At 68.4% G+C, this 56,535-nt stretch carries 50 protein-coding genes (1 of these 50 cut by a window edge); 21 read left to right on the top strand and 29 right to left on the bottom strand.

From position 1 onward, the window contains the following. The 5 genes from CRT60_RS19845 to CRT60_RS19825 form a co-directional block, all read left to right on the top strand. Positions 1-344 carry the end of an ABC transporter permease gene (locus tag CRT60_RS19845; RefSeq protein ID WP_244592634.1) on the top strand. 739 nt of this gene lie to the left of the window's left edge, so only the last 344 of its 1,083 coding nucleotides appear in the window; the start codon falls outside the window, past its left edge; the stop codon is at positions 342-344. Between the two features lie 44 nt (positions 345-388). After that, entirely contained in the window at positions 389-1,333 is a 945-nt protein-coding gene (locus CRT60_RS19840) for an ABC transporter substrate-binding protein (protein ID WP_098738257.1), read from the top strand. A gap of 121 nt (positions 1,334-1,454) precedes the next feature. After that, positions 1,455-2,492: an aldo/keto reductase gene (locus tag CRT60_RS19835; RefSeq protein WP_098738256.1), complete on the top strand. Its 1,038-nt coding sequence runs from the start codon at positions 1,455-1,457 to the stop codon at positions 2,490-2,492. Positions 2,493-2,496: 4 nt separating this feature from the next. Then, positions 2,497-3,312 (top strand): amidohydrolase family protein, encoded by an 816-nt coding sequence (locus tag CRT60_RS19830; RefSeq protein ID WP_098738255.1) that lies wholly within the window; start codon positions 2,497-2,499, stop codon positions 3,310-3,312. A 43-nt stretch (positions 3,313-3,355) separates the two neighbouring features. Continuing rightward, positions 3,356-4,882 (top strand): UxaA family hydrolase, encoded by a 1,527-nt coding sequence (locus CRT60_RS19825; protein WP_098738254.1) that lies wholly within the window; start codon positions 3,356-3,358, stop codon positions 4,880-4,882. A 24-nt stretch (positions 4,883-4,906) separates the two neighbouring features. Here the strand turns inward: CRT60_RS19825 and CRT60_RS19820 are convergent, their stop codons facing one another. The 7 genes from CRT60_RS19820 to CRT60_RS19790 are packed head-to-tail and all read right to left on the bottom strand — an operon-like array spanning position 4,907 to position 11,827. Then, positions 4,907-6,088 (bottom strand): fumarylacetoacetate hydrolase family protein, encoded by a 1,182-nt coding sequence (locus tag CRT60_RS19820; RefSeq protein ID WP_098738253.1) that lies wholly within the window; start codon positions 6,086-6,088, stop codon positions 4,907-4,909. Positions 6,089-6,119: 31 nt separating this feature from the next. Next, positions 6,120-6,575 (bottom strand): RbsD/FucU family protein, encoded by a 456-nt coding sequence (locus CRT60_RS19815; RefSeq protein WP_098738252.1) that lies wholly within the window; start codon positions 6,573-6,575, stop codon positions 6,120-6,122. A gap of 19 nt (positions 6,576-6,594) precedes the next feature. Further along, on the bottom strand, positions 6,595-7,587 hold the full coding sequence (locus CRT60_RS19810) for an aldo/keto reductase (protein ID WP_244592633.1): 993 nt from the start codon (positions 7,585-7,587) through the stop codon (positions 6,595-6,597). Between the two features lie 20 nt (positions 7,588-7,607). Continuing rightward, a complete protein-coding gene (locus CRT60_RS19805) occupies positions 7,608-8,705 on the bottom strand; it encodes an ABC transporter ATP-binding protein (protein ID WP_098738251.1) in 1,098 nt (365 codons plus the stop codon). A gap of 25 nt (positions 8,706-8,730) precedes the next feature. Further along, on the bottom strand, positions 8,731-9,561 hold the full coding sequence (locus tag CRT60_RS19800) for a carbohydrate ABC transporter permease (protein ID WP_098738250.1): 831 nt from the start codon (positions 9,559-9,561) through the stop codon (positions 8,731-8,733). Continuing rightward, entirely contained in the window at positions 9,558-10,490 is a 933-nt protein-coding gene (locus CRT60_RS19795) for a carbohydrate ABC transporter permease (RefSeq protein ID WP_098738249.1), read from the bottom strand. Before CRT60_RS19795 ends, CRT60_RS19800 begins: the two co-directional genes overlap by 4 nt. Further along, positions 10,487-11,827, bottom strand: a complete 1,341-nt coding sequence (locus tag CRT60_RS19790; protein WP_098738751.1) for an ABC transporter substrate-binding protein — start codon at positions 11,825-11,827, stop codon at positions 10,487-10,489. The genes CRT60_RS19795 and CRT60_RS19790 overlap by 4 nt, the downstream gene beginning before the upstream one ends. 227 nt (positions 11,828-12,054) lie before the next feature. Between CRT60_RS19790 and CRT60_RS19785 the strand changes: the two genes are divergently transcribed. After that, positions 12,055-12,954, top strand: coding sequence for a dihydrodipicolinate synthase family protein (locus CRT60_RS19785; RefSeq protein ID WP_098738248.1), 900 nt, complete (start codon positions 12,055-12,057; stop codon positions 12,952-12,954). Between the two features lie 28 nt (positions 12,955-12,982). Next, on the top strand, positions 12,983-13,696 hold the full coding sequence (locus tag CRT60_RS19780) for a GntR family transcriptional regulator (RefSeq protein ID WP_098738247.1): 714 nt from the start codon (positions 12,983-12,985) through the stop codon (positions 13,694-13,696). Positions 13,697-13,717: 21 nt separating this feature from the next. Here the strand turns inward: CRT60_RS19780 and CRT60_RS19775 are convergent, their stop codons facing one another. Both CRT60_RS19775 and CRT60_RS19770 read right to left on the bottom strand, forming a co-directional pair. Continuing rightward, entirely contained in the window at positions 13,718-14,431 is a 714-nt protein-coding gene (locus CRT60_RS19775) for an aspartate/glutamate racemase family protein (protein ID WP_244592632.1), read from the bottom strand. Further along, a complete protein-coding gene (locus CRT60_RS19770; RefSeq protein WP_098738246.1) occupies positions 14,428-15,372 on the bottom strand; it encodes a 3-hydroxyacyl-CoA dehydrogenase NAD-binding domain-containing protein in 945 nt (314 codons plus the stop codon). The genes CRT60_RS19775 and CRT60_RS19770 overlap by 4 nt, the downstream gene beginning before the upstream one ends. A 142-nt stretch (positions 15,373-15,514) precedes the next feature. Between CRT60_RS19770 and CRT60_RS19765 the strand changes: the two genes are divergently transcribed. From CRT60_RS19765 to CRT60_RS19755, 3 genes are all read left to right on the top strand, one after another. Further along, the gene (locus CRT60_RS19765; protein WP_098738245.1) at positions 15,515-16,210 is read left to right on the top strand and encodes a GntR family transcriptional regulator; all 696 of its coding nucleotides are present in this window, start codon (positions 15,515-15,517) and stop codon (positions 16,208-16,210) included. 86 nt (positions 16,211-16,296) lie between these two features. After that, positions 16,297-17,334 (top strand): phosphotransferase, encoded by a 1,038-nt coding sequence (locus tag CRT60_RS19760; RefSeq protein WP_098738244.1) that lies wholly within the window; start codon positions 16,297-16,299, stop codon positions 17,332-17,334. Between the two features lie 6 nt (positions 17,335-17,340). Further along, positions 17,341-18,657, top strand: a complete 1,317-nt coding sequence (locus CRT60_RS19755) for an aspartate aminotransferase family protein (RefSeq protein ID WP_098738243.1) — start codon at positions 17,341-17,343, stop codon at positions 18,655-18,657. Between the two features lie 63 nt (positions 18,658-18,720). On the opposite strand, the gene CRT60_RS19750 is transcribed toward CRT60_RS19755, so the two are convergent. Continuing rightward, positions 18,721-20,046: an MFS transporter gene (locus CRT60_RS19750; RefSeq protein ID WP_098738242.1), complete on the bottom strand. Its 1,326-nt coding sequence runs from the start codon at positions 20,044-20,046 to the stop codon at positions 18,721-18,723. Positions 20,047-20,378: 332 nt separating this feature from the next. Here CRT60_RS19750 and CRT60_RS19745 point away from each other — a divergent pair, with 332 nt between their 5' ends. The 3 genes from CRT60_RS19745 (at position 20,379) to CRT60_RS19735 (ending at position 22,753) form a co-directional block, all read left to right on the top strand. Continuing rightward, positions 20,379-21,407 carry an alpha/beta fold hydrolase gene (locus tag CRT60_RS19745; protein ID WP_425290413.1) on the top strand — a complete coding sequence of 343 codons (1,029 nt, stop codon included), beginning with the start codon at positions 20,379-20,381 and terminating at the stop codon, positions 21,405-21,407. A 147-nt stretch (positions 21,408-21,554) separates the two neighbouring features. Next, the gene (locus tag CRT60_RS19740) at positions 21,555-21,938 is read left to right on the top strand and encodes a response regulator transcription factor (protein ID WP_098738241.1); all 384 of its coding nucleotides are present in this window, start codon (positions 21,555-21,557) and stop codon (positions 21,936-21,938) included. Positions 21,939-22,087: 149 nt separating this feature from the next. Then, complete coding sequence (locus tag CRT60_RS19735; RefSeq protein ID WP_098738748.1) at positions 22,088-22,753, top strand: response regulator transcription factor; 666 nt, start codon at positions 22,088-22,090, stop codon at positions 22,751-22,753. Here CRT60_RS19735 and CRT60_RS19730 read toward each other — a convergent pair. After that, positions 22,735-23,973, bottom strand: coding sequence for a sensor histidine kinase (locus CRT60_RS19730; RefSeq protein ID WP_098738240.1), 1,239 nt, complete (start codon positions 23,971-23,973; stop codon positions 22,735-22,737). The genes CRT60_RS19735 and CRT60_RS19730 overlap by 19 nt on opposite strands. A gap of 252 nt (positions 23,974-24,225) precedes the next feature. Here CRT60_RS19730 and CRT60_RS19725 point away from each other — a divergent pair, with 252 nt between their 5' ends. The 3 genes from CRT60_RS19725 to CRT60_RS19715 all read left to right on the top strand — a co-directional run bounded on the left by CRT60_RS19725 (position 24,226) and on the right by CRT60_RS19715 (position 28,370). After that, a complete protein-coding gene (locus CRT60_RS19725; RefSeq protein WP_098738239.1) occupies positions 24,226-24,672 on the top strand; it encodes a (2Fe-2S)-binding protein in 447 nt (148 codons plus the stop codon). Between the two features lie 14 nt (positions 24,673-24,686). Continuing rightward, on the top strand, positions 24,687-26,984 hold the full coding sequence (locus CRT60_RS19720; protein WP_098738238.1) for a xanthine dehydrogenase family protein molybdopterin-binding subunit: 2,298 nt from the start codon (positions 24,687-24,689) through the stop codon (positions 26,982-26,984). A gap of 180 nt (positions 26,985-27,164) precedes the next feature. Further along, the gene (locus tag CRT60_RS19715; RefSeq protein ID WP_098738237.1) at positions 27,165-28,370 is read left to right on the top strand and encodes an MFS transporter; all 1,206 of its coding nucleotides are present in this window, start codon (positions 27,165-27,167) and stop codon (positions 28,368-28,370) included. Between the two features lie 91 nt (positions 28,371-28,461). Here the strand turns inward: CRT60_RS19715 and CRT60_RS19710 are convergent, their stop codons facing one another. Together CRT60_RS19710 and CRT60_RS19705 are read right to left on the bottom strand one after the other, a co-directional pair. Next, positions 28,462-29,220 (bottom strand): SDR family oxidoreductase, encoded by a 759-nt coding sequence (locus CRT60_RS19710; RefSeq protein ID WP_098738236.1) that lies wholly within the window; start codon positions 29,218-29,220, stop codon positions 28,462-28,464. A gap of 174 nt (positions 29,221-29,394) precedes the next feature. Beyond that, a complete protein-coding gene (locus CRT60_RS19705) occupies positions 29,395-30,348 on the bottom strand; it encodes a GlxA family transcriptional regulator (RefSeq protein WP_098738235.1) in 954 nt (317 codons plus the stop codon). A 264-nt stretch (positions 30,349-30,612) separates the two neighbouring features. Between CRT60_RS19705 and CRT60_RS19700 the strand changes: the two genes are divergently transcribed. Next, on the top strand, positions 30,613-30,951 hold the full coding sequence (locus tag CRT60_RS19700) for a carboxymuconolactone decarboxylase family protein (protein WP_204562015.1): 339 nt from the start codon (positions 30,613-30,615) through the stop codon (positions 30,949-30,951). Positions 30,952-31,009: 58 nt separating this feature from the next. Here the strand turns inward: CRT60_RS19700 and CRT60_RS19695 are convergent, their stop codons facing one another. From CRT60_RS19695 to CRT60_RS19685, 3 genes are all read right to left on the bottom strand, one after another. Beyond that, positions 31,010-31,693, bottom strand: coding sequence for a helix-turn-helix transcriptional regulator (locus tag CRT60_RS19695; RefSeq protein ID WP_098738234.1), 684 nt, complete (start codon positions 31,691-31,693; stop codon positions 31,010-31,012). A 158-nt stretch (positions 31,694-31,851) separates the two neighbouring features. Beyond that, complete coding sequence (locus CRT60_RS19690) at positions 31,852-32,193, bottom strand: hypothetical protein (protein WP_098738233.1); 342 nt, start codon at positions 32,191-32,193, stop codon at positions 31,852-31,854. A 159-nt stretch (positions 32,194-32,352) separates the two neighbouring features. After that, entirely contained in the window at positions 32,353-33,291 is a 939-nt protein-coding gene (locus tag CRT60_RS19685; protein WP_098738232.1) for a LysR family transcriptional regulator, read from the bottom strand. Between the two features lie 261 nt (positions 33,292-33,552). On the opposite strand from CRT60_RS19685, the gene CRT60_RS19680 reads away from it, so the two are divergent. Beyond that, positions 33,553-34,536 (top strand): MBL fold metallo-hydrolase, encoded by a 984-nt coding sequence (locus CRT60_RS19680; protein ID WP_098738231.1) that lies wholly within the window; start codon positions 33,553-33,555, stop codon positions 34,534-34,536. 29 nt (positions 34,537-34,565) lie between these two features. On the opposite strand, the gene CRT60_RS19675 is transcribed toward CRT60_RS19680, so the two are convergent. The 5 genes from CRT60_RS19675 to CRT60_RS19655 all read right to left on the bottom strand — a co-directional run bounded on the left by CRT60_RS19675 (position 34,566) and on the right by CRT60_RS19655 (position 41,398). Further along, a complete protein-coding gene (locus tag CRT60_RS19675) occupies positions 34,566-36,926 on the bottom strand; it encodes a glycoside hydrolase family 31 protein (RefSeq protein WP_098738230.1) in 2,361 nt (786 codons plus the stop codon). Continuing rightward, entirely contained in the window at positions 36,923-37,966 is a 1,044-nt protein-coding gene (locus CRT60_RS19670) for an ABC transporter ATP-binding protein (RefSeq protein WP_098738229.1), read from the bottom strand. The genes CRT60_RS19675 and CRT60_RS19670 overlap by 4 nt, the downstream gene beginning before the upstream one ends. Then, the gene (locus CRT60_RS19665; protein ID WP_098738228.1) at positions 37,967-39,022 is read right to left on the bottom strand and encodes a carbohydrate ABC transporter permease; all 1,056 of its coding nucleotides are present in this window, start codon (positions 39,020-39,022) and stop codon (positions 37,967-37,969) included. Next, the gene (locus tag CRT60_RS19660; protein WP_098738227.1) at positions 39,019-40,050 is read right to left on the bottom strand and encodes a carbohydrate ABC transporter permease; all 1,032 of its coding nucleotides are present in this window, start codon (positions 40,048-40,050) and stop codon (positions 39,019-39,021) included. Before CRT60_RS19660 ends, CRT60_RS19665 begins: the two co-directional genes overlap by 4 nt. 64 nt (positions 40,051-40,114) lie before the next feature. Beyond that, complete coding sequence (locus CRT60_RS19655; protein WP_098738226.1) at positions 40,115-41,398, bottom strand: ABC transporter substrate-binding protein; 1,284 nt, start codon at positions 41,396-41,398, stop codon at positions 40,115-40,117. A gap of 183 nt (positions 41,399-41,581) precedes the next feature. On the opposite strand from CRT60_RS19655, the gene CRT60_RS19650 reads away from it, so the two are divergent. Continuing rightward, positions 41,582-42,694 (top strand): LacI family DNA-binding transcriptional regulator, encoded by a 1,113-nt coding sequence (locus tag CRT60_RS19650; RefSeq protein WP_098738746.1) that lies wholly within the window; start codon positions 41,582-41,584, stop codon positions 42,692-42,694. Here the strand turns inward: CRT60_RS19650 and CRT60_RS19645 are convergent. The 5 genes from CRT60_RS19645 to CRT60_RS19625 form a co-directional block, all read right to left on the bottom strand. Further along, the gene (locus CRT60_RS19645; protein WP_098738225.1) at positions 42,642-43,994 is read right to left on the bottom strand and encodes a histidine-type phosphatase; all 1,353 of its coding nucleotides are present in this window, start codon (positions 43,992-43,994) and stop codon (positions 42,642-42,644) included. The genes CRT60_RS19650 and CRT60_RS19645 overlap by 53 nt on opposite strands. 46 nt (positions 43,995-44,040) lie before the next feature. Continuing rightward, positions 44,041-44,817, bottom strand: coding sequence for an inositol monophosphatase family protein (locus CRT60_RS19640; RefSeq protein WP_098738224.1), 777 nt, complete (start codon positions 44,815-44,817; stop codon positions 44,041-44,043). 89 nt (positions 44,818-44,906) lie between these two features. Next, positions 44,907-46,058, bottom strand: coding sequence for an ABC transporter ATP-binding protein (locus tag CRT60_RS19635; protein ID WP_098738223.1), 1,152 nt, complete (start codon positions 46,056-46,058; stop codon positions 44,907-44,909). Next, on the bottom strand, positions 46,055-48,232 hold the full coding sequence (locus CRT60_RS19630) for an ABC transporter permease (protein ID WP_098738222.1): 2,178 nt from the start codon (positions 48,230-48,232) through the stop codon (positions 46,055-46,057). Before CRT60_RS19630 ends, CRT60_RS19635 begins: the two co-directional genes overlap by 4 nt. An 11-nt stretch (positions 48,233-48,243) precedes the next feature. After that, positions 48,244-49,320 carry an ABC transporter substrate-binding protein gene (locus CRT60_RS19625; RefSeq protein WP_280177231.1) on the bottom strand — a complete coding sequence of 359 codons (1,077 nt, stop codon included), beginning with the start codon at positions 49,318-49,320 and terminating at the stop codon, positions 48,244-48,246. Between the two features lie 443 nt (positions 49,321-49,763). Between CRT60_RS19625 and CRT60_RS19620 the strand changes: the two genes are divergently transcribed. Beyond that, entirely contained in the window at positions 49,764-50,747 is a 984-nt protein-coding gene (locus CRT60_RS19620; RefSeq protein WP_244592698.1) for a LacI family DNA-binding transcriptional regulator, read from the top strand. A gap of 222 nt (positions 50,748-50,969) precedes the next feature. On the opposite strand, the gene CRT60_RS19615 is transcribed toward CRT60_RS19620, so the two are convergent. Continuing rightward, entirely contained in the window at positions 50,970-51,503 is a 534-nt protein-coding gene (locus CRT60_RS19615) for an RNA polymerase factor sigma-70 (RefSeq protein WP_098738220.1), read from the bottom strand. A gap of 154 nt (positions 51,504-51,657) precedes the next feature. On the opposite strand from CRT60_RS19615, the gene CRT60_RS19610 reads away from it, so the two are divergent. Then, positions 51,658-54,204, top strand: coding sequence for a TonB-dependent siderophore receptor (locus tag CRT60_RS19610; RefSeq protein WP_098738219.1), 2,547 nt, complete (start codon positions 51,658-51,660; stop codon positions 54,202-54,204). A gap of 6 nt (positions 54,205-54,210) precedes the next feature. Here the strand turns inward: CRT60_RS19610 and CRT60_RS19605 are convergent, their stop codons facing one another. After that, positions 54,211-55,185: an alpha/beta hydrolase gene (locus CRT60_RS19605; protein ID WP_098738218.1), complete on the bottom strand. Its 975-nt coding sequence runs from the start codon at positions 55,183-55,185 to the stop codon at positions 54,211-54,213. 31 nt (positions 55,186-55,216) lie between these two features. After that, positions 55,217-56,535: alpha/beta fold hydrolase (locus CRT60_RS19600; RefSeq protein ID WP_161958095.1), on the bottom strand; the 1,319-nt coding region annotated here is incomplete at its 5' end.

Genomic DNA, 56,535 nt, shown 5'->3' with positions numbered 1-56,535 from the left:
GCCTGTCCGGCGTCAATGTCGCCGGCGTCACCCTGTTCACCTATGTGCTGTCCGGCACGCTGGCCGGGCTGACCGGCTGCGTCCTGATGTCCCGCCTCGTCACCGCCCAGCCGAACGAAGGCGTGATGTACGAGTTGGACGCCATCGCCAGTGCGGTCATCGGCGGAACCTCGCTGATCGGCGGGGTGGGGACGATCTCCGGCACCGCCATCGGCGCCTTCGTGATCGGCATCCTGCGCAACGGGCTGAACATGAACGGCGTGTCGGCCTTCACCCAGCAGATCATCATCGGTCTGGTCATCCTGCTGACCGTCTGGATCGACCAGATCCGCAACCGGCGCTGACCGGCGTTTTCCGAAAAGCAAACAAACCAACAGGGAGTGAAACCATGAAGCGCTTCGTTTCGGCCTGCCTGGCGTCCGCCATCGCTCTCGCCGCCGGCAGTGCCCTTGCCGCCGACAAGGAGATCGCCGTGGTGGTGAAGACGGTGAACTCCACCTTCTGGCAGAATGTGCAGAAGGGTGCCGCCACCGCCCAGAAGGAGGCGGACGGCTACACCATGACCTTCCAGGGTCCGGCGGCGGAATCGGCCATCGCCGATCAGGTCAACATGGTGGAGAACGCGGTGAACCGGAAGGTCGCCGGCATCGTGCTGGCTCCCTCCGACCCCGACGCGCTGGTCCCGGTGCTGAAGAAGGCGTGGGAGGCCAAGATCCCGGTGGTGCTGATCGACTCCCCCGTGTCGGACGCCGGCAAGCAGTATTACCAAGCCATGCTGTCCACCGACAACGTCAAGGCGGGCGAGCTGTGCGCCAAGGCGCTGATCGACAAGGTCGGCACCAGCGGCAAGATCGCCGTCATGTCCTATGTCGCCGGTGCGGGATCGGAGATCGGCCGGGTCGGCGGCTTCACCAAATACATCAAGGACCATTCCAAACTGGAGATCGTCGGCCCCTTCTATTCCCAGTCGCAGATGGCCACCGCCCTGAACCAGACCACCGACGTGCTGGCCGCCAACCCCGACCTGAAGGGCATCTTCGGCGCCAACGAGCCGACCGCCATCGGCATGGGCCGCGCGCTGGCCCAGAGCGGCAAGGCCGGCCACATCGCCGCGGTCGGCTTCGACGGCAACCAGGACCTCCAGGGCTTCGTCAAGGACGGCACGCTGGAGGCAATCGCCGTCCAGGGCTCCTACCAGATGGGCTATCTGGGGGTGCAGACGGCGGTCAAGCTGACCAAGCGCGAGAAGGTCGAAAAGGCGCTGGACACCGGCGTGGTGCTGGTGACCAAGGCCAATCTGGCGACGCCGGAGGCGCAGAACGTTCTGTACTGAGCGGTTGCACAGATTCTTCTCATGCCCCCCTTCTCCTGACCTTGGGCGTGCGCGGCGCCCGGTCCCTCGCCGCGCACGCCATTTTCTCCGCCATCCAGTTTCCGCAGTTGAGGCGTCCCGCATGAACCTCACCGACCGCCGCACCCTGCCACGCTCCGGCCTGTCGCTCCCGGTGATCGGGCTGGGCTGCGCGCAGATGGGCGGGCTCTACCGACCGACCGATCCGGCCGAGGCCGACCGCCTCGTCGCCGCGGCCTGGGAGGCCGGCATCCGCTATTTCGACACCGCCCCCTATTACGGCTATGGCCGGTCGGAGCGGCGGCTGGGCGCAGCATTGTGCGACAGGCCGCGCGACGGGTTCGTGCTGTCGACCAAGGTCGGCCGGCTGATCCGCCCGAATGCCGGCGGCGCGCGGACATCGGGCGTCGATGCCAGCGGCTGGGCCGATCCCCTGCCCTTCCACCCGGTCTATGATTACTCCCGCGATGGCATCCTGCGCTCGGTGGAGGATTCGCTCCAGCGCCTCGGCCTTGCCCGCATCGACATCCTCTATGTCCACGACATCGGCCGTGTCACGCATGGCGACGCCCATGCCCATCACTGGGACGCGCTGACCCGCGGCGGCGGTTTCCGCGCGCTGGAGGAGTTGCGTCGCGACGGCGCGGTGTCGGCCATCGGCCTCGGCGTCAATGAATGGGAGGTGGCGCTGGACGCGATGGACGAGGTCGATCTCGACTGCACCATGCTGGCCGGCCGCTACACCCTGCTGGAACAGACCAGCCTGTCGCCCTTCCTGGAGCGCTGCCTCGCCACCGGCACGCGGATCGTCGCCGCCGGGGTGTTCAATTCCGGCATCCTCGCCGGCAACGGCAAGTTCAACTACGCCGACGCCCCGCCGGAAACCGTCGCGCGGGTGGAGGCGCTCGCCGCCGCCTGCCACGAGTTCGCAGTCGAGCTTCCCGCCGCCGCCTTGCAATTCCCGCTCGCCCATCCGGCGGTGGCCTCCTGCGTCACCGGGGTGCGCAACGCCGGCCAGCTGGCAACCAACCTCGCTTGGCTCCAGACACCGATCCCCGCCGCCTTCTGGCAGGCATTGAAGTCGCGCGGCCTGCTGGACGAGGCGGCGCCCACTCCGGCTCAAGTCCCGGCGGAGGCCTGACCCCATGCGCATCGACGCCCACCAGCATTTCTGGCTCATGGCCGCCCGCCGGGGCGAATGGCCGCCGCCGGAGCTCGGTCCCATCCACCGCGATTTCCTGCCGCCCGACCTGCTGCCTCTGCTGCTGGAGAGCGGCATCGACGGCACAATCCTGGTGCAGACCTTGTGCAGCGAGGCGGACACCGCCTTCATGCTCGACCTCGCCGAACGGCACAGCGTCATCCGCGGCGTGGTCGGCTGGACCGACCTGAAGGCGCCGGATGCCCCGCAGCGGGTTCAGGCGCTGGCATCCCATCCCAAGCTGAAGGGGCTGCGCCCGATGGTGCAGGCCGAAGCCGCCGACTGGCTGGACGATCCGGCCATCGATCCGGCAGCCGCCGCGATGGCCGAATGGGGCCTGAGTTTCGACGCGCTGGTCCTGCCGCCTCACCTGCCGTCGCTGCTGCGCTTCGCCCGCCGCCACCCGGCCCTGTCCATCGTCATCGATCACGCCGCCAAGACGGACATCGCCCACGGCGGCACTCCCGGCTGGGCGGAGGACATGGCCGCCCTCGGAGGCCTGCCCAATGTCCGGTGCAAGCTCTCCGGCCTGCTGACCGAAGCGGGCGAGCGCACCGGGATCGACGACATCCGCCCCTATGTCGAGCGGCTGATCGCCCTGTTCGGCACCGACCGGCTGCTCTGGGGCAGCGACTGGCCGGTCCTGCGGCTGGCCGGCGACTATCCCGGCTGGCTGGAGATGTGCCGCCAGCTGGTCCCCGCAGCGGCACATGACGCGGTGTTCGGCGGCAATGCCGCAACCTTCTACCGGCTGGGCTGATCCCACGTCCGCTGTCCCATTCCATCCTCAAGGACCAAGACCGATGCCGTCTTCCGTTCCCGAACTTCTGCTGCTGAACCCGTCGGACAGCGTCGCGGTCGCCACCCGTGAAATCCCGGCGGGCAAAGCCGTTTCCGTCGGCGGCTTCGCCGGCACCGCCGCCGCCACCATCCCCAGCGGTCACAAGATCGCCATCCGCGCCGTGGCGCCGGGCGAGCCGGTGGTCAAGTACGGGCAGGTGATCGGCACCGCCACCCAGCCGATCGAACCCGGCCAGCATGTGCATGTCCACAATCTCGGCATGGGCGAAGCCCGGCTGGACCACGGCTCCACCCGCATCGTCGAGGCCGAGCGCGGCGCGGAGGAGGCGACCTTCCTCGGCATCCGCCGGCCGTCGGGTCAAATCGCCACCCGCAACTACATCGGCGTCATCGCCAGCGTGAACTGCTCCGCCACCGTCTGCAAACGCATCGCCGATGCCTTCAACGGCAACGCGCTGGCCGATTACCCGAACGTCGACGGGGTGGTCGCCATCGTCCATGGCAGCGGCTGCGGCATGAACGGCACCGGCGAGGGCATGGCGATCCTGCGCCGCACGCTGCGCGGCTATGCCGACCATGCCAATTTCGCCGGGCTTCTGCTGATCGGGCTGGGCTGCGAGATGAACCAGATCGCACCCTTGGCCCAGACCCTGGCGCCGCGCCCTGACGGGCTGATCGCCACCCTGACCATTCAGGAGGAAGGCGGCACCCGCGAGACCATCGAGCGCGGCGTCGCCCTGGTCCGCGCCATGCTGCCCATCGCCAACGATGTCCGGCGCGAGCCGGTGCCGGCGAGTTATCTGACGGTCGGTCTGCAATGCGGCGGCTCGGACGGCTATTCCGGCATCACCGCCAACCCGGTGCTGGGCGCCGCGGTCGATCTGCTGGTCGCCCATGGCGGCACCGCCATCCTGTCCGAAACGCCGGAAATCTACGGCGCCGAGCATCTGCTCACCGCCCGCGCCGCCTCCCCCGCCGTTGCCGACAGGCTGATGGACCGCATCCGCTGGTGGGAGGACTACACCCGCCTGCACAAGGGCGACATGAACAACAACCCGTCGCCCGGCAACAAGGCCGGCGGCATCACCACCATCCTGGAGAAGTCGCTGGGCGCGGTCGCCAAGGGCGGCGGCACCCGCCTGAACGCGGTGGTCGATTATGCCGAGCCGGTGACCGACCACGGCCTCGTCTTCATGGACACGCCCGGCTACGACCCGGTGTCGGCGACCGGACAGGTGGCGGGCGGCGCCAACCTGATCGCCTTCACCACCGGCCGCGGATCGACCTACGGCTGCAAGCCGACGCCGTCGCTGAAGATCGCCACCAACAGCGCGCTCTATGCCCGCATGGGCGACGACATGGACTTCAACGGCGGCGCGGTTCTGGACGGCGGCACCAGCGTGGCGGAGGCGGGTGCCGCCCTGTTCCGTCTGATGCTGGACACCGCGTCGGGCCACCGCACCCGCAGCGAGGAGAACGGCATCGGCGACAACGAGTTCGTGCCCTGGCAGATCGGCGCCGTCATGTGACGACGCCGAAGCGGGGGACGCCGCTCAGCCTTTCAGCGCCCCCCGCCGGACCAGCGAGCGCATCAGTTCGGCGATGCCGATGCTCCAGGGCTCGCAGGCGTCGCTCGGCCGCATGCGGTTGACCAGCGCGCCCAGCTTGGGGGCGGCGATGGTGACGATGTCGCCCTCCTTGTGGGTGAAGCCGCCGCCGGGATTGTCGCGATCCTGGGTCGGCGCGAACATGGTGCCGAGGAACAGGGCGAAGCCGTCGGGATACTGATGGACCGGCCCGACGGTCTGGGCGACGAGATCCTCCGGATCGCGGCTGATCCGCGAGATGGAGGACAGGCCCGCCAGCTGGAAGCCCTCCGGCCCCTCGACCGTCAGGGCGACGTCGGTGCTCCGCACGTCGTCCAGCGTGAAGGTTCCATCGAAGAAGCGGATGAAGGGACCGATGGCGCAGGATGCGTTGTTGTCCTTCGCCTTCGACAGCAGCAGGGCCGACCGGCCTTCGAAATCGCGCAGATTGACGTCGTTGCCCAGCGTCGCCCCGGTGATGCGGCCATCGGGGGCGACGATCAGCACCACCTCCGGCTCCGGGTTGTTCCAGGTCGATTTCGGGTGCAGCCCGGCATCCATCAGCGTGCCGACCGACGACAGGACCGGCGCCTTGGTGAAGACCTCCGCATCCGGGCCGATGCCGACCTCCAGATACTGGCTCCAGGCGCCCTGGGCGATCAGCACCTCCTTCAGACTCATCGCCGCCTCGGAGCCGGGCTTCAGCGCCGCCAGATCGTCACCGACCAGCCGCTGCACCTCGGCACGGATCGCCTCGGCGGCGTCGGGATTGCCGCGGGCGCGTTCCTCGATCACCCGTTCCAGCATCGAGACGGCGAAGGTGACGCCGGCCGCCTTCAGCACCTGCAGGTCGGTCGGCGCCAGCAGCCAGGGGGCGTTGGTGTCACGGCTGTCCGGCGGCGTGTTGGCGAGGATGTCGGCCAGCGCGCCGATGCGCTCCCCCGCCGCCGCGGCAAGGTCCGCCGCCGGATCGGGCCGGGCGGCCAGTTCGCTCATGGTCGGGAAGGTCGCGGTCACGTCGTACACGCCATCGGCGCGCACGGCCACCACCGACGGGCCGATGCCCGGCCGCCAGACCCGCCCGGCCAGGGCGCCGGCATAGCCGTCGTTGGGAAGGGTGCGGGTCGCATCCACGGGGAACTGGATCATGTCGGAGTCCGAATCTTGAGATTGGGTCGGGTTACGGCACGTCGCCGGCGATGACGCCCTTGCGCAGCAGGAAACAGCCATAGGGCCGCGGATCGCCGACCTGCACGACGGCGAAGGCACGGCGGGCGGCGTCGTAGAAGGCGAACCGCTCGATCCCCTGCAAGGGCTGCGGGCGGCCCTCGGCGCGGTCGATCTCCGCCTGCACCTCGCCCTGGACGGCGGGGAGTGCGGCGGGGTCGCCCACCACCTCCATCCGGCGCACCGGGTCGGGCACGAAGCCGTCGAGCGGGAAAACGCCGAGGATGCCGCGGGCGGCGCGCGCCATCGTCACACCCGGCAGCACGATCAGCCGGCCGGAGATGGTGGCTCGGGCGATGGTCTCCGCCGGATGGTTGGCATCGACCAGCGCCAGATCGTCGCCATGCCCCATGGCGGCCAGCACCCACAGCAGGTCGGGAGACAGAAGCGGGTCCAGTCCTTTCAGCATGGTTCTTATCCTTGTTGGTTCAGGCCGGCACCGGCACGTCTGCCGCCAGCAGCCCTTCGCCCTTCAGATCGGACCACAGCGCACCCGGCACAACCGCCGCCATGGCGGCGAGGTTGCGGGTCACCTCCCCGGCCGTCACCGCTCCCAGCACCACCGACGACACCGCCGGATGCCCCAGGGCAAAATGCAGCGCCGCGGTGGCGAGCGGCACGCCATGGGACCGGCAGACCGCCTCGATCCGTCCCACCCGCTCCAGCACATGGGCCGGCGCCGGGCCGTAATTGTACTTGGCGCCGGGAACGGCACCGCTGGCGAGGATGCCGGAATTGAAGACGCCGCCCAGCATCACGCCGATGCCCTTGGCCTGGGCCAGCGGCAGGAACTCGTCCAGCGCCGGCTGTTCCAGCAGTGAATAGCGCCCGGCCAGCAGCATGGCGTCGAAATCGCCGGACTTGGCGAAGCGGACGCACATCTCCGCCTCGTTGACACCGACACCGATGGCCTTGACCGTGCCATCGGCGCGCAGCCGGTCGAGCGCGCGATAGGCGCCGTCCATCGCCTCGGCGAAGCGGGCCTCGATACGGTCGGCGCCATGGGTCCAGACATCGACGTCATGGATCAGCAGCACGTCGATGCGGTCGGTGCCCAGCCGCAACAGCGACTGCTCCACCGACCGCAGCGTGCCGTCGTAAGAATAGTCGATGACCGCCCGGTGCGGCAGTCCGCCGGCATAGCCCGACCCATTCCCCCTGCCCTGCGTCGGGTCCATCCAGCGCCCGACCTTGGTGCACAGCACCACGCCGTCGCGCCCGGCCTGGCGCAGCGCGGCACCGCAGCGCGCCTCCGCCAAACCATGGCCGTAGAGCGGCGAGGTGTCGAGCAGAGTGACGCCCGCCGACAGCGCGGCGACCGCGGCACCGACGGCGGCGGCCTCGTCGAGATGGCCGTACAGGTCGCCCAACGGCGCGGCGCCGAAGCCGATCTCCGAGACGGCGATGCCGGTACGGCCCAAGCGTCTCGTTGGCAGCGTCCTCACAGGCGCAGCCCGGTGTCGGGGTTGAACAGGTGGGCCAGCGCCGGATCGGGGGCGATCCGCACCACCTCGCCGGGCTTGGCGCCGGTGCGCTCGCGCAGCACCCAGGTCAGTTCGCGCTTGCGGTCCTCGCGGCCTGCCCCCACTTGGCCCGCTTTGCTGCCGAGCGGGCGCAGCACCATCTGGGTTTCCGAGCCGGTCGGTTCCACCACCACCACCTCGGCAGCCATCCCTTCGTCGGCGAGGCGGAAATGCTCGGGCCGCACACCGTACACGGCCGGGCGCCCGTCGGAGGCCGCCGACACGCGGCCCGTAAGCGGCAGGCGGTCGCCGCCGTCGGTGGTGAAGCCGTCGCCGCCGATGCTGCCGGGGATGAAGTTCATCGCCGGCGAGCCGATGAAACCGGCGACGAACATGTTGGCCGGATTGTCGTAGAGGTCGAGCGGTGCGCCGATCTGCTCGATGATGCCGTCATGCATCACGACGATCTTGTCGGCCATGGTCATGGCTTCGATCTGGTCGTGGGTGACATAGACGGTGGTGGTCTTCAGCCGCTGGTGCATCTCCTTGATCTCGGTGCGCATCTGCACGCGCAGCTTGGCGTCGAGGTTGGACAGCGGCTCGTCGAACAGGAAGACCTTGGGGTCGCGGACGATGGCGCGTCCCATCGCCACGCGCTGGCGCTGGCCGCCGGAGAGCTGGCGCGGGAAGCGGCCCAGCAGCGGTCCGAGGCCGAGGATGCCGGCCGCCCGCTCCACCTTGGCCGCGATCTCGCTCTTGGCGGTGTTCTTCAGCCGCAGCGCGAAGCTCATGTTCTCGGCGATGGTCATGTGCGGGTAGAGCGCGTAGTTCTGGAACACCATCGCGATGTCACGGTCCTTCGGCGGCACGTCGTTGACGACGCGGTCGTCGATGGCGACGGTGCCGCCGCTGATCTCCTCCAGCCCGGCGATCATGCGCAGCAGGGTGGATTTGCCGCAGCCCGACGGGCCGACCAGGATGACGAACTCGCCGTCCTGGATGTCGATGGACACGCCCTTGATGATCTCGACCGTGCCGTAGGATTTGCGGACGTTCCTGATGCTGACGGAGGCCATGGGGTCGTCTCTTTCTTGGGATGGATCAGCCGCCCTTGACGGCGCCGGCGGTCAGGCCCGCCACGATCTGGCGCTGGGCGGCCACGGTCAGGATCAGCACCGGCAGCGTCACCACCAGGGCGGCGGCGGCCAGCGGTCCCCAGCTCACCTGCTCGAAGGACAGCATGTTGTAGACGGCGACCGGCAGGGTCCGCGTCTCGCGGCTGGCCAGCACGATGCCGAAGACGAAGTTGTTCCAGGAGAAGATCACCGACAGGATGAAGGCGACGACGATGCCGGGCTTGGCGATCGGCAGCGCCACCTTGGCGAAGATCTGCCAGCGCGTCGCGCCATCGACCATCGCCGCCTCCTCCAGCTCCATCGGCGTCGTCTCGAAATAGCCGATCATGATCCAGATCACGATGGGCACGGTGACGACCAGATGGATGATGATCTGCGGCCACAGCGTGCCGAGCAGCCCCAGCCATTGGAACAGCAGGAACAGCGGGATCAGGAAGGACAGGCCGGGCGTCATGCGGGCGATCATGATGACCACCGCCGACTTGTGCGCCCGCATCCGGGCGATGCCGTAGCCGGCCGGCACGCCCACCACCAGCGCGAACAGGGTGGCGGCGCCGGTGACGATCAGGCTGTTCCAGAAATAGAGCAGGAAGCTGTTGCCCTCGAAGATCGTCGTGTAGTTCTTCCAGGCGAAGCGGTCCGGGATCAGGATCGGCGGGTAGGCGCCGTTGTCGATCTCGAACTTCAGCGACAGCGACAGCATCCAGATGAAGAACAGCAGCGCCGGCGACACCAGCAGCAGGACGCAGACGGCCATGCCGGCCTTGTCCAGAAGCTTCCTCAGCGGCCGGCTCATTGCCCGTCTCCCGTATTCCAGGCGCTGCGCTGGCGCAGGTACAGCAGGATCAGCGACAGCAGGATGATCAGCACGAAGAACACCACCGCGATGGCCGAGCCGTAGCCGATGTCGTAGTAGGTGAAGGCGACGCTGTAGAGATACAGGTTGATCGTCTCCGACGCCGTGCCCGGCCCGCCCTGGGTGATGGTGTAGAGGATGTCGAAGCTCTTCAGCGCGTCGATGCTGCGGATGATGACCGCCACCATCAGGAAGGGCTTGATCATCGGCAGGGTCAGGTAGCGGAAGCGCTGCCAGGCGGTGGCGCCGTCGATCTGCGCGCTCTCGTACGGCTCGGTCGGCAGCGCCGCCAGACCGCCCAGCACGATCAGCATCACCAGCGGCGTCCACTGCCAGGTCTCCACCAGCACCAGCGACAGGATCACCGTGCTGGGGTGATAGACCCATTGCAGCGGCCCGATTCCGACCAGCGACAGCAGGTAGTTCAGCACGCCCAGCTGCGGGTGGAACATCATCGTCCACACCAGCGCGATGGCGACCGGGGTCGCCATCATCGGCATGACGAAGATGCCGCGCAGCAGGCCTCTCGCCGGCAGCTTGGTGTTGAAGGCCAGCGCCGCCGCGGTGCCGAGCACCAGCGGGGCCAGGACCGACAGCGCGGTGTAGACCAGCGTGTGGACCATCGCCTCCAGGAAGCGCACGTCGGTGAACAGCCGGGCATAATTCTGCAAACCGACGAAACGCTGCTCCTCGCCGATGCGCCATTCCATGGCGCTCATCCACAGGGTGAAGACCCAGGGAAAGACGATGACCCCGATGACGACGATCAGCGCCGGCACCACGAAGGGCCAGTAGGAGGGCCGGAGCCGCTTCGTCCTGCCGACGGAAGCGGCGCCGACCACGCGGTCAGACGAGGTCAGGATGCTCACGTCTTCTCGCTGCGTTCGAGAATCGGCTTGAAGTCGGCGGTGGCGCGCTTCAGCTCGGCCGCCGGATCGCTGCCGGAAATCATGTTGGTCAGCGCCCCGCCCAGCACGTCGCGGAATTCGGTGACCGGGATGATGACCGGCAGGGCGAGGCGGCTGATCTTCGCCGATTCGACCACGGCATCGACCCAGGCCCCCGGCATCTTGACGCCCTTGCGCACCTCGGCGTCCGCCAGGACGGAGTTGCGGAACGGCACGCCGGCCCCGGCCTGCAACAGGCGGGCGCCCATCAGCTTGCCGGTCGCCCACTGGCAGTAGAGATAGGCGGCCTCCTTGTTCTTCGACGCCGCGGTGACGCCGACGCCGTCGCCGGTGGTGGCCGCGGCATGCGCCTTCGGCCCCTTCGGCATCAGGCCGTAGCCGACCTTGCCGACCACGCGCGACTTCTCCGGATCCTCCAGCGGCGGGGCGAAGCCGACGCCGTCGAACCACATGCCGACACGGCCCTGGAGGAAGGCCGACTGGCATTCCGCCCAGTTGAAGCCGGTGACGCCCGGCGGCGCCGACTTGGTCATCAGCGTCTGGTAGAGCTTCGCCGCCTCGACAGCCTCGGGCGTGTCGGTCAGCAGGTTGCGGTTGGCATCGACGCTGTACTGGTCGTAACCCAGCAGCAGGCTGGTCCACACCGGCGTGTTGGCATTCTTCATGCCGCGGGCAACGAAGCCATAGGTCTGGCTCGACGGGTCGGTCAGTGCTGCTGCTGCGGCCACCATCTCGTCGAAGGTCTTGGGGAAGGACAGGTTCTTCTTCGCGAACAGGTCCTTGTTCCAATAGACGATCCAGTAATCGACCGAGAAGGGCAAGGCGCCGATCCCGCCTTCGGGATTGCGGGCGAAGGTCACGCCGGCTTCGGAGAAATCGTCGAGGAAGCCGGCGTCGGTCAGCGCCGGGTCCTTGATGAAGGGCGTCAGGTCGGCCAGCCACTTGCCCTTCTCGAACTGGCGCTTCTGGACATGGTAGCTGATGTGCACGACGTCGAAGCTCGGCCGGCCGGAGGTCAGCTCGATCACCGCCTTCTGGCGCTGCTGCTGCTCCGGGGTCTGTTCCGACACCACGGTGATGCCGGTCAGCTCCTCGAATTCCTTCTGGTACTTGGTCAGGGTGTCGCCGCGCGGGCTCTTGATCAGGTTCACCTCGATCTTGGTGCCGGCATATTTGCGCCAGTTGACCCCGCCGCTCTGGGCGAAGGCCGGCAAGCCGATACCGCTCAGCCCCAGCGCACCGGCCGCGGCGCCCGACGCCAGAAGCCGGCGGCGCGACCAAGACATTCCGTTCGACATCGACATGCACTCCTCCCCGTTATCGCCTGGGCCTTTGATGCCCGGCCTTGACCTGACCGGCGAACACTGTGAGCGACACGGATCCGCGCCGCCACCGATTTGATTGCTTGGTCAACGTATAAATCCAGCGCAGCCCCCTTGCAAACGAAAAACATCCTAGTAACATGTTAGTCGTAACGCGGTGGCCGTTCGGCCTGCCGTTCAGCCGCCCCTGGGAGAAATACAAAGTGAATCAATCCACTGGCCGCTTCGGCCTGTCCTGCGCGCTGACCACGCCCTACCATGAGGACGGCAGCGTGGATCTGGCCCGCCTGACCCGGCATGTCGCATGGTGCCTCGCCAGCGGCTGCGACTCGGTCACCCTGTTCGGCACCACTGGAGAGGGTCCGCTGCTCGGCCATGTGGCGCGCGAGCAGATGATCGGCGCGCTGAAGGGCGCCGGCGTCGATTTCCGCAGCCATGTGGTCGGCGGCGTCATCGCCGCGTCGCTGCACGACGCGCTGGCCCAGGCCAACCAGCTGCTCGATGCCGACGCGCGGGCTCTGCTGGTCGCCCCGCCCTTCTATTTCAAGGGCGTGTCGGACGACGGGCTGTTCGCGTGGTTCTCCAGCTTCATCGCCAAGCTGGGCGACCGGGCACGCGACATCATCCTCTATCACATCCCGTCGGTCACCGCGGTTCCGCTGTCCATCGCGCTGATCGGCCGGCTGAAGGCCGCCTTCCCGCAGGCGATCACCGGGGTGAAGGATTCGGCCGGCGACTGGAACTACAGCCAGCAGCTTCTCGCCGCCCACCGCGACGATCTCGCCGTGCTGATCGGCGACGAGCGGGTGCTGGCCCAGGCGGTGCGCGACGGCGGCCAGGGCGCCATTTCCGGCATGGCCAATCTGGTGCCGGGACGGCTGCGCATGGTGGTCCATCAGGGCCGCGACGATGCAGCATTGGTCGAGCTGGTGGACGCCGTGCTGCGCTACCCGGTCACCCCGGCGGTGAAGGCGCTGGTGTCGCACACCACCGGCGACAGCGCATGGTTGACGGTGAGGGTGCCTTTGCTGCCTATGTCGGTGGCGGACACCGCGACGCTCGGCCATCTCTTCGACCGGGTGTTCGCGGATAAGGCCGCCTGACGGGGCCGCCTGAAGGGACAGCACACGGATGACGACCTCCGCCAAACGCGACCCGGCCAGACGAGACCGGGACACGGTCAACCTGCGCAGCCGGGCTTACGAAAGCTTCACGCAACGGCTGCTGGCGGACGAGATCCGCCCCGGGCAGTTCATCTCGCAGCGCGAGCTGGTCGAGCTGACCGAACTGCCGCTGGGGGCGATCCGCGAACTGATCCCGCGGCTGGAGGCCGAAGGGCTGGTGAAGACCGTGCCGCAGCGGGGGATGCAGGTCGCCCATGTCGACCTCAACCTCATCCGCGACGCCTTCCAGTTCCGCCTGTTCCTGGAACGGGAAGCGGTGGCGGTCTTCGCCCGTGAGGCGCCGGAGGCGACGGTCCGCGCGCTGCTGGACGATCACGAGCGCATCGTCGCCGCCTGCACCGAAGCGGAAGCCGACGCCGGCATGGGCGGCATCCGGCCCGCCCTGTTGCAGGAGGCGCAGGACATCGACTGGGCGCTGCACCTGACGATCATCGACGCGCTGGGCAACGCCATCATTTCCGACGCCTACCGGGTCAACCAGATCAAGATCCGGCTGATCAAGCAGTCGAAGACCAAGCTGAACACCGCCGTGCTGGTGCCGACAATGCGCGAGCATCTCGCCATCATCCATGCCATCCAGGCCCGCGACCCGGAGCGGGCCAAGGATGCCATCGGCACGCACATCCTCAGCGCCCGCGACCGCGCCATCGGCCTGGGCTGAGGTTTGCACTAAGCTGCCCGGTTACGGGACGCCGCCCGCCGGCTGCGTCAGGCGGCGCAACGCCTCCACCGCCGCCGCGGGCGTGGTCAGCACCGGGACCGACAGCAGCGGCTGAAGCCTCGGCTGTGCCCGCGCCATCGAGAACTGGCCGAGAATGACGACATCGCAGCCGCGCAGCTGCTCCGCGGTCCCCGCGACGCGCTCGTCATGCCCCTCGCCGTCACCGCTCTTGAGCGCCGCCAGCGCGCCGTCGGCAACCGCGACGGTGACCTCGATCCGGCGGCCGGCGGCGGCGGCCATCGCCAGCAGCTCGGTGCGCAGGGACAAGGCGGACGGGCCGAAGCTGACGACGATGCCGATCCGGTCGCCGACCGCCATCGCCGCCTCGAAGGCGGATTCGTTCGGCCGCAGCACCGGGATCGGCAGGTGCCGCTTGACCGCGTCGATGGCCGGGGCGAAGGCCGAACAGGTGAACAGGATGCCCGCCGTGCGCCCGCCCGCACCCACCGTGCCGGCGGCATAGTCGGCCAGCGTCCGGAATCGACCCATCATCGCCTCGTCGAGCCTGCCAGCCTCCGCCAGATCGACGGCCAGCGAGGTGTCGAGCAGGTCGAAAATCCGCGCTTCCGGCCAATGCGCCCGGAAAGCGGCCCGCGCCGGCGCCACCGATTCCTCCAGCGCGTGAATGAGCGCGATGCGCGGCCCCGGCATGGCGGCACCCGTTTCGGCGGTCATGCATCCTCTCCCTGCTTTGCGGTCTGTCGGGCGGCCAGGGCCAGCATCAGCCCGCGGTCGCGGTCTGCCTCCAGCGCGGCGATGGAGCGGCCGGCGGCTTCGTCCGCGATTCCATCGACCAGCAGTTGGCGAACCGCCGGCGTCAGGCTGGGGCTGCCGAGCGTCGCCCAGCGCCGCTCCTGGCTCGGTCCGAGATGGTCGAGGTAATGGGCGATGCCGCCGGGGCCGCCGCCCAGATGATAGGCCATGTGGGCGCCGATCACCGACCAGCGCAGGCCCGGACCATGCACCAGCGCCGCATCGACGTCGGCGACATCGGCAATGCCCTCCGCCACGATGTTGACCGCCTCGCGCCACAGGGCGGACGCCAGCCGGTTGGCGATGTGCCCGACCGCATCCTTCTTCAGCGCCACCGTGTCGCGGCCGAGACCGCGGTAGAAGGCCTCGGCCCGCGCCAGTGTCTGCGCATCGGCGGCGAAAAGCTCGACCAGCGGCATCAGGTGCGGCGGATTGAAGGGGTGGGCGGTGACGAGGCGCTCGCGCCGCACCACGCCCGCCGCCAGATCGCTCCAGGTCAGCGAGGAAGTGCTGCTGGCGATCACCGCATCCGGCCTTGCCGCCGCCTCCACCTCGGCATAGAGGCTGTGCTTGACCGCGGTCTTTTCCGGCGCGTTCTCCTGAATCCAGCCGGCATCGCCGACTGCCGCCGCAACCGACTGCACGACGGACAGCCGGCCGTGCCCGGCGGTGCCGGTCCCCAGCGCCTGCAACTGGCCGAGCAACCGCTCCACGCGCTGCGGCAAGGCGGCCAGCACGGCACCGTCGGGATCCCAGGCAACCACGTCCAGCCCGTGGGCCAGGAACAGGGCCGACCAGCTTTCGCCGATCAACCCGCAGCCAAGCACGGCAACGGGCGCGGTGGACGACGGCGGTGGCGGCATTGCGGAAGCACTCCTGCGCAAAAGAGTCGAAAAGAGAACCGGGCACGGGCGTGCACGGCAGGGACAGCTTGACCTTCCTCAGCGACCGGGTCAATATGATGCATCATACACCGAAGCAAGATGGCCGGGTGACGGGCAGACGATGAGCGGGTTCGACCTCAGCCTTCTTGAACACGACAATCTCGGCAGCACAATTTACCAGAAATTGTGCGAGGCGCTGATGCGGGGCGTGTTCAAGCCGAACGACCGGCTCAAGATCCGCGATCTGGCCGAACGGCTGGGGACCAGCGTCACCCCGGTGCGCGACGCCATCCTGCGGCTGGTGCAGGACCAGGCGCTGGTGCTGCGCTCGCCGCGCGACATCCGCGTGCCGATGCTGACCCGCGCCGCCTATCTGGAAATCCGGGACATCCGCGTCAATCTGGAGGGGCTGGCCGCCGCCCGCGCCGCCGAACGGGCCACACCGCCCCAGATCGAACAGCTGGAAGCCCTGCTGACGCACAACGAGGAGGCGATGGCCGCCGGCAACACCGCGCTGGCGACCGAACTCAACCAGATCTTCCACTTCAGGCTGGCCGAAATCGCCGACATGCCGGTGCTGGGCGACATTCTGCGGCGGCTCTGGCTCCAGATGGGGCCGTTGATCGCCGACGTCTATGGCGGAGCCGGCCGCACGATGATCGACCATCACTACCCGCTGATGGATGCCATCCGCCGCCATGACGGCCCGGCCGCCGCCCGCGCCATCCAGGACGACATCCAGCTGGCCAGCGGCCCGATCCTGGAGCGGATCGACGCTGAACACCTCGAAATCCAACCGGTAACCCTGGTTTCCTGACCCCTTTCGCCGGTGCCCGAAGCCGGGTCCCGCATGACGATGATGCATCAAACATTAAAGTTTCGAATGACGAGGAGAGTGCGGCCATGACACAGCGTGATGTACTGACCACCATCGCGCCGCCGATCTCCGGGGACGAGGCCGGCGCCATGATGCTGCGGCATTTCGGGCTGACCGGCGACGTCGGTGTCCTGAGCAGCGAACGCGACCGCAACTTCCACATCACCACACCCGACGGGCAGGGCTATGTGCTGAAGTTCACCAACCCGGCCGAACCGCAGCCGGTCACCGCCTTCCAGACCGGCGCCATGCAGCATGTGGCATCCCGCGACCCGGCCCTGCCGGTGCCGCGCGTCGTGCCGACCCGGGAGGGCGAGGCGCAGACGACGGTCCTGATCGACGGCCATCCGATGATCCTGCGGCTGCTGACCTATCTCGACGGCACGCCGCTCCATGCGGCACCGGCCTCACCGGGACTGATGCGGGCGCTGGGAACGACGCTGGCCCGGCTCGACCTCGCACTGGCCGACTACGAGCATCCGGGGTCGCAGCGCGATCTGCTGTGGGACATCACGCGCACCGCCAGCGTTGCCGACAAGCTGCATTATCTGGCCGACGGCCCACGCCGCCGGATGGTGGAGCGCTTCATCGCCCGTTTCGCCGACCGGGTCACCCCGCGCCTGCCCGCCCTGCGCCATCAGGTGATCCACAACGACCTCAACCCGCACAATGCGGTGGTCGATCCGGCCGGGCATCAGGCGGTCACCGGCATCATCGATTTCGGCGATGCGCTGAAGGCGCCGCTGATCAACGATCTGGCGACGGCCCTCGCCTACCACGTCACCAGCGGCGAGACGCCCTTCGGCTCCATCGTCGAGATGACCCGCGCCTACAACGCCGTGCTGCCGCTGACGGCGGATGAGACGGATTTGCTGCCCGACCTGATCGCGGCCCGCCTTGCCCTGACCATCTCGATCACCGGCTGGCGGGCGGCCGAATATCCCGAGAACGCCGCCTACATCCTGCGGAATGCCGAACGTGCCTTCGCCGGGCTGGAAAAGCTGACCGGCGACGAGGCCGATACCGCACGCACTCTGCTCCACCTCGCCTGCCAGGAAGTGTGACCCGCCATGACCATGATCAACGCCTACGCCCCCGACGCCGCCGGTTCCCTGCCGGAGCGCGAGCGCGCCCTGATCGCCCGCCGCGAAAAGCTGCTCGGCCCGGCCTACCGCCTGTTCTACGCCGATCCGATCCATGTCGTGCGCGGCGAGGGTTCCTCCCTCTACGACGCCGACGGCAACCGCTATCTCGACGCCTACAACAACGTCGCCTCGGTCGGCCATTCGCGGCCCGAGGTGGTGGAGGCGATGGCGAAGCAGGCGGCGGTGCTGAACACCCACACGCGCTACCTCACCGACGGCATCCTCGATTTCGCCGAAGCCTTCCTGGCGGAATTCCCGGCGGAGCTGTCGCACCTGATGCTGACCTGCACCGGCAGCGAGGCGAACGATCTGGCCCTGCGCGTCGCCCGCGTCCACACCGGCGGCACCGGCGTCGTCATCGCCCACAACGCCTATCACGGCGTCACCTCGGCGCTGGCGGAGATGTCGCCCTCGCTGGGCGCCGCGGTGAAGCTGGGCGACCATGTCCGCGTCGTGCCGTCGCCCGACAGCTACCGCATCCCGGACGCGGAGGTCGGTGCCGCCTTCGCCCGGTCCGTCGAGGAGGCCATCGCCGACCTGCGCGAGAAGGGCATCGCCCCGGCGGCGCTGCTGGTCGACACCATCTTCTCCAGCAGCGGCGTCTTCACCGATCCGGCCGGCTTCCTGGCCCCGGCGGTCGAGGTCATGCGCAAGGCCGGCGGCATCTTCATCGCCGACGAGGTGCAGCCCGGCTTCGGCCGGCTCGGCACCCACATGTGGGGCTTCGCGCGCCACGGGCTGGTGCCCGACATCGTGACGGTCGGCAAGCCGATGGGCAACGGCCACCCGGTGGCCGGCGCCATCTTCCGGCCCGAGGTGATCGAGGCGTTCGGCCGCAGCCAGCGCTATTTCAACACGTTCGGCGGCAACCCGGTGTCCTGCGCCGTGGCGCACGCCGTGCTGCGCGTCATCAAGACGGAACGCCTGCAGGAGAACGCCCTGACCGTCGGCACGCAGATGATCGACGGCATCCGCGCGCTTGCCGGCAAGCATGACCTGATCGGCGACGTGCGCGGCAGCGGACTGTTCATCGGCGTCGAGATGGTGCGCGACCGCAAGGCGAAGACCCCGGCGCCGGAGGAAACCGCCCGCGTGGTCAACGGCATGCGCCGGCGCCGGGTGCTGATCAGCGCCACCGGCCAGGAAGGGCACATCCTGAAGATCCGCCCGCCGCTGGTCTTCTCGGCCGACGACGCCACCCTGTTCCTGAGCACGCTCGACGAGGTGCTGGCGGCGCTGTGACGGACGCGGCCGGAACGTCGTCGTTCCGGCCGCATCCCATCTATCAGCTGCGGCGGGAGAGCTTCACCCCGGGAAAGTCGACCGGCACATCGAGGGCAGAACCCGCGAGGGCCTTGCCACCGGCAGCCGGGACACGCCGATGAGCGTGGCGAGCGCACAGGCCGAGACATACCAGGCCGGCGAAATGGGATCGCCGGTGATGCTGATCAGCCAGGTGACGACGAACTGGGCGAAGCCGCCGAAGACCGAAACCCCGACGCTGTAGACAAGGGACAGGCCGGTCGCCCTGACATGGGACGGAAAGCTCTCCAGCAGCAGAAGCAGGCAGGATCCGGCGCCGAAGCCGTTGGCGGCGATCAGCAGCCCCACCACCACGAGCGTCGCCGGCACGCTGGCGATGCCGGACAGCATCCAAAAGGCGGGATAGGTCAACAGCGCGCTCGCCAGCGCGGTCGCGACGACGAAGGGACGGCGGCGGCCCAGCCGGTCCGACAGCAGCCCGGCAAGCGGCGCCACCGCCAGCATGGTCGCCCCGGCGATGCAGCCCGTCAGGAAGGCCGTGTGGGCCGGCAGGCCGACCACCTTGATCAGGTAGGTCGGCATGTAGAAGATGTTGACGTAGGTCGAGGCGGTGCCGCCCATGATCATCATCACGCCCAGCACCAGCGTCGTCCGATGGCCGGACAGCAGCTCTGCCAGCCCGGCCCGGCCGCCGCGATGGGGACGCGCGGTTTCCGGCAGCAGGCGGCGCAGGTAAAGGCCGACCGGCACGATCAGCAGCCCGGCCAGGAAGGGAAGACGCCAGCCCCAGGCCTCCAGCGCGTCGGCCGGCAGGCAAAGCGAGAGCAGATAGCCGCTGAGCGCCCCCATCAGGGCCGCCGCCCCCTGGCTCGCCATCTGCCAACCGACGCGCAGGCCGCGTCCGGCGGGGGGGCCCAGTTCCATCAGCATGGTCGTCGCCACGCCGATCTCGCCGCCGGCCGAAAATCCCTGCAGCATGCGGCCGACGACGATGATCGCCGGAGCCGCCGCACCGATCTGCGCATGGGTCGGGCAAAGCCCGATCAGCAGGGTGCCGAGCGCCATCAGGGAGATGGTCAGCACCAGCGCCGGCTTGCGCCCGACCCGGTCGGCATAGCCGCCGATGAGGATGCCGCCCAGCGGCCGCACGACGAAGCCGATGCCGAAGGTCAGCAACGCCAGCATCAGCGGCCCGAACGCCGACTGAACCGGGAAGAACAGCTTCCCGATGGTCAGCGCAAAGAAGCTGTAGAGGGTGAAATCATAAAGCTCCATCGCATTGCCGACCGACAGCGCCAGGATGGTGGTCCGGCGCGACGGTGGCGGCGATACCGGTGACGGGTCACCGGCGACGTTCGGCGATGCCATGGGCGTTCTCCTTCCACCGTCCAGAAAAACCCGAAGGCTTTCATAAGAATTCGATCAATTAGATTGCACGAGCGAAGAAAGGCCGCACGTTCAGGCTATCGGACAGGGGAGAGACATGTCCCAATTTGCAGCATTCGCGCAAACAGAGACATGAAATATCCCGATCAACCCCTGTTCAGTTCCGAATATTTCCTTAGCTAACTTCTTAATACCTAGGGATAGCTTTGAAAAGCGCTTAATTCAGGGACCAATGCGAGGCATCGGCGTTCCGCGGCGCCAAGCGGCCGGATCCAGGCCGGCCGATCACCAACGCACTGACAGGGAACATCACGATGCCATCCGAAGAACTCCTGGCGCCGGGCGCCACCCGCCGCAGCCTGATCGTCGGCGCGGCTGCCGCTGGTGCTGCGGTCGCCGGCGCAACCGTGATCGGGGCCGCCGATGCCAACGCGGCCGAACGTCGCCATGCCGGAGACGCTGCGGCCCAGAAGAGCGAAGGGAAACGGACGATGACCAACGGCAAGACCGAAGACGGGTTCGTCACCGCCAAGGACGGCGCCTCGATCTATTACAAGGATTGGGGACCGCGCGACGCCCAGACCGTCATGTTCCACCATGGCTGGCCGCTCAGCGCCGACGACTGGGACGCCCAGATGCTGTTCTTCCTGAACCACGGCTACCGCGTCGTCGCCCATGACCGGCGCGGCCATGGCCGCTCGACCCAGACGGCGACCGGCAACGAGATGAACACCTACGCCGACGACGTGCTGGCCGTCGTTGCCGGGCTGGGGCTGAAGACCGTCTTCCATGTCGGCCATTCGACCGGCGGCGGCGAGGTGGCGCGCTATCTGGGCCGCCACGGCACCTCGCGCGCCGGCAAGGCGGCGCTGCTGGGCGCCGTTCCCCCGATCATGGTCAAGACGGAGGCCAATCCCGGCGGCCTGCCGCTGGAGGTGTTCGACGGCTTCCGCGCAGCGCTCGCCGCCAACCGCGCCCAGTTCTTCCGCGACATCCCCTCCGGCCCCTTCTACGGCTTCAACCGTGACGGCGCCAAGGTGTCGCAGGGCGTCATCGACAACTGGTGGCGGCAGGGCATGATGGGCGGGACCAAGGCCCATTACGACTGCATCAAGGCCTTCTCCGAGACCGACTTCACCGAGGATCTGAAGAAGATCGACATTCCGGTCCTGGTGATGCACGGCGACGACGACCAGATCGTGCCGATCGCCGATTCCGCCCTGCTGTCGTCCAAGCTGCTGCCGAAGGGCACCCTGAAGGTCTACAAGGGCTTCCCGCACGGCATGGCGACCACCCATGCGGAAACGATCAACGCCGACCTGCTGGCCTTCTTCAAAGCCTGATCCCGCGTGCCCCCGCAGGGCCAGGCCGGCGCTGCGGGGGCAACCTATACGCAGGTATGAATGGCGCATCCTGCTCCGGTTGTTGGAAATGGAAGGCCCGCGACCGGGGAATGCCGGCGAGCCTTACCGCGGCTGGAGAGCGATGTTGTGCTGAGTGGTCCCACCATCTGTGTCGTCGACGACGATGAAGGCATCCGCGAAAGCCTGGACAACTTCCTGCGCTCCGTCGGCATGCGGGTCCGCACCTTCTCCTCCGCGGAAGAGTTCATCGCCTACAAGGGGCCGGTGGGCTGCCTGATCACCGACCTGAATCTGACGGGGATGGACGGCTTCAGCCTGCAAATGGTTCTGCTGCGGCTGGGGCGCCGCGACCCGGTGATCGTGATGACCGCCTTCGCCACGCCGGCCGCCCGCAGCCGCTCGCTGGCCCAGGGCGCGGTCGCCTTCGTCACCAAGCCGCTCGACCCGGAAAACCTGCTCCTCCTCATCGAAGACGCCCTCCGGAAGAATCACGGGGATCCCGAACCATGACCGGCAGACCGATGACCAACCCAGGCCAGCGCAGCGGTTCATCCATCGGGAGGTACGACCTCGCCGGCTTTGCCGCCGGGGAACCTCCCGGCTACCATGGCGTGGCGGGTCGGCCGCATCGGCGGCATGGGAACGGGATGGAGGGAACCATGGCGGAAATGCCCATGGCCGGTGGCGGTTCCGCTCTGGTCTGCATCGTCGACGACGATGCGGAGGTGCGCATCGCGATGGAAAGCCTGCTGCGCTCCACCGACCACCGGGTGCTGGCCTTCGCGTCGCCGGAGGAGTTCCTCGCCTCGGCGGAGGCTGCCGGCGCCGCCTGCCTGTTGCTGGATGTCTATCTGGACGGCGCCGACGGGTTGGAGGTGCAGCAGGCGCTGCACGACCGCGCCATCTTCGTGCCGGTGGTGCTGATGACCGGTCAGGGCGACATCCCGATGACGGTGCGCGCCATGAAGGCCGGCGCGGTCGATTTCCTGACCAAGCCCTTCACCGAGGACGAGGTGTTGCAGGCGGTCGGCGAAGCGGTGGCGCTGGATCGCCGCCGGCGCTCCGAACGCGGCGAGGACGACGCGGTGCGCGGCCTCTATGGCAAGCTGACGCCGCGCGAACGCGACGTGATGGCCCTGGTCACCGCCGGGCTGATGAACAAGCAGGTGGCGGCGAAGCTGGAACTCAGCGAGGTCACGGTGAAGATCCACCGCGGCAACCTGATGCGCAAGATGCACGCCCAGTCGCTGGCCGACCTCGTGCGGATGGCGGAAATCCTGGGCGTGCGCGAACGCACCGTCACCCGCTACAGCGTGGCGGGCTGAGCCGGCGCGGCCAGGGATTGAGCAAGCGGCAGCGAGAAGGACAGGCTGGCGCCCTGCCCGTGGTTGGCCGCCCACAGCTTGCCGCCATGATCCTCCACGATGGTCTTGCAGATCGACAGCCCGAGCCCCATGCCCTCCTCCTTGGTCGAGAAGAAGGGTTCGAAGATCCGCGCCAGCAGACCGTCCGGGATGCCGGGACCGGTGTCGGCGATGGTGAAGGTCACCGCCTCCCCGTCTCCCGCCGTGGCGGCGATGGTGATGCGGCGTTCCGCCGATTTCGCCCCCTGCATTGCCTGGCCCTGCATTGCCTGTATGGCGTTGTAGGCGATGTTGACGATCACCTGCTGGATCTGCGTGCGGTCGCCGACGATGGCCGGCAGATGCGGCGGGACATCGACCGCGATCCTGGTTTTCTGGCGATAGGCCTCGTGCTCCACCAGCGTCACCGCGTCGGCGATGCAGTCGTACGGCTTCATCGGTTCGGTGACCAGTTCGCCCCGGCGCGCGAAGGACCGCATCTTGCCGACGATCCGCACCGCATGCTGCGTGCTGGCGGTGATGCGCTTCAGGCTGGTGGCCACCTCGTCCAGGTTGGGGGGCTCGCGCGACAGCCAGCGGGTCGCCGCCGCGGCATGGCTGGCGATGGACACCAGCGGCTGCGACACCTCGTGGGTCAGCGACGCCGCCAGCTCCCCCACCAGCGACAGCCGCCCGGCATGGCTGAGATTGGCCTGGGACGCCATCAGCGCCTCCTGCACCCGCTTCAACTCGCTGATGTCGACGGCGAAGAAATAGAGACGGCTGTAGGCTTCCGGGGCGGCTGGCCCGGCCGGCAGGCTCGCCCGCCACAGGATGGGGACGACACGGCCGTCCTTGGTATTCAGCACCCGCTCGCCCTGGCAGACGCCGTCGCCGCGCACCATCGCCCGGAAGACCTGGGCGTTGCTGGCGGGATTGGCCGGCAGCCGGACCCGCGATTCCCGCAGGAAACTGTCCTTGTCGCGGAATCCCAGCAGGTCGAGCGCCGAGCGGTTGGCGTCGAGGATCCGGTGGAACCGCCGCACGTCGAAGAAGAATTGCGGGTTGTCCTCCAGAAAGCGGTCGAAATCCGTCACGCCGCCGGCGATCACCTCGTCGACGGCCTGCTTCACTCCCGACCAGTCTTCGCACAGGATCGAAATGGGCGAGATCTCGAACAGGTCCGCATGCCGAAGGTCCATCGCTCGCAACCCTTCCCCACTGCCGTACAGATCGATGGCCCGCCGCCCTCGCCTGCCCTTCGCCATCTATAGGAAACTCTTGGAAGGACTGCAAATTTGTCCCGATTGTCGGCTTCGGGCAGTTTCCGGTCTTTCAGTCTTCGGACGGTTCGGCGCCTTTAATACCTAGGGATGGATACGAGACCGGCGGACGGCGGGCAACAATGGGAGCCAGCAGACTCCCCCAAAACCAACTCCGCGACGGAGACCGCCATGACCACCCTCCATGTCAATGGCCGCGCCTATCAGGTGGCGGTCGAGGACGACACGCCGCTGCTCTGGGTCCTTCGCGACACGCTGGGGCTGACCGGGACGAAGTACGGCTGCGGCATCGCCCAGTGCGGCGCCTGCACGGTGATGATCGACGGCACCGCCACCCGCTCCTGCCAGGTGCCGGTGGACAGCGTCGGCAACGCCGACATCCGCACCATCGACGCCATCGAGGAGGACCCCGTCGGCCGCAAGGTGGTGGAGGCCTGGGTCGCCGCGCAGGTTCCGCAATGCGGCTACTGCCAGTCGGGACAGGTGATGGCGGCGACCGCCCTGCTGAAGCAGACGCCGCAGCCGAGCGACGGCGACATCGCCGACGCCATGACCAACCTGTGCCGCTGCGGAACCTACAACCGCGTCGCCGCCGCCATCCGCCAGGCCGCCGGCTGAAAGGAGCACGCATCATGGACCGCCTGCTCACCGCCGCCCCGATCACGCTGAAAGACCCGCTCGACCTCCGGAGCGAGGCGCGGTCCGCCGTCGCGCTGATGACGCCGGACGGCGTCTCCAACCTGTCGCGCCGCGCCTTCCTCGGCTTCGGCGCCAGCGCCCTGGTGCTGGGCGCCCTGCTGCCGCCGATGCCGGTCCGCGCCCAGACAGCTGCTGCCGCCGCCGCGGTCAAGCCGGGCTCCCGCATTCCGGCCTTCCTCGTCATCGGCAAGGACAATGGCGTCACCCTGCTCAGCCCCTTCGTGGAGGGCGGCCAGGGCATCAACACCGGCCTCGCCCAGATCGTCGGCGAGGAGCTGGACGTCAACCCGGCCCGCTTCACCGTGGACTGCGCCCCGCCGGGGCCGGATTACGCCGTCATCAACGGATTGCGGATGACCGGCGGCAGCTTCTCCACCCGGTCCAGCTATCCGCTGATGCGCCGGCTGGGCGCCACCGCCCGCGACATGATGATCCGCGCCGCCGCGGCGAAACTGAAGGTCAAGCCGGAGAGCCTGACGACGGAGGACGGCGTCGTCCTCCATGCGGCGAGCGGCAAGCGTCTGTCTTATGGCGAGCTTGCCCCCGTCGCGCTCGCCCTGCCGCCGCGCGACGACGTGGCCCTGCGCGATCCGGCCAGCTTCCGCTACATCCGCCAGCCGGTGGCGCGGCTGGACGTGCGGGCGAAATCGACCGGCAAGGCTGTCTACGCCATCGACCAGAAACTGGAGGGCATGCTCTACGCCGCCGTCCAGCATGCGCCGAACCAGGGCACGACCGTCCAATCCATCGCCAACGAGGCCGCGGTGGCGGCGATGCCCGGCGTGCATTCCGTCCACAAATTGCCGGGTGCGGTGGCGGTCGCCGCCGACAGCTGGTGGCGCGCCCGCAAGGCAATGGAGACGCTGTCGGTGGCCTGGACGGCCCCGGCCGCGACCGGCCTGGACACGGTGGCCACCGATTACGCGTCGGACGGGATGCTGGCGGCGCTGAAATCCTCCAGCGGAGCCGGCCTTCCGGCGGAATCCGAGGGCGACGTCGCCGCCGCCTTCGCCAAGGCCGCCGCCAATGGCGCCAAGGTGATCGAAGCCGAATACGACGCCCCCTATCTGGTCCACGGCCAGCTGGAGCCGCCATCCTCCATGGCGCGCTTCAACCCGGACGGCACGCTGGAGCTGTGGGCGCCCAACCAGATGCCGGAGCTGTTCCAGTCGGTCGCCGCCCAGGCCGCCGGGCTGGCGCCGGAGAAGGTCATCCTGCATTCGCCGATGCTGGGCGGCTTCTTCGGCAGGCATTTCCTCTACGGCAGCGCCAACCCCTTCCTCCAGGCGATCCAGCTGGCGAAGGCCACCGGGCGGCCGGTGAAAATGCTGTGGTCGCGCGAGGAGGAGTTCCGCATGGACGCCTTGCGCCCGCTCAGCCACAGCCGTTTCCGCGCCGCCCTCGGCGCTGACGGCCGCCCCACCGCGATCCAGGCGCGCACGGTGGGCGAAGGGCCGCTCGGCCGCTGGTTCGGCGCGGTCTTCAAGGACCCCGTCGACAGTTCGGCGGTGGAGGGCATCACGGAAAAGCCCTACGCCATTCCCAACCGGCGGATGGAATACGTCAAGTTCCCCCACCCCGTGACCATCGCCTTCTGGCGCTCCGTCGGCCACTCGATGAACGACTTCTTCTATGAAGGGTTCCTCGACGAGATCGCCGATGCCGGCGGCCAGGATCCCTTCGCCCTGCGGATGGAACTGCTGAAGGACAAACCGCGTCATGCCAAGCTGCTGGAAACCGTGGCGGCGATGTCCGGCGGCTGGAAGCGCGGCCCCTATGAGGTGAACGGCACCCGCCGCGCCCGCGGTGTCTCCATGGCCTCCCCCTTCGGATCGGAGACCGCGACCATCGCCGAGGTCTCCGTCCAGGGCGGCGAGACGCAGGTCCACAATATCTGGGTCGCCTTCGATCCCGGCAGCATCGTCAATCCGGCCATCGTGAAATCGCAGGTGGAATCGGCGGTGGCGCTCGGCCTGTCGGCCACGCTGTTCGAAGAGCTGGTCTACAAGGACGGCGTGCGCCAGTCGCACAATTTCGACGATTACCCGATCCTGTCGCGCCGCTCCATGCCGGCGGTGCATGTGGAGATCGTCGAGAGCGGCGCCCCGATGGGCGGCGTCGGCGAACCGGGCCTGCCCGGCGTTCCCCCGGCGGTGGTCAATGCGGTGGCGGCCCTGACCGGCCGTCACATCCGCAGCCTGCCGCTGGCGAAGACCAGGATCGGCGTCTGAGGATCGGAAGCCTCTCCGCATGGCGTGAATGTCTGGAAACGTCGTTTCCATGACATTCACGCCGTCGGGCACCCGTCCTAGACTTGCGACATCCGCCAATGTCCGCCGCCGGTCGATGGACGGGGCGCAAACGCCCCGCGACCGGTGCCGCCCGGACTGGCCCCGCACAGGAAAGCTTCCATGGCACCCACCCTTCATAGCAGGGCGCCGCTCTATTGGCTGGCGCTCGGGTCCTTCGCCGTCGGGACCGAGAGTTTCATGATCGCGGCGATCCTGCCGGACATCGCCGCCGACCTGTCGGTCAGCGAGCAGGCGGCGGGCCAGCTGGTGTCCGTCTTCGCGTTGACCTATGCCGCCAGCTCGCCGGTGCTGACCGTCCTGACCGGAGCCGTCAGCCGCCGCCTTCTGCTGATCGCCACCATGCTCGCCTTCGTCGCCGCCAACATCGTGGCGGCGGTCGCCGGCAGCTATGGCGGGCTGATGGCGGCCCGTGTCCTGCTCGCCATGGCGGCCGGGCTGTTCGTCCCGAACGCCAATGCGCTGGCCGGCATGCTGGTGCCGCCGTCGGAGCGGGGACGCGCCCTGTCCATCGTGACGAGCGGCCTCAGCCTCGCCATCGTCTTCGGCGTGCCGCTGGGCGCCGTCGTCGGCCATACGCTGGGCTGGCGCATGACCTTCGCCGGGGTCGCCATCCTGTCGGTCGCGGCGGCGGCCGGACTGCTGGTCGGACTGCCACGGGCCATCGGCTCCGCCGCACCGGTGGTCGGGCTGCGCGAGCGGCTGGGGGCGCTTGCCAATCCGGCGGTGCGCCGGCCGCTGGCGGTGACCACCCTGTGGGCGATGGGGCCCTTCACCGTCTATCCCTACATCGCCTCCTACCTGCAACGGGTGACCGGGCTGGAGGGTGCCGCGGTCGGCTTCGCCCTGTTCGCCTGGGGCCTGTCGGCTTTCATCGGGCTGACGGTCGGCGGACGGCTGACCGACCGGCTGGGCGGTGCCCGCATCGTCGGACTGACCCTGCCGCTGATCGTCCTGGCCCTGGCGAGCCTGTCGCTGACGGCGGAGCTGCTGCCGCCGGCCCTGACGCTGGTCCCCGCCTTCGCCGGCATCGTCCTCTGGGGCTTTTCCGCCTGGGCCTTCTATCCCGGCCAGCAGGCCCGGCTGATCGGCATCACCGGACCGAAGCACGCGCCGGTCATCCTGTCGGTCAACGCTTCCTTCCACTATTTCGGCTTCTCGGTTGGCGCGGCGCTCGGCTCGTTGGTGCTGAGCGTCGCCAGCGTGCGGGAACTGGGTTGGGTCGGCGCCCTCTGCGTCACCTTGGCCTGCCTGCTGGAGTTCGCCCCGGCAAAAGCGCCGCGGATGGCCGACGCCCCGGCCCAATGACATCGCCTCAATAGAAAAGGCCGCCGGACGAAAACCCGGCGGCCTTTTCTGCGTCATGTCCGATCAGATTGGGCCGATCAAACCGGGCCGATCAAACCGGGATGGGGTTCTCGGCGATGTAGCTGTTGAAGCCCATGACCAGCGCATGCTCGTTCGGGCCGGCATTGTCGCGCATCGGGCGGGCGCTCTCGACGATGGCCTCCTCGGCGTCGGTGCCCAGCGCCGCCATCGTCTGTTCGATGAAGGCGTCCAGCGGCATGGCGCGCGGATCGTCGCCCTTCTTGATCAGGTCGGTGTTGACCCAGGGCGGCGCGATTTCCTGCACGGTGACGCTGGTGTTGCGCAGCATGAAGCGCTGGGACAGCGTGTAGCTGTGCAGCGCCGCCTTGGTGGCGGAATAGACCGCGGTGGTGGCCAGCGGCGTGTAGGCGAGCACCGAGGTGTTGTTGACGATCACCGAGCGCTGCTGCGCCTTCAGATGCTCGATCAGCGCCGAGGTCATGCGGATGGGCCCGAGCAGGTTGGTGGCGATGATCGACTGCGCCTGCGCGTCGTCGATGGCACCGGAGGCGTCGTCGAACGGCATGATGCCGGCATTGTTGATCAGGACGTTCAGCGTCGGATTCTCGGCAACCAGCCGCTCGGCCGCGGCCTGGATGCTGACCGGGTCGGCGATGTCCAGTTCGATGCCCGTCATGCCGGGGTTGGCGGCGGTCACCTCGTCCAGCAGGGCCTTGCGCCGGCCGGCGATGATGACCTGGTTGCCCAGCTTGTGGAACGCCTCGGCCAGACCGCGGCCGATGCCGGAGGTCGAACCCGTGATGAAGATGGTGTTTCCGGTGAGTTGCATGGCCTGATGTCCGTCCGTGTTTGAAAGTGGGCAAGTGAAGGCATTCGGGGAATGGAAGTACTCCCCGGGGAAGATCTGTGCTGGATGATGTGAAAAGCTACCGCACCCGACGTGCGGGCGGAGCCATATCTAGGTATTAATAGCCTCGGCAGAGGCGCGAACCATGGCTGCGACCTACTCCAGCGCCGAAGCACGGCCGGCTTCGACGGCGCGGCGGATCATTTGCGGCGGCTGGCCGTAGGCGCGCAGGAAGGCGCGGCGCATGCGCTCGCGGTCGGCGAAGCCGGTCTCGCGGGCGATGACATCCATCGGATGGCGCCCTTCCTCCATCATCACGCGCGCCGCCTCCAACCGCAGATGCTCGACCGCCTTGGCGGGGGTCTGGCCGGTTTCCTGGCGGAACAGCCGGCTGAACTGGCGCGGGCTGAGATTGGCCGCTGCCGCCAGCTCCTCCACCGACAGCTCGTCCCTCAGATTTTCCTTGGCATGGACCAGCGCCCGCCGGACGCGGTCGGAGCGCGGTTCCAGATCCAGGAGGGCGGAGAATTGCGACTGGCCGCCCGGCCGGCGCAGATAGACCACCAGCTTGCGCGCCACCGCCTTGGCGACCTCCGCCCCGAAATCGTCCTCGACCAGCGCCATGGCGAGGTCGATCCCGGCAGTCATCCCGGCCGAGGTCCAGACATTGCCGTCGACGCTGAAGATGCGGTCCTCCTCCACCTTCACAGCCGGATAAAGGCGCTGGAGGTTGCGGGCATGGTTCCAATGGGTGGTGGCGCGGCGGCCGTCGAGCAGCCCGGCCTCCGCCAGCACATAGGCGCCGGTGCAGATGCCGGCGACCCGGCGCGAGGCGACGGCGGCGTCGCGCAGATAGGCCAGCAGCCCCGGCGTGCTCGGCTTGACCCGCAGCGAACCGATGGTGACGGTCGTGTCGAAGAAATCCTCGCCGAACGCGGCGGTGTCGATGGCGAAGCCCAGCGAGTTGCGCACCGGTCCACCCTGCTCCGACAGGACATGGACCCGGTAGGCAGGGCGGCCGAGCACGAGATTCGCCATCTCGAACGCCGACAGCGCGGCCATCCCCATCACCTGGAAATCGTCGAACACCACGAACCCGATGGTGAGCATGTTCTTCTCCGGCCCGACCTTTGTCCCGTTCCGCAGCCGGCAGGCCCGATGGCCTGCGGCTGGAGCCAGACTATGCGGCGGCCGGCTCGTCTGGAATGTCAAAGATCCGACGATTCCGGACATTGCGGCGTCCGGATATGAGCCCTGAGCCCCGTCCAAAAGGCGCGCGCATCCTTCTATATCGCCACACCTCCGGCGGATAGCGTGACCCGACAAAGCCGGCAGCCGCCACCGCGCGGCGGGCGACCGCAGGAGACATGGACCATGATGCTCAACTGGAACGAATACCGTCAGCAGGTTCTCACCGGTGTCGGCGAAATCGCCAAGCTCAGCCCCGATACGGTCAGGGGCTATGCCGGGCTCAGCGCCGCCGGGCAGAAGAAGGATTTGCTGGGCGCCAAGACGCGCGAACTGATCGCGCTCGCCGTCGCCGTCAGCATCCGCTGCGACGGCTGCATCGCCGTCCACACCGAGGCGGCGATCAAGCATGGCGCCACCCAGGACGAGATCGCCGAGGCGCTGGGCGTCGCCATCGCCCTGAATGCCGGGGCGGCGCTGGTCTATTCCACCCGCGTGATGGACGCCTACGCCGCACATGGCTGACACACCGCAGAGGGCGGAGGGCGGCGGTCCATGATCGCCGGACCGCCGCCCCCTGGCGTTACCGGGCATCCATCCGGTCGGCCCGATCGGCATCGTCGATCCTGTGCTTGTGCCGCCACAGGCGGGGCGCTTCGCCGGTCGCGCGGCGGAAGATGCGCGAGAAATGCGACTGGTCGGAAAAACCGCAGTCGAGCGCGATCTGCGACAGCGGCGTGATGCTGGTTTCCAGCAGTTCCTTCGCCCGCTCGACCCGCCGACGCAGGATATAGCTGTGCGGCGGGCAGCCGAAGCTGTCCTTGAAGCTTTGGCAGAAATAGCCGCAGCTGAGCTTCGCCGCCGCCGCCAGATCGCGGTTGCGGATGGAACCGGCCAGATGGGTGTCGATATAAGCCGTCACCCGCCGCATCTGCCATGCCGCCAGCCCGCTCTTCGCCGGCCCGGACTTCCCGCTTTCAGCCGCCAAGCCGGTATCGTCGCGTCCGGCATCGTCGGGCACAAGAACGGCGCGGTCCCGACCGCCGTCCGACCCTTGCAGCCGCGCCAGGGCCAGCGACAGACAATCCTCCACCGACTGCCGGTCCGGCGCCAGCATGTCGTGCGCAGCCCGCAGCAGCCAGTCCGCCGCTGCGGCCAGCCTGTCGCCGTCGCCGTCCGCCTGCTGCCCGACCGGTTGCTGTCCGATGGCGGCCGGAACCGGCAGCGCCGGACGACGCTGCGGCGTCTCGAAAGCAGCCGAATGCATATCGCTCTCCTGCACGGGGTCACCTTGACGGCGACAGTGCCGGAGGTCCGGGCATGCCGAAACCCATACTCAGGTATCGATCCGCACCGCCCCGCCGGTGAACCGGTGACCGGACGTCGTCCCCCTCGGTGACCGGCCGGCAGTCCTTCGGCGGTCCCTCACCGCATCCCCGCCATGCGGCCCGGCAGCGAAATGGCCGAATTCGCGGCGGTCGGCATGCGGGGCGCCAGCGCCACGAGCACCGCACAGGCGACGATGGCCGGAAAGGCGGTGGAGGCCGTCGGATAAGCAGGAATCAGGTCCGACGCGTTGTTGCCGAGCTGTCCGGCAATCGACAGCAGATGGCTGGCCAGCCATCCGAGAAGGCGCTGGTAGCCCGAAGGAAGCATCAGCAGGTCCAGCACCCCGCGGACGATGGAGCAGCCGGCGCTTTGCAGCTTGCAGGACAAGGTCGACAGGGTGTCGCCGGCGGCGGCGCAGAGGGAGATGGATCGGCTCATGACCCGCGTCCTTTGATCCGGGGGAGAGATTGGGATCGGGCCGGCCGCGAACGAAATGTCGTGCCGGTCAATGCAAGGACGCTAACTGTTCTCCTGATCGTGATAAACAGAGCAAGTTGAAGAAGACTGTTGCACGCAACGGAACGACAGGTATTCCGCTCACCGTTTGGCCTCAATCTCCCGGTCGGCACTGTCCCCGAGATCGATGCGTGTCGCCAGGAAATCCAGAAAGGACCGCACCTTCGGCGGCTGGATCCGTCCGCCGGGGAAAACCGCGTGCAGATCGACATCCGATCCTTTCCAGCCGTCGAGCACCCGCTGCACCTGACCGGCCGACCGGTAGGATCGCATGGCGAAGTCGGTGGCGAGCACCAGCCCGCCGCCGGCCAGCAGCGTCGGGACCAGCATCTCCGGATCGTCGGCCGACATCACCGGGTCGATGACCGCATCCACCTCCCCCGGCTGGCCCCCGTCGCTGCGAAACAGCCGCCAGGCGAAGCCCGAGGGACGGCGGGCGGTCATGTTCGCCAGGGTCAGATGGCGGATCAGCGCGTCGGGATGGCCCGGCAGCCCATGAACGGCACAATAGGACGGTGCGGCATAGACATGGCGGTGCAGGACGCCCAGCTTGCGGGCCGCCATGCTGGAGTCCTGCAACGTTCCCATCCGTATCGCCAGATCGATGTCCCGCGCCACCAGATCGAGATTCTCGTGGCTCAGCACCAGATCGATGCGGACATCGGGATAGCGGCTGCGGAAGTCGGGCAGCAGCGGTGCGATGACTTTCATTCCGAAGGATGGTGGCGTGGTGATCCGCAGCCAGCCGCGCGGCGCGTCGCGAAGCTGGGCAACGGCGCTTTCCGCCTGCTCCAACTCTTCGGCGATCCGGCGGCAGCGGTCGAAATACACCATCCCCGCCTCCGTCAGCCCGATGCGGCGGGTGGTCCGGTGCAGAAGCTGGATGCCGAGCCGCTGTTCGAGATCGCGCACCTTGCGGCTCAGCGTCGTCTTGGGCAGCCGCAGCCGCCGGGCGGCCTTGGTGAAGCTGCCCTCCTCCACGACCTTGACGAAGGCGATGGTGTCGTTCAGGTCCTGCATCCGCCACCCGGCGATTGGATCGGTTTCCGGCACAATGTTGCCCGAGCTTGACGGGTAATCAAGCCCGCCGCCCGGCGCTAGAGTGTGATCGGTTCAAGCGGAATCGCTTGAACCGTGAATCACATGGAAAACCAAAAGCTTAGAGTCTGTCTGGTGCTTCAATAAGCACCAGACAGACTCTAACTGGTGGGCATGCACAGCGGCGGACAACCTCCATCGCCGCCGCACCCGACATCCGGACCGTTCCCAAGGACAGGCAGAATGAAACCGCACACCCTCCTGCTGGCCGCCGGCCTGCTGTTCGCAGCCATCCCGACGGGCCATGCCGCCGACACGGCCACCGCCCAAAATGCCGCCCAAGCCATTCCCCAACCGGCGGCCCAACCGTCTGAAGCCGGACTCTACCGCTTCACCGTCGGCGACCTGCGCATCACGGCACTCAGCGACGGCACCCTGCCGCTCGGCATCAAGCCGCTGGTGAAGGGACTGCCGCCGGACCGGATCGACGCGCTGCTGGCCGAGCGGTTCGAGCGCGACCCGCTGGAAACCTCCATCAACGCTTTCCTGATCGACACCGGCTCACGCGTGCTGCTGGTCGATACCGGCGCCGGCCAGCTGTTCGGCCCCTATGGCGGCAGGCTTCCGCTCAGCCTCGCCGCGGCCGGATACCGCCCCGATCAGGTGACCGACATCCTTCTCACCCACATCCACACCGATCATTCCGGCGGGCTGGCGCTGGACGGGCGGATGGTGTTCGCGAACGCCACCGTCCATGTCGGCCAGCCTGACCTCGATTTCTTCCTCAACCGCGACAACGTCGCCAAGGGATTGCAGCCCCGCCACTATGAGGAGGCCGTCGCCACGGTCGGCCCCTACCTCAAGGCCGGCAAGGTGAAGCCCTTCACCGGAAAGGCGGAAATCCTGGCGGGAGTCACGGCGATCCCCACCCCCGGCCATACCCCCGGCCATGCCTTCTACCGGGTGACGAGCCGGGGCGAGACCATCGAGTTCTGGGGTGACATCATCCATGTCGGGCCGGTGCAGTTCCGGCATCCGGATGCCACCGTCGCCTTCGACATCGACCAGGATGCCGCCCGCGCCCAGCGCCGGGACCGCTTCGCCGAGGAGGCCGACAGCGGTCAGTTGACCGCCGCTGCCCATCTAAGCTTCCCGGGCCTCGGCCGGCTGCGGCGCGACGGCGACGCTTACCGCTGGGTGCCGGTGGAATACCGCAACCGGCAGTAAGGGCTCCCCAGCGCCGGCGGAGCGGAGGCTCAGGCCTCCAGCGTCAGCGCGGCCCCCTCGACCGTGCCGGGCCGCAGCTGCGGTCCGCCCACGCTGCGCAGGCGCAGGCTGCGCCATGCCGGCTGGTAGCCGCCGGTCGCCTTGGCGGAGACCACCATGGCGTCGCCGTCGCGCAGCGCGGTGACGCTGGTCACCAGCCCGGCGCCGTCGCGCCAGCCGGTGGTGTCGCCGTTGTCGTCATAGAGCAGGGCCGTGGCGCCCACCACATCGCCATAAGCGACCAGTTCGCGCTCCGTGTCCGTCGCCGGATCGACACGCAGTCCGGCGGCAGCCAGCGGCAGCAGGGCGCCGGCCCGCACGAACAGCGGCGCACGGCCGAGCGGGGCCGCCACCGTCGCAACGGCTCCGCCCGCATGGTGCGTGCCGTCATGGAAGAGATACCAACCGCCGGGATTCTCCGGTAGCCGGACCGACCGGCTGTCCGCCCCCGGCTCCAGCACCGGCGCCACCAGCAGGTCGGGGCCGAGCATGAAGGCGTCCTCGGTCGCCGCGGCGCCGGGATCGTCGGGGAAATCGTAGAACAGCGGGCGCACCACCGGCTCGTCCGCCTCCGCCGCCCGCCACATCCGCGTGTAGAGATAGGGCATCAGGCGATAGCGCAGGCGGATCGCCTCGCGGATCGGGTCGATGACCTCCGGATGCATCCAGGGCAGCGTCGTGATGCCGTCGCTGTTCCAGCTGTTCATCATGAAGCGCGGCCAGAAGGAGCAGAACTCGACGAAGCGGCAGAGCAACTCCGGCCCGGGGCTAGGCCCATGGAAGCCGCCGACGTCATGCCCGATGTCGAACATGCCGGACAGGCTCATGTTGAGCCCCTGGGTCAGGTTGAAGCGCAGCGTCTTCCAGGCGGTGGCGTTGTCGCCCGACCAGGTCTGGCCGTAGCGCCACAGGCCGGCCGGGCCGCCGCGGGTGATGGTGTAGGGCCGCTTGTCCGGCGCCCAGGCGGCCTGCGTGTCGTAGGCCAGCTTGGTCATCAGCAGCGCCTGCGCCGGCCGCGCCAGCGTCTGCGGGAAGGGACGGCCGTCGCCGGCCGCCACGGCATCCTCGTCCCAGATCTCGTACTCGTTGTTGTCGTTCCACACCGACACCATGCCGGGGGTCAGCAGCGCCGTCTCGATCCCGCTGCGCCACCAGTCGCGCGCCTTGGCGTTGGTGAAGTCGAGATGGTAGCCGAGCCCGTCCCAGAACTGCGCCACCGCCGGCTTGCCGGTCTCGCCGTCGCTCACCAGCCCGCCCACCCCGGTCACCTCCGACAGGCGGGGATGGTCGTCGAGCAGGCAAGGCTTCAGATTGGCGACCGGGTGCAGCCCGGCGGCGTTCAGCTTGCCCAGCGTCGCCGCCGGATCGGGGAACTTGTCGTGGTTCCAATGGAAGGCGTAGCGCCGACCGCCGATCATGGTGTAGCCGGAGCCGAAATGGAAACTGTCGCAGGGGATCGCATGCTCGGCGCAGCGGTCGACGAAATCGGCGATGCGGGCATCGGCATCGGCGGCGTCGGCGATGGCCATCGAGGTGGTGGCGAAGCCCAGCGTCCATTTCGGCCCGAAGGCATGGCCGCCGGTCAGGCGCGAGAAGGCGCGCACCACATCCGGAACGCCGGGGCCGGCGAAGACATAGGCGTCAAGGTCGCCGTCGTCGGCGCGGTAGGAGCGGAACAGCCCGTGGTAATTGTCGATGGTGGCGCCGAGGTCGATCTCGGCAGTGGCGAGATTGTCGTAATAGACCCCGTGCGCCCCCGTCCCCGTCGGCCCGGCGACCAGCAGGAACGGAATCATCTTGTAGAGCGGGTCGCTCAGTTCGGCATCGAAGCCGCAGGGATCGACCGCATCGACGCGGAAGCGGCGGCCGGTGCGGTCCAGCGGGCCGGCCTTGTCGCCCAGCCCGTAATGCCGCTCGTCCCCGCCACGCTCGACGTAATGCGAGAAGGCATGGGTCTTGCGCGAGACGAAATAGGCCTGGGTGCGGCGATCCTGCATGAAGGGCGCGTCTTCACCGGCCCGGTACCAGGCGATGCCGAAGGGCTCCAGCGTCACGACGGCGCGCAGCGTCGTCCCCCGCAGCGTGACCGTGCCCTCGCCTTCCTCGACATCCGCCGCTGGGCAGGCGAAACCGCTCAGATCGTCGCGGCCCCGGCCCTCATAGGACGGCTCGGCCCTGCCGGGCGCCACCGACCAGCCGCGGTCGAGGCGATAGCCCCCATCGCGCCGCATCAGGATGCGGCCGACATCGTCCTCGACGAAACCGATGCGCAGATCGACGCCATGGTCGAGTTCGAACACGGCATAGATGCCGTCGCGCCCAATGAAACGGGCTCGGGTCAGGGCCTTCATGAAGGACTCCGGGCGGGAAGGGGTTCGGAACGGCAGGCGAGGCCCGCGGCGTCGAAACGGTGGAGATGGTCGCGGCGCAGCCGCACCGGCAGCAGGTCGCCGCGGACAAGGCGGCTCTGGCCGTCGCAGCGGATGGTCAGCGGGATGTCATTGGGACCGGTGGCGTAGAGGAAGGTCTCGCCGCCAAGCTGCTCGACGAGGTCGATCCGCACGGTCAGGTCGGCGTCGGCTTCCTGGCAGGGCTCGACATGTTCCGGCCGGATGCCCAGCGTCGCTGCCGGGCCGGCTGCCTCGCCCCGCACCAGCTCCGTCGGCAGCAGGTTCATCCGCGGCGAGCCGATGAAGCCGGCGACGAACAGGTTGGCCGGACGGTTGTAAAGCTCCAGCGGCGTGCCGATCTGCTCGATCCGCCCGCCGTTCAGCACGACGATGCGGTCGGCCAGCGTCATCGCCTCGACCTGATCGTGGGTGACGTAGATCATCGTCCCGCCGATCTCGGCATGGAGCGCGGCCAGCTCCTTGCGCGTCGCCACCCGCAGCTCGGCGTCGAGATTGGACAGCGGCTCGTCGAACAGGAAGATCTTGGGATCGCGCACGATGGCGCGGCCGATGGCGACGCGCTGGCGCTGGCCGCCCGACAGGGCGGCAGGCCTGCGTTGCAGATAGTCGGTCAGCCGCAGCATGCGGGCGGCGCGGTCGACCCGTGCCGCGATCTCCGCCTTGGCGATCCCCATGTTTTCGAGCGCGAAGCTCATGTTCTGGTGGACGGTCATGTGCGGATAGAGCGCGTAGGATTGGAACACCATCGCCAGCCCGCGGTCCGACGCGGCGGTCCGCGTCACCTCCGCCCCGTCGATGCTGATGTCGCCCGCCGTGACCGTCTCCAGCCCGGCGATGACGCGCAGCAGCGTCGATTTCCCGCAGCCCGACGGGCCGACGAAGACCACGAACTCGCCGTCGGCGATGCTGAGGTCGATGCCCTTCAGGACGGCGGTGCTGCCATAGTCCTTGCGGATGCCGCGAAGCTCCAGTCCGGCCATTTATTTCATCCCCGTATTCGCGATGCCGCTGGTGATGAAGCGCTGCAGGAAGGCGAAGACGAGCGCCACCGGCAGCAGGGTCACCACGGTCATAGCGAGCAGATAATGCCACTGCGTCTGCAACTCGCCCTGGAAGGCGTTCAGCGCGATGGGCAGCGTGTGAACCTCGGTCTTGGTCAGGACGGCCAGCGGCCACAGGAACTCGTTCCAGCGCCACATGACCGAGAAGATCGCCAGGACCGCCAGCGCCGGCATCGACAGCGGCATGACGATGCGGGCGTAGATGCGCCATTCCGACGCCTTGTCCATCCGCGCCGCCTCGATCAGGTCGCGCGGGATGGTCAGCATGTACTGGCGCAGCAGGAAGACGCCGGTCGGGGTGGCCGCACCCGGCAGGATCACCGCCCACAGCGAGTCGACGAAGCCCAGCTTGGTGACCACCAGATAGACCGGCGCCAGGATGATGGTGATGGGGATCATCAGCGTGCCGATCACCCCCAGCATCGCCACCGACTTGCCGCGGAACTCGTAGACGGAGAGCGCGTAGGCGGCCATCGAGTTGATGATCAGCGTGATGATGGTCGCCACCACCGTCACCACCAGCGAGTTGCGCAGGAAGCGCAGGAAATCGAACTGGGTCAGCGGGTCGGTGTAGTTCTCGACCGCCAGCGCCATGTGGCGCACCGGCGTCCGGCGGTCGGCCGGCACGCGGATGGTCTGGCCGGGCGCCGCCGGATCGACCATCTGGGCGACGATGCCGACGCGGCGGACCTGCGCCAGTTCGCGGACCGAACCGTCCTCCATCGTCACTTGGAACAGCGGCAGCGGCTGCGGATAGCCCGGAACCGACACCTCGCTCTGCGCCATCGGCAGCAGCGACGGCGGGAATTCCAGCAGGGCCGCCGGCGTCTTGAAGGACGACAGCGCCAGCCAGAGCACCGGCCCGAACATCAGCAGCACGCCCAGCGCCAGATAGGCGTAGCTGGCGACGTCGGTCCAATGCCAGGAGGCGCCACCACGCCGCGCCAGGAGCAGGCGGCGAAGTTTTCCGGTCATGATGCCCTCCGCCGGGTCAGGAAAAGCTGGATCAGGGTCAGGACGAACAGCACGGCCCCCAGCAGCACCGACGCCGCGCCGGCCAGACCGAAGTTCTGCACCTGATTCGCGAAGGCGGTGGTGTAGATGTACTGGACGACCATCATCGTCGCCGTGCCGGGACCTCCGCCGGTCAGCACGAACACCTCGTCGAACACCTGCACCGAGCGGATCAGCACCAGCACCAGCACGACCAGCAGGTTGGGCCAGAGCAGCGGCAGCGTGATGCGGTGGAAGACGCGCCAGGGGCGGGTGCCGTCCATCTCGGCGGCCTCGTAGACGTCGCGCGGGATGGCCTGGAGGCCGGCCAGCAGGATCAGCGTGTAGAAGCCCATATGGGCCCACACCGAGACGAAGACCGCCCAGAACATCGCCCAGCCGGGATCGACGAAGAACAGGATCTTCTCGCCGCCCGCCGTGGTCAGCACCGCGTTGAGCAGGCCGTCACGCTGCAAAATCCATTTCCAGATCAGGGCGACGACGACCGGCGACAGCAGGACCGGGAAGAAATAGACCGCCCGGAAGAAGCCGCGGCCGCGGATGGGGCGGTTCAGCACCAGCGCGGTGATCAGCGAGAACAGCACCATCGCCACCATCTGGAAGACGGTGAAGGTCAGCGTGTTTCCCACACCGCGCCAGAACAGATCCTCCCGGCAGCTTCCGGCCTCCAGATAGGAACCGCAGTCGAGCAGTCGGGCGTAATGCTCCGCCCCGACATAGGGCCGCTCCGACGGGAACAGCCCCGTCCCGCCCGTCACCGAGAAGACGATGTTGATCCCGATGGGCAGGAAGACGAACAGCCCGAAGAAGAGAAGGTTCGGCAGCAGGAAGATATAGGGCATGCGCGCCGCGCCGATCAGGCGCTGGACCGCCCGCATCGGCGGGTCGGTCAGCCGCATCAGGGCGTTGGCGCTGCCCGTGGTGACGGCAGCCGCGGCGGCGGACGGACCGCGCGCGGGGGCGCCGTGCGTTCTCATGGTATCGGTCATGGTCCACCGCCCAAGGTTGGGGCCCGGAATTGGGGGCCCAGGGTTGGGAGAGGAAGGCCGGGCGTTACTGCTTCTTCTTGCGCTCGGCGATCTGCTGGGCGACGTCGGCGGAGATCCGCTGATAGGCGTCGTCCAGGCTCGTTTCGCCGACCACCACCTGACCCAGGCGGCTGATGGCGGCGTTGAAGACGATGCGGCTGCTGGGGTCGCCCTGGATGCGGTAGGCCACCGGATCGAGCTTGCCGACCGCATCGCCGAACACCTTCAGCGCGGCAGCGGCCTGCGGCGAGGCCGACTTGTAGGCGATGCCCTTCTTGGCGAGGCCGATATGGCCGGGCACGAACAGCGTGCGCGCATAGAACTCGCCCGCGACCTCCTCGCTGGCGAGATAGTCGAGCAGGCGCCCGACCTCGGCCGGATAGCTGCTGGTCTTCAGCGCGACGAGTGCGGCACCGCCGGGCATGCCGGAGCAGTTGGCCGGGCCGCAGGGCGTCGGCACCGCGATCCAGTCGAAAGCGTCGCCGATGGTCTTGTCGAACTGCGCGGTCTGCCAGGAACCCGATTCGTAGAAGACGACCTGCGCGTTCTTGAATTCCTCGTTGGCGCCGCGATAGGCGGTGCCGGACACCGCACCCCACAGCTCCTTCGACATCACGCCGGCCTTGTGCCAGTCGACGACCAGCTTGGCGGCGCGCTTGAACCCGTCATCGACCGGCTTCAGCTCGCCGCCGGTCTCGGCCATCTGCGCCCCTTGCGAGACGGCAAGGCCGAAGAAGCGGTGGCCGGAGCGGTCGAAGGCGACCGGGAACGGCGCCTGCACCTTGTCGGCGACCGCCTTGGCCGCCTTGGCCCAATCCTCCCAGGTCGCGTTGGCGCCCGGCATGGCGACGCCCGCCTGTTCGAACAGCGTCTTGTTGACGAAGGGGCCGGTCACCGTCAGCTGCGTCATGTAGCCGGGAATCGCGGTGGTGTTGCCCGGCACCCGCATCCACTGCAGGAACGGCCCGTAATTCTGCTCCCAATAGGCGGCGTCCTTCACATGGGAACGGACATCCAGCAGGTAGGGGGCGAGGCCGCCCATGTCGGTGATGCGGGCCAGATCCGGACCCTGGCCGGAGGCCAGCTGCACCGGCAGCGTCTCGTTGATCGCCTTGAAGGGCACCTGGTCGAGGACGACCTTGACGTCCTTGTTCTTCTCCTCGAACCGGCGGAGCAGGTCGTTCATGACCTCGCCCTCGTTGCCGTCCGAGTACCACATGATGCGGAGCGTGGTTTCGGCCTGGGCGCCAGCGGCCCCGAGGATCGACAACGCCAGCGCACAGCCGGCCATCCATGCTGCCTTCTTCATTGCGTTTCCTCCTTGCGGGGTCGCTTCCGGACCCTCGGTCGGTCCCTGTCCGGACCTGTTTCCTGCCGACACCGGCAGCTCGGCGCAGGCCGGAATTTACCGGCTCCGCTCTTCTCCCTTGAACATGGCAAACGTTTGCCTAAACTGTCAACGGCAATGTTCGATGCACAAATGGAGGGGGCCATGAACGATCAGCGCCGGGAACCGGGACAGGCCTCGGGGCAGGCCTCTGGCCAGATGTCCGGACAGATTTCCCTGGCCGACATCGCGGCCGAAGCGGGGGTGTCCGTCTCCACCGTCTCGCGCATCGCCAACGGCGATCTGGGCCGGGCTTCCGCCGCGACGGTGGCGAAGGTGCAAAAGCTGATCGCGGAGCGCGGCTATCGTCCGAACCCCATCGGCCGCAGCCTGCGCGGGGGCGACAGCCGCCTGGTCGCCATGCTGGCGCCCAATCTCGACAACCCGGCCATGGCCGCCATCGCCGCGTCGACGGAGGCGGCCCTGCGTGCCGCCGGCTATGTGATGATCCTGTGCGACACCCACGACCGTCCCGACCTGCAGGACGAGTATCTGCGCGCGATGCGGTCACGCTTCGCCGAGGGGTTCATCGTGGTGAGCGCGGTCGCCAGCCCCGAACTGGAGGCATCGCTGGACCGGCGCGAGCCGATCGTCTTCGTGAACCGCCGCAATCCCTATGGCGGCGGCCCCTTCATCGGGATCGACAACAGGCAGGCGGGCGCGGACGCCGCCGACCATCTGCTGGCCTGCGGCGTGCGCGCCCCGGCGGTCATCCACCCGGCGGACCTGTCCTCGACCATCCGGGAACGGGTGGAGGGGTTTCTCGACCGGCTGGAGGAGAGGCGGCCCGGCCTGACGGTCCGCCGCTGCGACGGGCCGGGCGGCAACCATCTCGATTGCGGCTATGCCGCCGCGAAACGGCTGACCGCCGATGGCGGCTGGCCCGACGGCATCCTCTGCCCCAGCGACCTGATGGCCTACGGCCTGTTCCGCGCCGCCGGCGAGCAGGGCGTGCGCATCCCGGACGACTGCCGCCCGGTCGGCATCGACGACAACGACCTCAACGACTGGATCGCCCCCTGGCTCAGCTCGGTCAAAATCCCCTACCAGCTGTTCGGCGATGCCGTCGTTGCCAGCCTGCGCGATCTGCGGGGGGGAAACAGCGTCGGGGAGGTATTGCTTCCCCACCGGCTGGTCCGCCGCCAGAGCGACCCAACCACTGTCCTCACTGGGTATAGTCCGGCTTCCCCACCGCGGTCGGGTCCAGCCGCTGGCTGACCAGCGCGGTGAACTGCGACAGTTCGCAGGTGCCGGGTCCGAGCCGGTCGGTGCAGCCGGGAAGCTCCAGCGCCGCCACCCTCGGCCCGGCATCGCCGGTCAGCGGCGTCAGGCCGCGGACCTGATCGGCCGTGGGGGCGGCGAAGGACAGCCGGACATAGCGCTTGCCGCTGGCCCCGTCCTTCAGGCGCTCGAACAGCATCGCTCCGGTCGGCGAGGAGTCGTTGGGCTGCGATCCCTCCATCGCCCAGCCCACCTGCATGACCGCGCGCATATGGCCGATGTTGGTGTCATGCCCAACCAGCAGGGTCAGCTTGGCCGGCGGGGGACCGCCGCTCCCCGCTGCGGAGCTTTGCGGACCGGCGCCCTCGTTCATCGCCGCGACGATCTGCTGCAACAGGAAGGACGCGCCGCGGCGGGCGATGTAGGGCACATGCTCGATCACGTCGTATTTCGCCATGCGCAGGGCCATCAGGTCGCGGACCTCGTCCGCCCCCACCCTGCCCCAGCCAACCTGATCGGCGGCCATGCCCTCCATATATTCCAGCCGGAAGGTCTCGGCGATGGTGGAGGCGAGATCGAGCGGGCCGTCCAGCCCGATGTTGCGCCCCTTGTCCTTCCCCTGGTCGATGGCCCAGGGCAGGTCGATCAGGTGACAGCCCTCGGCCAGCCCCGCCTTCCGGCAGGTCTCCGGACGCGGCCCCGGCAGCACGGCGTCGAGCCGTGCGAACAGCGGCGCCAGTTTGGCCTTGTAGGCGTCGATGCTGCCGCCCATCGCCTCCAGCACGCCGGCCCTGGCGCTGGCGGGGTCGAGCGGCGACAGTCCCTGCGCAATCGGCGCGAACAGCACGTCGCGTCCACCCTGCGGCGGCTTCGACGCCGCCTTCAGGCCGCAGCCGGGAAACAGCCCCTCCAGAATGCCGTTGCCGGTCTCGCGGGTGCGCTGGTCGGTGTTGGCCCAGGCGAAGACGTCGCCGGCCGCCGGACAGCCGCCGGCCGGCAACAGTCCGTTGCCGACGAAGCGCGACCGGTAGAATTGCCCCATCAGCACCGCTCCCTCGCGGCCATGCGGCGTCAGATGCCCGTCCGGCACCGGCCAGGACGGCCAGTCCCTGGTGGAGAGCGGAACGATCTTGTGGGTTTCTGTCGGAGGCCGAACGCCGTGACGGCTGAAGATCAACGCCTTCTCGACGGTCTCGCGGGTCTCCGCGGCCCTTGCCGGCGCCGGTGCCGACAGCAGTCCACCCAAGACGAGAGCGGCACCCAGCAGGGCGGATGTCCGGACCCTGGCTCGCTTCATTGCTTCCTCCACCGGTTTTTTTCGATGTTCGAAGTCCCGTGGCGCGTCAGGCGACGCCCCGCAGCGGTCCCAGCGCTTGCAACCGCCCGGTCAGTTCGGCGGTGCAGGCGACGACGACGTTGCCCAGCCGCAGCCCGTCGCCGGCAAGGAAGTCGTTGGTCCAGCCGCCCGCCTCGCGCACCAGAAGCAGGCCGGCCAGCGCGTCCCAGGCATTGATGTGCAGTTCGACATAGCCGTCGCTGATGCCGGCCGCGACATTGGCGAGGCCCATCGCGCCCGACCCGCAGCGGCGAAACTCAATGTCGTCGGCGATCATCTGGGTGATCAGGTCGAGGCTGAGCGCCAGCGGGCGACGCGCCGACCAGCCGACCTCAACCACCGCCCCGCCGCCATGGCGCAGGCCGCTGGTGCGCAGCGGGCGGCCGTTCAGGGTCGCCCCCTGGCCGCGGCGGGCGACGAACAGCTGGTCGAGGTCGGGGGCATGGATCACGCCGATCTCGACGGCACCCCGATGGACCAGGGCCAGAGAGACGCACCAGTTGGCCGTGCCGTGGATGTAGTTGGTCGTGCCGTCGATGGGGTCGACCACCCAGACCAGTTCGGCCGGATCGCCGCCGGCCTCCTCGCCGATCACCGGGTCGCCGAATGCCTCGTCGAGGCGCCGACGCACCAGCGCTTCCACCGCAAGGTCGGCCGCGGTGCAGAAATCGATGCTGCTCTTGGTCTCAACCGCGCCCAGCCCTTGGCGCATGGACCGCGCCAGGGCTCCCGCCTCGGTGGCGAGGTCGATGGCGAAACGCAGGCGGTCGTCGAAATCGGTCATGACAGGAAAGCTCCGCCGGCAGCCGGCAGCGCCGGCCCGGGATGTCTTGGGTAGAAGGGACGGGGGAAAAAGGGAGCGGGACGGGCGGATCAGGGCGGAACGATGGTGACGCCCCGCGGCGCGAAGCCGACGCTGACGGCATCGCCGACGGACAGCGGCGCATCGACGTCCGGGGTTCGCGCGAACAGCATGACCTCGCGGCCGCCCAGCGCCACGGCCACCTCATACTCCATGTGGTCGCCGAGATAGGCCGCGAACTGCACCCGGCCCGGCAAGCCGTCGGACGGATCCTGGCTGAGTGCGAGGCGGATCGCGTTGGGGCGCACCGCCAGATCGACCGGCCCGTCGGCCAGATCGCGGTGCGGCAGCGCCAGGGCCGCCATGCCGGTGGCCATGCCCACCCTCACCCGGCCCAGCGCACCGTCCCGCCCCTCCAGCAGCGCCGGAACGATGTTGGCGTCGCCGATGAAATCGGCGATGAACCGGCTGGCCGGCCGCTGGTAGAGGTCGCGCGGCGTGCCGTCCTGGGCGATCCTGCCGCCGGCCATCACGATGATGCGGTCGGACACCGCCAGCGCCTCCTCCTGGTCGTGCGTGACGTAGACCACGGTCAGCTTCAGCGACTGCTGGAGTTGCCGGATGTCCTCCCGCACCTGCCGGCGCATCTTGGCGTCCAGGTTCGACAGCGGCTCGTCGAACAGCAGGACGCGCGGCTCCAGCACGATGGCGCGGGCCACGGCCACCCGCTGCTGCTGGCCGCCCGACAATTCGCTGGGCAGGCGGCCCTCCAGCCCGGCGAGGCCGACCAGGGCCAGCTTGTCGCGCGCCGCCTCCAGCGCCGCGCGCTTGGCCATGCCGCCGACCGTCAGCCCATAGGCCACATTGTCGAGGATGGTCATGTGCGGAAACAGGGCGTAGCTCTGGAACACCATGCTGACGTCGCGTTCCGCCGCGGAGCGGGCGGTGACGTTCTCGCCGCCGATCAGGATGGTGCCGGACGACGCCTGCTCCAGCCCGGCGATCATGCGCAGGGTGGTGGTCTTGCCGCAGCCAGACGGCCCGAGCAGCGTGACGAGTGTCCCCGCTTCGATGGAGAAAGTCAGCTCGTGCACGGCGGTGAAGGCGCCATAGCGCTTGACGACGGAGCGGAACTCCACCGCCGGCCGGGCGCTGGCAACTGCCGGAGCCGGGGCCGGCTCAAGGGTCGTCGTCCCGGAGGACGGGGTCCGGATAGGGGTCATGCGTTGACCTTCGAGGCTGAAGTGCTGACGGGCAAGGCGGCGGTGCGGCGGCCCAGGCGGCGTTCGCCGACCAGCAGCTGGATCGCCAGCAGCGCCACCACCATGATCGCGATGAGGGCGGAGGAGTAGGCGATGGCGAGGCCGTATTCGCCGACCTCGGCCCGGCCGACGATGTAGGCGGTGGCGAGGTTGTATTTGGCCGTCACCAGGAAGATGACCGCGCTGACGCTGGTGATGGCGCGGACGAAGCTGTAGACCATGGCGGTGACGATGGCCGGGCGCAGCAGCGGCAGGATCACCCGGCGCAGCGTGGTGAAGGACCGCGCCCCCAGCGTCAGCGACGCCTCGTCCAGGCTCTTGTCGATCTGGCTCAGGGTGGCGATGCCGGCGCGGATGCCGACGGGCATGTTGCGGAAGACGAAGGCGATGATCAGGATCAGCCCGGTCCCCGTCAGTTCCAGCGGCGGCGTGTTGAAGGCGAGGATGTAGCTGACGCCGATCACTGTGCCGGGGATGGCGAAGCTCAGCATCGTCAGGAACTCGAACGCCCCGCGGCCGAGGAAGGACTGGCGCACCAGCAGATAGGCGGTCAGCAGCCCGAGCGCCGCCGTCAGCGGCATGGCGACCAGCGACACGCCCAGCGTCGTGAACAGCGAATCCCAGGCGGATCCGCTGAACCACCAGCCGTTCGGCCCGGTTTCGATGCCGAAGGCGGTCTGGTAATGGATCAGCGTCAGCGTGTTGTCGCGCCCCAGGCTTTTCATGAAGCCGCCGACCAGGATGGTGCCGTAGACCAGCACGGTCAGCCCCGTCCACAGCGCCGCGACGGCCGATGCGGCGATCCGCACCCCCGGCGGCAGCGGGCTGGGCAGGCCGGCATCGCCCTTGCCGGCCACCGTGGTGTAGGACCGGCGGCCGAGCCACCGTCGCTGCGCCAGGAAGGCCGACAGGGTGAAGGACAACAGGATGATCGCCAGCACGGCGGCCCGTCCCTGGTCATGGGCGGCACCGACCACCGCATAGAAGATCTTGGTCGACAGCACGTCGAAATTGCCGCCGAGCACCAGCGGGTTGCCGAAATCCGCCAGGCTTTCGATGAAGGAGATCAGGAAGGCATTGGCGAGGCCGGGACGGATCAGCGGCAGCGTCACCGTGCGGAAGGTGATCCACGGGGTGGCGCGCAGGGTCTGCGACGCCTCCTCCAGCGTCGGGCTCACCCCTTGCAGCACGCCGACCAGCACCAGGAAGGAAATCGGCGTGAAGGCGAGGATCTGTGCCATTGCCACCCCCGGCATGCCGTAAATCCAGCGCGAGCGGGGAATGTCGAACAAGGTGGACAGCAGATCGGTCACCACGCCGGCGCGGCCGAACAGCAGGATGATGGCAAGCCCGATGACGAAGGGCGGCGTGATCACCGGCAGGATCGAGGCCAGCCGCAAGGCCGCCTTGTAGCGGAAGCCGGTGCGCACCGCGATCAGCGCGAAGGCCAGCCCCGTGCCGGTGGTCAGCACCCCGACCACGCCCGCCAGGGCCAGCGTGTTCCAGGCCACCCCACATGTGCTGCCGGTGCCCAGCACGCAGCCGAGGCCCCAGATGCCGCTGTCGGTCAGCTTGTCGAACAGACCCACGACCGTCAGCCGGCCGTCGTTGTCCTGGACCGCCGACAGCAGGATGGTGACCACCGGGAAGCCGACGAAGACCAGGATCGAGCCCAGCACCAGCCCGATGGAGGCGACGATGAAGACATCGCCTTTGCACCAGCCGCGCAGCGCCAGCCCATGGGCGCCCAGCACGAGGCAGACCACCGCATAGGCGGCGGCGCCCAGCCCCAGGCCCGGCTGGGTGACGGCGAGGCTTTCCACCAGCAGCCAGCCGAGCCCGCCGGCCCCGGCGGCGGTCAGCCACGCTGACCGCGCCCGTCCGTCCGCTCCGCCCTTTGCTCCGCCCGTCGCCCGCAAGCCGGCCAGCGCCGCCAGCAGCGGCAGGACCGACGCCAGCAGCCACGGCCGTCCCAGCAGCAGCCCCTGGATCAGCGCCGGCATGCCGTCACCGGCGGAGGGGCCGTTCTGCGGACCGCCCGGCCAGAAGACCGGCCAGACGCCGCCGATGTGCCAGGGCAGGACAAGCACCGCCGCCCAGCCCGCGGCCAGCCAGAAACCGAGATGTCGTTTCATGATCGCGGGACCTATCTGGACAGGGACTTGACCTCGTGATCCCACTTGGCGAGCAGGCGGGTGCGTTCCGCGCTCGAGCCGTAGCGCGCGAAGTCGTAGGAAATCAGCTTCATCCGGTCGACACGCGGCGATTCCGGCGGGATCTGGGCGCCGCTGTTGCTGGGAATCTGGAAATTCCTGGCCTTGGCGCCCAGCGCCTGCACCTCGGGCGTCAACGCCCAATCGTAGAAGATCTTGGCGGTGTCGGGGTTGCGCGCACCCTTGACGAGGCTCATAGAGCCGATCTCGTAGCCTGTGCCCTCGCACGGCGCGACGATGGCGACCGGGGCGCCGGCAATCGCCTCCACCAGCAGGTCGTGCTGGAACGCGATGCCCAGCATGGTTTCGCCCTGCGCCGCCGACTTCGCCGGAGCCGCGCCGGATTTGGTGTACTGGTTGACGTTGCGGTGCAGCCTCTTCAGGTAATCGAAGGCCGCATCCTCGCCCATCAACTGCACCATCGTCGCCAGCATGGTGTAGGCGGTGCCGGACGAATTGGGATCGGCGATCTGGATTTCGTCCCGGAAATCGGACTTGACCAGATCGGACCAGCAGGCGGGGGCCGCGATCTTGCGCTTGGCCAGCAGGTCCTTGTTATAGCCGAAGCCGAGCGCCCCCATGTAGATGCCGACCGTCCGGTAGCCGGAGATTTCCGCCTGGCGGATCGCCCAGCCATACAGCCTGTCGAGTTCCGGCGACTTGTACGGCTCCGTCAGCCCCTCTTCCGCCGCCTGCAAATGAGGATCGCCCGAGCCGCCGAACCAGATGTCGGCCTTCGGATTGGATTTCTCGGCCCGAAGCTGTGCATAGACCTCGCCCGCGCTCTTGCGGGTCATCAGCGCCTTGATGCCGGTCTTGCGCTCGAAGGAGGTCACCACCTCGCGGCACCAGTCCTCGTTGACCGAGCAGTAGACGACCACCTCCGACGCGGCGGCCGGCGACGGCCCGGCCAGGACGGCCAGCCCCGCCGCCGCGGTCACCGCCAGCACCATCGAGCGCAGGCGCTTCCGGCCGGCGGCCGTGGCCGGGCGTCGTGTTTTGCAATGCATGAAGTTCCTCCCTTCAAGGAAACGGACGGCTTCTTTCGGCGATGTCGGCATGGCCGGCCGCTTTGAATTGTTTATGCACGCGCGTTCATTCGTACGTCACGCTATTTGAGATGCGAACAACTGTCAATCCCCAGACAGATGCGTTACTCCGGAATCATGCCGAAGGCGGGAGATACGCACATCAGCCTGGAAACGGCGAAAAATAGCGGTCATAGCACCCTTCACACAGCGGGACCGATCAAACGGCACCCACCAAAAGGTCGAAACCCCACCCCGACCGCCATCGTCGCGGAAGTTTCTAGTGCTGCACGCGCGTGCATTATAGTGCCGTATTCAGTGAAATTTCCGGGCGGCGCATAGCGCTTGCGATCGTCCGGTTTCGCCCTCAGTATCCCTTGGCAACGATCCGGATGCGGGCAAGGGACGGAACCCCAGTGTCGTCAATGAAGTCGCGGGTGACCGCCCAGCAGGTGGCCGATATGGCGGGCGTTTCACGCTCGGCGGTTTCCCGCTGTTTCGGCGATGGGCTGGTGTCCGAGGAGACGCGCAAGCGCATCATGGCGGCCTCGGAAGCGCTGGGATACCGCCCCAACGTCATTGCCCGCTCGCTGACCGGCCAGAACACCGGCCTTGTCGCCCTGCTGCTGGCCGAACTGGAGAATCCGCACACCGATCTGGTGCTGAAGAAGCTGCTGGTGGCCATCGCGGAGGCCGACAGGCGCGCCCTGGTCATCCCGGAGACACGGCAGCACGATCTGACCAGCTCGACCATGCATGCGCTCGATTATCAGGTGGATGCCATCGTGGTGATGGGCGGAACCGTGTCGGACCATGTCGTCGACCGGCTCCGCGCGCTCGACACTCCGGTGTTCCAGTTCGGCCGGCAGATCGAGGGGCTTGGCGGGGTGGCCTGCGACAACCGGCTCGGCGGGCTGATGGGCGGCCGCTTTCTGGTGCAGTCCGGCCGGCGCCGCATCGCCTATGTCACGAAGACGGCGCAGACCGACGCCAATCGGCGGCGCCGGGCCGGGCTTGCCGCCGCGCTGGAGGATGCCGGCCTGCCCTTCATGGAGGAGGAGTCCGAGGACAACAGCTTCGAAGGCGGCTACAACGCGGCAACGCGGCTGTTCGCCCGCTCGGACCGCCCCGACGCGCTGTTCTGCTTCAACGACATCATAGCGCTGGGCGCCCTCCAGGCTGCCGCCACCTTCCGTTTGCGGGTGCCGGAGGATGTTGCGGTCCTCGGCTTCGATGACATCCCCATGGCCTCCTGGCCGGCCTTCGGCCTGAGCAGCCTGCGCCCGAACCTCGACAGCCAGGTCGGCCGGCTGATGGCGATGATCGAGGGCATCGGCAAGGGGAGCCCGCCGAACCGCGAGGTCGATCTCGTCCTGCCCGAACTCGTGGTCCGCCGAACCGCGGTTTGAAGCGCGCCGGGTTTTCCGTGGTGCGATCTCCCGGCCCGCTTCGGGAACCGGAAGCCCCCCACCGCCGCCACCGCAACTGGTGTGAAAGCGGCGTTTTCGAGCGCGCCGGTCCTCGACACCGACGAAGCCCCGGCGACCGGCGACTCCCATTTGTATTCTTGGCGATCGATGAAGTGACAGCGCTGGCGAAGAGCGGCAGCGGACGCGGCACCGGGCCGTCGTTCAGGACAACGGGTCGATTCGCTTCATCGTCTTGCGGCAATGGATCAGTGCGTCGCGAATCATGAAGTTGACCAGCGTCGGCGACACACCGAGGGTGGCGGCGATGTCCTTCTGGCTGTGGCCGTGGATCCGGTGCATCTCGAAGGCATAGCGGGTCCGCTCCGGCAGATCGGCCAGGGCGGACTCAAGCGTTTGCAGAAGTTCACGGTTCACATTTACGTTTTCCGGCGACGCCGCCTCCGGCGTGCTTACCGCCTGCCCTTCCTCCTCTGCCACGAGCAAGCGTGACTCCATGCCCTTCCGGCGGTAATGATCGATTGCCAGGTTACGGACCACCATCATCAGGTAGCCCGCCTTGGCCCGGATGGAACTGGTCGATTCCGCACCCAGAAGCTTCAGAAAGGCATCCTGGACAACATCTTCGGCATGGTGGCGACAGCCGGTGATCCGCTCGGCCACCCCGATCAACGAGCGCCGGTGCGTGGTGAAGACGTCGCACAGGGTCTGGCTTTCGACGGATCCGACCTGTCGCATGGAGAGTTCCTTGTGCAGAGTGAAGCCACGGTGGGGTTGCAATCCCTCTGGCTTGACAAGCTGCCGCAGGCTAATGCAACTGACAATCATTTGCAAACAAGGAAACGGCAGAATTTCTCCGTGCGGTTTCCAGCGTGCGTTGTAGGGGCTTTGGATGACCGATCGTCTCGCGGGGCTCCGCCCAACCACCCGGAGCCGGGGTGCCGGCCATCGGCCTCCTGCGCTCGGCTGGCTGGCGGCCTGCCGGGTCGCGGCCGGTCGGACGACGGTCTGGACGGCGGTCTGGACGGCGTCGCTGGGCTTGCCCGCCCCTGCCCTTTCGGCCTCCATCGACCCGGCTCCCGCTCCGTCCGACATCGGGCAGCCGGCAGCACAGGAGCCGGCAGCACAGGAGATGCTGCTGGAGATCCCTGCCCTGCCCCTTCGGGAGGCGCTGACCAGATTGGGCCGCCAGACCGGCTTGCAGATTCTCTACAACCCCGACCTTTTGGCCGAACGCCGCTCGCGTGCGCTGTCGGGGCGGATGGCCCCGGCGGATGCCCTTTCCATCCTGCTGAGCGGAACCGACCTCGCCTTCGAGATGCGGGAGCGGATGGTGACGATCGGCCGGCTCCAGGAGAATCCCGGATTCCTTCCGGCCCTGACGGTGGAAGGCCGCCCGCCATCCGCGGGGCTGGCAGCGCGGCTCCCCAGCCACGGCGGCAGTGCCGGCAAGACCGCAACGCCCATCGAGGAATCGCCGCAAGGACTTTCCATCGTCACGCGGGAAGATCTGGACCGGCGCGACGTCCAGGACATCAATGCCGCCCTCTCCTACAGCGCCGGGGTTCGCCCCATCGACTACCCCGGCGGCCAGGGTGCCATCGACGTCTTCGTTCGCGGTTTCCGCCAGAGTTCGGAGTCCGTCATGATCGACGGGCTGCGCAGCGGCTACAACCCTTACGGGCTGGAGTACGAGCCTTTCGGCGTGGAACGGGTGGAGGTGCTGAAAGGCCCGGCCTCCACACTCTATGGAGCCATGCCACCCGGCGGAGCCATCGCCCTGACCAGCAAGCGCCCGACCGGCACCCCGCTCCATCGGCTCCAGCTGCAGGGCGGAAGCCATGACCGGAGGCAGGTCACGGCCGACCTCGGCGACCGGATCGACGCCGAGGGGACGCTTCGCTATCGCCTGACCATGCTGTCACGACGAAGCGGCACACAGATCGAACGCACCCCGGACGACCGCCTCTATGTCGCGCCCGCCCTGTCCTGGTCCGCTGGAGAGAAGACCGACATCACGCTGCTCGCAAGCTGGCTCGATTTCCGAAAGATGGGGGCGGAGCAGAGCTTCCCGGCAGCGGGGACGGTGCTGGACAATCCATACGGCCGCCTGGACTCGAGCCTGTTCCTCGGCTATCCCGGACTGAGTTCCTACCGTTCGCGCAGCCTGTCGGCCGGCTACGATATCCGGCATGCCCTGACCGGGGACTGGATGCTGAATCAGACCCTGCGCTACAGCCGCAGCCGCGTCGGCTATCTGTCGAGCTGGGCGTCCTCGGGCCTGCTGGAGGCGGACCGCTACTACCGCTTCGGGTTGCAGGACCGGCCCAAGACCAGTTCGACGCTGCTGGTAGATACCAACCTGCAGGGCAGCGCCGCCACCGGCCCGCTGCGCCACAGCCTGCTGGCGGGACTCGACCATGGCCTCTACCGGGCACACGAGACGCGGCGGAACGGCACGGTGGCCGATGCGCTCGACGTCTTCGATCCGGTCTATGGCGGCTCCTATGGCTGGGACGCGACGCTTGCCCGCGACCTGACCGACCGCATCCGCCAGACCGGCCTCTATGCCCAGGACGAAATCGCCGCCGGCAACTGGCGGCTGACGCTCGGTGGCCGGCTGGACTGGAGCCGTACCGGGACTGTCGGCCGCCTGTCCGATGGTCCACTGGTGGAGACGACGCAGGTCGACCGGGCCTTCACCAAACGCATCGGGCTGGCCTACCGCTTCGAAAGCGGCCTGACGCCCTATGCCGGCCACTCGACCTCCTTCCAGCCGAACAGCGACAGCGACGTGCAGGGCCGCCCCTTCTCGCCGAGCCGGGGAACACAGCTGGAAGCCGGGCTGCGCTACCGGCCGAAGAGCTTCGACGGTCTCTTCACCCTGTCCCTGTTCCGTGCCGTTCAGCGCAACCTCACTGCCGCCGACCCGGACAATCCCGGCTATTCCATCCAAACCGGAGAGGTGCGGTCGCGCGGCGTCGAACTGGAGGCGAAGGCGGCTCTCGATGCCGCGACCGACTTGACGGCGGCCTACAGCTACACCGACGCGCGGGTCACCCGCGACACGCCTTACCCTGGCGGAACCGACAGGACGGGAAAGCGGGTGGCCTCGGTACCGCGTCATGCCGCCGCGGTCTGGCTGCATCGGCATATCGACGATGGAGCGGCCGGCGGTCTGACCGCCGGCATCGGAATGCGCTATGTCGGTGCGACCTACAATGCCGCGAACAGCATGCGCGTCCCCTCCTACATGCTGGCCGATGTCAGCCTCGGCTACGATCTGGGACGGCTCCGCCCGGCACTCGACGGCGCCGGTCTCACCGTGACCGCGACAAACCTGTTCGACCGACGCTATTTCTCGCCGGGATTCTACGAGAACTCCGTTTTCTACGGCAACCGCCGGGCAGTTCTGGCCACCCTGTCCTACAGTTGGTGACGACCGTCAGCCAGCCTCGGCCAAATTCCGGCGCAGCACATCGGCGATCAGATCCTGCGCTTCCTCCGCCTCGTCCACCAGGGCGCCCATCCGCAGGAAATCGTGGGTCATCCCGGCATAGATCCGCACATCGACGGGAGCGCCGGCCGCCGCCAGCTTGTGCCCGTAGGCGATCCCTTCATCGACCAGCGGATCGCATTCGGCCAGCACGAGCAGAGCCGGCGCCAGCGAGGCCGCGACACCGGGTGAAAGCTCCGCCAACAGCGGCGAGAAGCGGCCGTCCCGCCGGTCGGCCTCCTCACCGGCATAATGGCGATAGAACCACTCCAACGTCGCCCGCTCCAGCAGATGCCCTTCCCCGTACCGGCATAGGGAATCGGTTTCGGCCGTGGCATCGGTCACCGGATAGATCAACACCTGCAGACGCGGGCGCGGCAGGCCGGGATCCGCGGCGGCCCGCAGGCTGATCGCCGCTGCGAGACTGCCGCCGACGCTGTCGCCCCCCACCGCCAGACGGCCGCCGTCGAGCCCCAGTGCCGCGCCAGCCCCGCCGAGCCAGTCCAGCGCGTCCAGCGCATCGTCGAAAGCCGTGGGAAAGCGATGCTCCGGAGCCAGACGATATCCCACCGACAGGACCGCAACCCCGCTCTTCGATGCAATCGCCCGGCACAGCCCGTCATGGGAGTCGAGGCTGCCGACGACATAGCCCCCGCCGTGGAAGAAGAGCAGCACCGGAGCCGGCATCGCCGTCCGGTCGGCGGAATAGAGACGGGCCGGCAGCACGGCACCGTCGCGGGTCGGGATGGACAGCTCCTCCACCCGCTCCACCGGCTCGCCGCCGGGGTTCATCATGCGGGAGGTGTGCTCGAAGGCGAGCCGGGCCTCCGCTGGCGACAGGGCGTGCATCGGCTTCATCCTGCCGCCCTCGCGTCCACCCGCGGCGAGCGCGAGGAAGGCGGCAATATCGGGGTTCACAGGCATCGGTCGTTACTCCCGGTCCGGATGGGCGCGCTCACTCCGCGGCATCCGCTAGGTCAGAGGTCGGAGCGTCGGTAGGGGCATCGGGCCGTTCCGCCGCCGGCCCCGCCAGATGTTCAGCGATGTCCGCCAGGAAGCCCTCGTCGCGCGGCGCCTCGAAATGACCGCAGCCGAGTGTCCGCCAGGGCAGCGGGCGTCCGCCAAGCTGCGTCTCCAGGCGCAGCCGGTCGGTGTCGCGGGCTGCGATCCACCAGCCCTGCACAGCGGCATCGATCGGCAGGCAGGCAGGCAGGGCTACGGACAGCCGCTTCAGATGGCGGGCGGTCAGGAAGGCCTGGGTCAGCTCCTCCGCCCCCATCGCGGTCCCCAGTCCTTCGGCACTGCCGGTCCGGGGAGCATCGAGCATCGGGGAGATGACGCTCCTGATCGCGTCGGCGTCTTCGGACCCGGCCGCGGGAGGGCCGACAGCCACTCCCGGCAACATCACCGCAAGGAAGCCGGCGAGATCGTCGCGCCAGTCATCCAGCCCAACCTCGCCGATTTCCCGCGATGGCACGAAGGGGTCGAGCAGGGCAAGGCGCCGCACACGCTGCCCCCGGCGCTCCAACTCGGCCGCCATCAGCGCGGCAATCGTTCCTCCCAGCGACCAGCCGAGCAGCTCGTAGGGGCCCTGCGGCTGCCGCGCCCGCAGCAGGTCGACATAGTCTCGTGCCATCTCCTCCAGCGAACGGTCCCGCCATGCCGGATCGAGCAGCATGCGCGACTGGATCGCCAGCACGCTTCGACGCCCATCGAGGCGACGGGCCAGCGGTTCATAATCGAAGACCGTGCCGAAGCCGGCATGGATGCAGACCAGCGGCGGCTGTCCGGCAAGCGGCCGGTTCAGGGCCATGATCGGCGACGCTCCGCCCTTCGTCGCATTTGTTTCCGCAGCAGTCCCGAGCAGTTCGGCGATGGTCGGCTTGCGGATGAGGTCACGGAGCTTGAAGGACACCCCAAGCGGCTTCAGCGACCTTGCACGGGTCACCAGCTGGATGGAGAGGATGGAGTCTCCGCCCAGCTCGAAGAAGTTGTCGGTGACGCCGACGCTGTCCAGCCGCAGCAGCTCGCACCACAGCGCCGCCAGGGCGCGTTCGGCCGCGCTGCGCGGCGGCACCCGGGATGGCGACGACGCCAGCTCCGGCTCGGGCAGCGCCTTGCGGTCCAGCTTGCCATTGGGCGTCAGCGGCAACCGTTCCAGCACCACGAGATGGGCAGGCACCATGTAGTCCGGCAGCGCCGCCTTCAGCCCGCCGCGCAGCCGCTCGACAAAGCCGTCACCGGCAACCCCGTCGCCGACCGGCACGACATAGC

It is taken from the genome of Azospirillum palustre, from assembly GCF_002573965.1.
Classification (GTDB): domain Bacteria; phylum Pseudomonadota; class Alphaproteobacteria; order Azospirillales; family Azospirillaceae; genus Azospirillum; species Azospirillum palustre.
Note: the sequence above shows the minus strand (reverse complement) of the source record. Positions and strands in the feature narration are given on the sequence as shown.

What these genes read in the sequence shown, in the direction of transcription:
- CRT60_RS19615 (WP_098738220.1), bottom strand. Translation starts at nt 51,503, where the DNA reads ATGCGACAGGTCGGATCCGTCGAAAGCCAGACCCTGTGCGACGTCTTC.
- CRT60_RS19745 (WP_425290413.1), top strand. Translation starts at nt 20,379, where the DNA reads ATGCCATCCGAAGAACTCCTGGCGCCGGGCGCCACCCGCCGCAGCCTG.
- CRT60_RS19825 (WP_098738254.1), top strand. Translation starts at nt 3,356, where the DNA reads ATGCCGTCTTCCGTTCCCGAACTTCTGCTGCTGAACCCGTCGGACAGC.
- CRT60_RS19710 (WP_098738236.1), bottom strand. Translation starts at nt 29,220, where the DNA reads ATGCAACTCACCGGAAACACCATCTTCATCACGGGTTCGACCTCCGGC.
- CRT60_RS19750 (WP_098738242.1), bottom strand. Translation starts at nt 20,046, where the DNA reads ATGGCATCGCCGAACGTCGCCGGTGACCCGTCACCGGTATCGCCGCCA.
- CRT60_RS19780 (WP_098738247.1), top strand. Translation starts at nt 12,983, where the DNA reads ATGACGACCTCCGCCAAACGCGACCCGGCCAGACGAGACCGGGACACG.
- CRT60_RS19730 (WP_098738240.1), bottom strand. Translation starts at nt 23,973, where the DNA reads ATGGACCTTCGGCATGCGGACCTGTTCGAGATCTCGCCCATTTCGATC.
- CRT60_RS19655 (WP_098738226.1), bottom strand. Translation starts at nt 41,398, where the DNA reads ATGAAGAAGGCAGCATGGATGGCCGGCTGTGCGCTGGCGTTGTCGATC.
- CRT60_RS19680 (WP_098738231.1), top strand. Translation starts at nt 33,553, where the DNA reads ATGAAACCGCACACCCTCCTGCTGGCCGCCGGCCTGCTGTTCGCAGCC.
- CRT60_RS19695 (WP_098738234.1), bottom strand. Translation starts at nt 31,693, where the DNA reads ATGCATTCGGCTGCTTTCGAGACGCCGCAGCGTCGTCCGGCGCTGCCG.
- CRT60_RS19800 (WP_098738250.1), bottom strand. Translation starts at nt 9,561, where the DNA reads ATGAGCCGGCCGCTGAGGAAGCTTCTGGACAAGGCCGGCATGGCCGTC.
- CRT60_RS19805 (WP_098738251.1), bottom strand. Translation starts at nt 8,705, where the DNA reads ATGGCCTCCGTCAGCATCAGGAACGTCCGCAAATCCTACGGCACGGTC.
- CRT60_RS19660 (WP_098738227.1), bottom strand. Translation starts at nt 40,050, where the DNA reads ATGACCGATACCATGAGAACGCACGGCGCCCCCGCGCGCGGTCCGTCC.
- CRT60_RS19675 (WP_098738230.1), bottom strand. Translation starts at nt 36,926, where the DNA reads ATGAAGGCCCTGACCCGAGCCCGTTTCATTGGGCGCGACGGCATCTAT.
- CRT60_RS19835 (WP_098738256.1), top strand. Translation starts at nt 1,455, where the DNA reads ATGAACCTCACCGACCGCCGCACCCTGCCACGCTCCGGCCTGTCGCTC.
- CRT60_RS19610 (WP_098738219.1), top strand. Translation starts at nt 51,658, where the DNA reads ATGACCGATCGTCTCGCGGGGCTCCGCCCAACCACCCGGAGCCGGGGT.
- CRT60_RS19715 (WP_098738237.1), top strand. Translation starts at nt 27,165, where the DNA reads ATGGCACCCACCCTTCATAGCAGGGCGCCGCTCTATTGGCTGGCGCTC.
- CRT60_RS19735 (WP_098738748.1), top strand. Translation starts at nt 22,088, where the DNA reads ATGGCGGAAATGCCCATGGCCGGTGGCGGTTCCGCTCTGGTCTGCATC.
- CRT60_RS19790 (WP_098738751.1), bottom strand. Translation starts at nt 11,827, where the DNA reads ATGTCGAACGGAATGTCTTGGTCGCGCCGCCGGCTTCTGGCGTCGGGC.
- CRT60_RS19630 (WP_098738222.1), bottom strand. Translation starts at nt 48,232, where the DNA reads ATGAAACGACATCTCGGTTTCTGGCTGGCCGCGGGCTGGGCGGCGGTG.
- CRT60_RS19815 (WP_098738252.1), bottom strand. Translation starts at nt 6,575, where the DNA reads ATGCTGAAAGGACTGGACCCGCTTCTGTCTCCCGACCTGCTGTGGGTG.
- CRT60_RS19770 (WP_098738246.1), bottom strand. Translation starts at nt 15,372, where the DNA reads ATGCCGCCACCGCCGTCGTCCACCGCGCCCGTTGCCGTGCTTGGCTGC.
- CRT60_RS19755 (WP_098738243.1), top strand. Translation starts at nt 17,341, where the DNA reads ATGACCATGATCAACGCCTACGCCCCCGACGCCGCCGGTTCCCTGCCG.
- CRT60_RS19640 (WP_098738224.1), bottom strand. Translation starts at nt 44,817, where the DNA reads ATGACCGATTTCGACGACCGCCTGCGTTTCGCCATCGACCTCGCCACC.
- CRT60_RS19665 (WP_098738228.1), bottom strand. Translation starts at nt 39,022, where the DNA reads ATGACCGGAAAACTTCGCCGCCTGCTCCTGGCGCGGCGTGGTGGCGCC.
- CRT60_RS19620 (WP_244592698.1), top strand. Translation starts at nt 49,764, where the DNA reads ATGAAGTCGCGGGTGACCGCCCAGCAGGTGGCCGATATGGCGGGCGTT.
- CRT60_RS19605 (WP_098738218.1), bottom strand. Translation starts at nt 55,185, where the DNA reads ATGCCTGTGAACCCCGATATTGCCGCCTTCCTCGCGCTCGCCGCGGGT.
- CRT60_RS19720 (WP_098738238.1), top strand. Translation starts at nt 24,687, where the DNA reads ATGGACCGCCTGCTCACCGCCGCCCCGATCACGCTGAAAGACCCGCTC.
- CRT60_RS19830 (WP_098738255.1), top strand. Translation starts at nt 2,497, where the DNA reads ATGCGCATCGACGCCCACCAGCATTTCTGGCTCATGGCCGCCCGCCGG.
- CRT60_RS19820 (WP_098738253.1), bottom strand. Translation starts at nt 6,088, where the DNA reads ATGATCCAGTTCCCCGTGGATGCGACCCGCACCCTTCCCAACGACGGC.
- CRT60_RS19840 (WP_098738257.1), top strand. Translation starts at nt 389, where the DNA reads ATGAAGCGCTTCGTTTCGGCCTGCCTGGCGTCCGCCATCGCTCTCGCC.
- CRT60_RS19775 (WP_244592632.1), bottom strand. Translation starts at nt 14,431, where the DNA reads ATGACCGCCGAAACGGGTGCCGCCATGCCGGGGCCGCGCATCGCGCTC.
- CRT60_RS19635 (WP_098738223.1), bottom strand. Translation starts at nt 46,058, where the DNA reads ATGACCCCTATCCGGACCCCGTCCTCCGGGACGACGACCCTTGAGCCG.
- CRT60_RS19690 (WP_098738233.1), bottom strand. Translation starts at nt 32,193, where the DNA reads ATGAGCCGATCCATCTCCCTCTGCGCCGCCGCCGGCGACACCCTGTCG.
- CRT60_RS19705 (WP_098738235.1), bottom strand. Translation starts at nt 30,348, where the DNA reads ATGCTCACCATCGGGTTCGTGGTGTTCGACGATTTCCAGGTGATGGGG.
- CRT60_RS19700 (WP_204562015.1), top strand. Translation starts at nt 30,613, where the DNA reads ATGATGCTCAACTGGAACGAATACCGTCAGCAGGTTCTCACCGGTGTC.
- CRT60_RS19625 (WP_280177231.1), bottom strand. Translation starts at nt 49,320, where the DNA reads ATGCATTGCAAAACACGACGCCCGGCCACGGCCGCCGGCCGGAAGCGC.
- CRT60_RS19765 (WP_098738245.1), top strand. Translation starts at nt 15,515, where the DNA reads ATGAGCGGGTTCGACCTCAGCCTTCTTGAACACGACAATCTCGGCAGC.
- CRT60_RS19760 (WP_098738244.1), top strand. Translation starts at nt 16,297, where the DNA reads ATGACACAGCGTGATGTACTGACCACCATCGCGCCGCCGATCTCCGGG.
- CRT60_RS19685 (WP_098738232.1), bottom strand. Translation starts at nt 33,291, where the DNA reads ATGCAGGACCTGAACGACACCATCGCCTTCGTCAAGGTCGTGGAGGAG.
- CRT60_RS19645 (WP_098738225.1), bottom strand. Translation starts at nt 43,994, where the DNA reads ATGAAGCGAGCCAGGGTCCGGACATCCGCCCTGCTGGGTGCCGCTCTC.
- CRT60_RS19725 (WP_098738239.1), top strand. Translation starts at nt 24,226, where the DNA reads ATGACCACCCTCCATGTCAATGGCCGCGCCTATCAGGTGGCGGTCGAG.
- CRT60_RS19670 (WP_098738229.1), bottom strand. Translation starts at nt 37,966, where the DNA reads ATGGCCGGACTGGAGCTTCGCGGCATCCGCAAGGACTATGGCAGCACC.
- CRT60_RS19650 (WP_098738746.1), top strand. Translation starts at nt 41,582, where the DNA reads ATGAACGATCAGCGCCGGGAACCGGGACAGGCCTCGGGGCAGGCCTCT.